At 39.7% G+C, this 52,745-nt stretch carries 62 protein-coding genes, 6 tRNA genes, 1 pseudogene and 2 riboswitches (1 of these 71 only partly in view); of the genes and pseudogenes, 48 read left to right on the top strand and 21 right to left on the bottom strand.

Annotation, left to right across the window (positions count from 1 at the left end; translation table 11 throughout):
• The first annotated feature begins 299 nt into the window (after positions 1 to 299).
• The 6 genes from N178_RS05210 (at position 300) to N178_RS05185 (ending at position 947) form a co-directional block, all read left to right on the top strand.
• Positions 300 to 376 (top strand) — tRNA-Ile (locus tag N178_RS05210).
• A 15-nt stretch (positions 377 to 391) separates the two neighbouring features.
• Positions 392 to 484: transfer RNA gene (locus N178_RS05205), tRNA-Ser, on the top strand.
• A gap of 18 nt (positions 485 to 502) precedes the next feature.
• A tRNA-Met gene (locus N178_RS05200) sits at positions 503 to 579 on the top strand.
• Positions 580 to 589: 10 nt separating this feature from the next.
• Positions 590 to 674 (top strand) — tRNA-Leu (locus N178_RS05195).
• 9 nt (positions 675 to 683) lie between these two features.
• A tRNA-Arg gene (locus N178_RS05190) sits at positions 684 to 760 on the top strand.
• A 96-nt stretch (positions 761 to 856) separates the two neighbouring features.
• A tRNA-Ser gene (locus N178_RS05185) sits at positions 857 to 947 on the top strand.
• A 343-nt stretch (positions 948 to 1,290) separates the two neighbouring features.
• Here N178_RS05185 and N178_RS05180 read toward each other — a convergent pair.
• Entirely contained in the window at positions 1,291 to 2,466 is a 1,176-nt protein-coding gene (locus N178_RS05180) for a NupC/NupG family nucleoside CNT transporter (protein WP_025750788.1), read from the bottom strand.
• A gap of 467 nt (positions 2,467 to 2,933) precedes the next feature.
• Here N178_RS05180 and N178_RS05175 point away from each other — a divergent pair, with 467 nt between their 5' ends.
• Entirely contained in the window at positions 2,934 to 3,140 is a 207-nt protein-coding gene (locus N178_RS05175; protein WP_045291045.1) for a hypothetical protein, read from the top strand.
• Between the two features lie 54 nt (positions 3,141 to 3,194).
• The gene (locus N178_RS05170; RefSeq protein WP_045291043.1) at positions 3,195 to 3,866 is read left to right on the top strand and encodes an MOSC domain-containing protein; all 672 of its coding nucleotides are present in this window, start codon (positions 3,195 to 3,197) and stop codon (positions 3,864 to 3,866) included.
• Positions 3,867 to 3,923: 57 nt separating this feature from the next.
• Here N178_RS05170 and N178_RS05165 read toward each other — a convergent pair whose 3' ends face one another.
• Positions 3,924 to 4,769: a C40 family peptidase gene (locus N178_RS05165; protein ID WP_043981056.1), complete on the bottom strand. Its 846-nt coding sequence runs from the start codon at positions 4,767 to 4,769 to the stop codon at positions 3,924 to 3,926.
• A 516-nt stretch (positions 4,770 to 5,285) separates the two neighbouring features.
• On the opposite strand from N178_RS05165, the gene N178_RS05160 reads away from it, so the two are divergent.
• Positions 5,286 to 6,200 carry a DMT family transporter gene (locus tag N178_RS05160; protein ID WP_045291041.1) on the top strand — a complete coding sequence of 305 codons (915 nt, stop codon included), beginning with the start codon at positions 5,286 to 5,288 and terminating at the stop codon, positions 6,198 to 6,200.
• 47 nt (positions 6,201 to 6,247) lie between these two features.
• Here the strand turns inward: N178_RS05160 and N178_RS05155 are convergent, their stop codons facing one another.
• Positions 6,248 to 6,898 (bottom strand): DUF975 family protein, encoded by a 651-nt coding sequence (locus tag N178_RS05155; protein ID WP_045291039.1) that lies wholly within the window; start codon positions 6,896 to 6,898, stop codon positions 6,248 to 6,250.
• A gap of 193 nt (positions 6,899 to 7,091) precedes the next feature.
• On the opposite strand from N178_RS05155, the gene N178_RS05150 reads away from it, so the two are divergent.
• Positions 7,092 to 7,445 carry a DUF4181 domain-containing protein gene (locus N178_RS05150; protein WP_045291037.1) on the top strand — a complete coding sequence of 118 codons (354 nt, stop codon included), beginning with the start codon at positions 7,092 to 7,094 and terminating at the stop codon, positions 7,443 to 7,445.
• 34 nt (positions 7,446 to 7,479) lie between these two features.
• On the opposite strand, the gene N178_RS05145 is transcribed toward N178_RS05150, so the two are convergent.
• A complete protein-coding gene (locus N178_RS05145) occupies positions 7,480 to 8,493 on the bottom strand; it encodes a S66 family peptidase (RefSeq protein ID WP_045291035.1) in 1,014 nt (337 codons plus the stop codon).
• 148 nt (positions 8,494 to 8,641) lie between these two features.
• On the opposite strand from N178_RS05145, the gene N178_RS05140 reads away from it, so the two are divergent.
• Positions 8,642 to 8,842 (top strand): hypothetical protein, encoded by a 201-nt coding sequence (locus N178_RS05140; protein ID WP_045291033.1) that lies wholly within the window; start codon positions 8,642 to 8,644, stop codon positions 8,840 to 8,842.
• A 44-nt stretch (positions 8,843 to 8,886) separates the two neighbouring features.
• Here N178_RS05140 and N178_RS05135 read toward each other — a convergent pair whose 3' ends face one another.
• Positions 8,887 to 9,306, bottom strand: coding sequence for a MarR family winged helix-turn-helix transcriptional regulator (locus N178_RS05135; RefSeq protein WP_045291031.1), 420 nt, complete (start codon positions 9,304 to 9,306; stop codon positions 8,887 to 8,889).
• Between the two features lie 145 nt (positions 9,307 to 9,451).
• On the opposite strand from N178_RS05135, the gene N178_RS05130 reads away from it, so the two are divergent.
• From N178_RS05130 to N178_RS05120, 3 genes are all read left to right on the top strand, one after another.
• Positions 9,452 to 9,799, top strand: a complete 348-nt coding sequence (locus N178_RS05130; RefSeq protein ID WP_045291030.1) for a DUF6054 family protein — start codon at positions 9,452 to 9,454, stop codon at positions 9,797 to 9,799.
• A gap of 205 nt (positions 9,800 to 10,004) precedes the next feature.
• Positions 10,005 to 10,388, top strand: coding sequence for a FixH family protein (locus N178_RS05125; protein ID WP_043981069.1), 384 nt, complete (start codon positions 10,005 to 10,007; stop codon positions 10,386 to 10,388).
• A gap of 294 nt (positions 10,389 to 10,682) precedes the next feature.
• Complete coding sequence (locus N178_RS05120; protein ID WP_043981071.1) at positions 10,683 to 11,888, top strand: hypothetical protein; 1,206 nt, start codon at positions 10,683 to 10,685, stop codon at positions 11,886 to 11,888.
• 170 nt (positions 11,889 to 12,058) lie between these two features.
• On the opposite strand, the gene N178_RS05115 is transcribed toward N178_RS05120, so the two are convergent.
• Positions 12,059 to 12,439: a VOC family protein gene (locus N178_RS05115; RefSeq protein ID WP_045291028.1), complete on the bottom strand. Its 381-nt coding sequence runs from the start codon at positions 12,437 to 12,439 to the stop codon at positions 12,059 to 12,061.
• A gap of 329 nt (positions 12,440 to 12,768) precedes the next feature.
• Here N178_RS05115 and N178_RS26940 point away from each other — a divergent pair, with 329 nt between their 5' ends.
• The gene (locus N178_RS26940; RefSeq protein WP_165574840.1) at positions 12,769 to 12,936 is read left to right on the top strand and encodes a hypothetical protein; all 168 of its coding nucleotides are present in this window, start codon (positions 12,769 to 12,771) and stop codon (positions 12,934 to 12,936) included.
• 232 nt (positions 12,937 to 13,168) lie between these two features.
• On the opposite strand, the gene N178_RS05110 is transcribed toward N178_RS26940, so the two are convergent.
• On the bottom strand, positions 13,169 to 14,098 hold the full coding sequence (locus tag N178_RS05110) for a DUF3298 and DUF4163 domain-containing protein (protein ID WP_045291025.1): 930 nt from the start codon (positions 14,096 to 14,098) through the stop codon (positions 13,169 to 13,171).
• Between the two features lie 423 nt (positions 14,099 to 14,521).
• On the opposite strand from N178_RS05110, the gene N178_RS05105 reads away from it, so the two are divergent.
• The 4 genes from N178_RS05105 (at position 14,522) to N178_RS05090 (ending at position 17,453) form a co-directional block, all read left to right on the top strand.
• Positions 14,522 to 14,779: a FeoA family protein gene (locus N178_RS05105; protein WP_013058246.1), complete on the top strand. Its 258-nt coding sequence runs from the start codon at positions 14,522 to 14,524 to the stop codon at positions 14,777 to 14,779.
• The gene (locus N178_RS05100; protein ID WP_045291023.1) at positions 14,772 to 15,503 is read left to right on the top strand and encodes a FeoB small GTPase domain-containing protein; all 732 of its coding nucleotides are present in this window, start codon (positions 14,772 to 14,774) and stop codon (positions 15,501 to 15,503) included. Before N178_RS05105 ends, N178_RS05100 begins: the two co-directional genes overlap by 8 nt.
• A 13-nt stretch (positions 15,504 to 15,516) precedes the next feature.
• Entirely contained in the window at positions 15,517 to 16,884 is a 1,368-nt protein-coding gene (locus N178_RS05095; RefSeq protein WP_169746658.1) for a ferrous iron transporter B, read from the top strand.
• 191 nt (positions 16,885 to 17,075) lie between these two features.
• Positions 17,076 to 17,453 carry a hypothetical protein gene (locus N178_RS05090; RefSeq protein ID WP_045291071.1) on the top strand — a complete coding sequence of 126 codons (378 nt, stop codon included), beginning with the start codon at positions 17,076 to 17,078 and terminating at the stop codon, positions 17,451 to 17,453.
• A gap of 41 nt (positions 17,454 to 17,494) precedes the next feature.
• On the opposite strand, the gene N178_RS05085 is transcribed toward N178_RS05090, so the two are convergent.
• Positions 17,495 to 17,878, bottom strand: coding sequence for a FixH family protein (locus N178_RS05085; protein WP_045291018.1), 384 nt, complete (start codon positions 17,876 to 17,878; stop codon positions 17,495 to 17,497).
• A 230-nt stretch (positions 17,879 to 18,108) separates the two neighbouring features.
• On the opposite strand from N178_RS05085, the gene N178_RS05080 reads away from it, so the two are divergent.
• Positions 18,109 to 19,092, top strand: a complete 984-nt coding sequence (locus tag N178_RS05080) for an HD domain-containing protein (RefSeq protein ID WP_045291016.1) — start codon at positions 18,109 to 18,111, stop codon at positions 19,090 to 19,092.
• Between the two features lie 89 nt (positions 19,093 to 19,181).
• Here N178_RS05080 and N178_RS05075 read toward each other — a convergent pair whose 3' ends face one another.
• Entirely contained in the window at positions 19,182 to 20,288 is a 1,107-nt protein-coding gene (locus N178_RS05075) for a GntR family transcriptional regulator (RefSeq protein WP_045291014.1), read from the bottom strand.
• 385 nt (positions 20,289 to 20,673) lie between these two features.
• On the opposite strand from N178_RS05075, the gene N178_RS05070 reads away from it, so the two are divergent.
• The 10 genes from N178_RS05070 to N178_RS05030 all read left to right on the top strand — a co-directional run bounded on the left by N178_RS05070 (position 20,674) and on the right by N178_RS05030 (position 32,253).
• Positions 20,674 to 22,257 carry a xylulokinase gene (locus N178_RS05070; protein WP_412762011.1) on the top strand — a complete coding sequence of 528 codons (1,584 nt, stop codon included), beginning with the start codon at positions 20,674 to 20,676 and terminating at the stop codon, positions 22,255 to 22,257.
• The gene (locus N178_RS05065) at positions 22,251 to 22,949 is read left to right on the top strand and encodes an L-ribulose-5-phosphate 4-epimerase (protein WP_045291012.1); all 699 of its coding nucleotides are present in this window, start codon (positions 22,251 to 22,253) and stop codon (positions 22,947 to 22,949) included. Before N178_RS05070 ends, N178_RS05065 begins: the two co-directional genes overlap by 7 nt.
• Positions 22,950 to 22,979: 30 nt before the next feature.
• Positions 22,980 to 24,404, top strand: coding sequence for an L-arabinose isomerase (gene araA / locus N178_RS05060; RefSeq protein WP_045291010.1), 1,425 nt, complete (start codon positions 22,980 to 22,982; stop codon positions 24,402 to 24,404).
• Positions 24,405 to 24,556: 152 nt separating this feature from the next.
• Entirely contained in the window at positions 24,557 to 25,936 is a 1,380-nt protein-coding gene (locus tag N178_RS05055; protein ID WP_045291008.1) for a sugar porter family MFS transporter, read from the top strand.
• 315 nt (positions 25,937 to 26,251) lie between these two features.
• Positions 26,252 to 27,127 carry a metallophosphoesterase family protein gene (locus tag N178_RS05050; protein ID WP_237758408.1) on the top strand — a complete coding sequence of 292 codons (876 nt, stop codon included), beginning with the start codon at positions 26,252 to 26,254 and terminating at the stop codon, positions 27,125 to 27,127.
• A 157-nt stretch (positions 27,128 to 27,284) separates the two neighbouring features.
• Positions 27,285 to 27,455, top strand: a complete 171-nt coding sequence (locus N178_RS26935) for a hypothetical protein (protein ID WP_169746657.1) — start codon at positions 27,285 to 27,287, stop codon at positions 27,453 to 27,455.
• 258 nt (positions 27,456 to 27,713) lie between these two features.
• Complete coding sequence (locus N178_RS05045) at positions 27,714 to 27,965, top strand: hypothetical protein (protein ID WP_033580155.1); 252 nt, start codon at positions 27,714 to 27,716, stop codon at positions 27,963 to 27,965.
• Between the two features lie 81 nt (positions 27,966 to 28,046).
• Positions 28,047 to 28,157: riboswitch (SAM riboswitch) on the top strand.
• Positions 28,158 to 28,236: 79 nt separating this feature from the next.
• Positions 28,237 to 28,425: riboswitch (cobalamin riboswitch) on the top strand.
• 153 nt (positions 28,426 to 28,578) lie between these two features.
• The gene (gene metE / locus N178_RS05040) at positions 28,579 to 30,873 is read left to right on the top strand and encodes a 5-methyltetrahydropteroyltriglutamate--homocysteine S-methyltransferase (RefSeq protein WP_045291005.1); all 2,295 of its coding nucleotides are present in this window, start codon (positions 28,579 to 28,581) and stop codon (positions 30,871 to 30,873) included.
• 142 nt (positions 30,874 to 31,015) lie between these two features.
• The gene (locus N178_RS05035; protein WP_045291003.1) at positions 31,016 to 31,633 is read left to right on the top strand and encodes an acetate uptake transporter; all 618 of its coding nucleotides are present in this window, start codon (positions 31,016 to 31,018) and stop codon (positions 31,631 to 31,633) included.
• A gap of 119 nt (positions 31,634 to 31,752) precedes the next feature.
• Positions 31,753 to 32,253: a GNAT family N-acetyltransferase gene (locus tag N178_RS05030; RefSeq protein ID WP_045291001.1), complete on the top strand. Its 501-nt coding sequence runs from the start codon at positions 31,753 to 31,755 to the stop codon at positions 32,251 to 32,253.
• A 22-nt stretch (positions 32,254 to 32,275) separates the two neighbouring features.
• Here N178_RS05030 and N178_RS27785 read toward each other — a convergent pair whose 3' ends face one another.
• The gene (locus tag N178_RS27785; RefSeq protein WP_272946317.1) at positions 32,276 to 32,407 is read right to left on the bottom strand and encodes a hypothetical protein; all 132 of its coding nucleotides are present in this window, start codon (positions 32,405 to 32,407) and stop codon (positions 32,276 to 32,278) included.
• Between the two features lie 242 nt (positions 32,408 to 32,649).
• Here N178_RS27785 and N178_RS05020 point away from each other — a divergent pair, with 242 nt between their 5' ends.
• The 3 genes from N178_RS05020 (at position 32,650) to N178_RS05015 (ending at position 33,618) form a co-directional block, all read left to right on the top strand.
• A complete protein-coding gene (locus N178_RS05020) occupies positions 32,650 to 32,850 on the top strand; it encodes a helix-turn-helix transcriptional regulator (protein ID WP_045290996.1) in 201 nt (66 codons plus the stop codon).
• Positions 32,851 to 33,008: 158 nt separating this feature from the next.
• Positions 33,009 to 33,173 carry a hypothetical protein gene (locus tag N178_RS26930; protein WP_169746656.1) on the top strand — a complete coding sequence of 55 codons (165 nt, stop codon included), beginning with the start codon at positions 33,009 to 33,011 and terminating at the stop codon, positions 33,171 to 33,173.
• A 31-nt stretch (positions 33,174 to 33,204) separates the two neighbouring features.
• Complete coding sequence (locus N178_RS05015; RefSeq protein WP_045290993.1) at positions 33,205 to 33,618, top strand: DUF5301 domain-containing protein; 414 nt, start codon at positions 33,205 to 33,207, stop codon at positions 33,616 to 33,618.
• Between the two features lie 86 nt (positions 33,619 to 33,704).
• Here the strand turns inward: N178_RS05015 and N178_RS26925 are convergent, their stop codons facing one another.
• Positions 33,705 to 33,845, bottom strand: a complete 141-nt coding sequence (locus N178_RS26925) for a hypothetical protein (protein ID WP_013058226.1) — start codon at positions 33,843 to 33,845, stop codon at positions 33,705 to 33,707.
• A gap of 166 nt (positions 33,846 to 34,011) precedes the next feature.
• A complete protein-coding gene (locus N178_RS05010; RefSeq protein ID WP_045291067.1) occupies positions 34,012 to 34,644 on the bottom strand; it encodes a LysE family translocator in 633 nt (210 codons plus the stop codon).
• Positions 34,645 to 34,782: 138 nt separating this feature from the next.
• On the opposite strand from N178_RS05010, the pseudogene N178_RS05005 reads away from it, so the two are divergent.
• Positions 34,783 to 35,393, top strand: a pseudogene (locus N178_RS05005) (transglutaminase-like domain-containing protein).
• A 127-nt stretch (positions 35,394 to 35,520) separates the two neighbouring features.
• Positions 35,521 to 35,763 (top strand): hypothetical protein, encoded by a 243-nt coding sequence (locus tag N178_RS25745; RefSeq protein WP_080890142.1) that lies wholly within the window; start codon positions 35,521 to 35,523, stop codon positions 35,761 to 35,763.
• Here N178_RS25745 and N178_RS05000 read toward each other — a convergent pair.
• The 3 genes from N178_RS05000 to N178_RS04995 form a co-directional block, all read right to left on the bottom strand.
• Positions 35,726 to 36,166 (bottom strand): DUF5391 family protein, encoded by a 441-nt coding sequence (locus tag N178_RS05000; RefSeq protein ID WP_045290992.1) that lies wholly within the window; start codon positions 36,164 to 36,166, stop codon positions 35,726 to 35,728. The genes N178_RS25745 and N178_RS05000 overlap by 38 nt on opposite strands.
• Before the next feature lie 77 nt (positions 36,167 to 36,243).
• Positions 36,244 to 36,441, bottom strand: coding sequence for a hypothetical protein (locus N178_RS26545; protein WP_152640837.1), 198 nt, complete (start codon positions 36,439 to 36,441; stop codon positions 36,244 to 36,246).
• Between the two features lie 153 nt (positions 36,442 to 36,594).
• A complete protein-coding gene (locus tag N178_RS04995; protein ID WP_045290989.1) occupies positions 36,595 to 37,077 on the bottom strand; it encodes a DUF2500 domain-containing protein in 483 nt (160 codons plus the stop codon).
• A 126-nt stretch (positions 37,078 to 37,203) separates the two neighbouring features.
• Here N178_RS04995 and N178_RS04990 point away from each other — a divergent pair, with 126 nt between their 5' ends.
• The gene (locus N178_RS04990) at positions 37,204 to 38,169 is read left to right on the top strand and encodes a 2-hydroxyacid dehydrogenase (protein ID WP_045290988.1); all 966 of its coding nucleotides are present in this window, start codon (positions 37,204 to 37,206) and stop codon (positions 38,167 to 38,169) included.
• 116 nt (positions 38,170 to 38,285) lie between these two features.
• Here N178_RS04990 and N178_RS04985 read toward each other — a convergent pair whose 3' ends face one another.
• Positions 38,286 to 39,161 (bottom strand): Cof-type HAD-IIB family hydrolase, encoded by an 876-nt coding sequence (locus N178_RS04985; RefSeq protein WP_045290987.1) that lies wholly within the window; start codon positions 39,159 to 39,161, stop codon positions 38,286 to 38,288.
• 164 nt (positions 39,162 to 39,325) lie between these two features.
• Here N178_RS04985 and N178_RS04980 point away from each other — a divergent pair, with 164 nt between their 5' ends.
• Together N178_RS04980 and N178_RS04975 are read left to right on the top strand one after the other, a co-directional pair.
• The gene (locus N178_RS04980) at positions 39,326 to 40,084 is read left to right on the top strand and encodes a DeoR/GlpR family DNA-binding transcription regulator (RefSeq protein ID WP_014458988.1); all 759 of its coding nucleotides are present in this window, start codon (positions 39,326 to 39,328) and stop codon (positions 40,082 to 40,084) included.
• Between the two features lie 52 nt (positions 40,085 to 40,136).
• On the top strand, positions 40,137 to 40,346 hold the full coding sequence (locus N178_RS04975; protein WP_045290986.1) for a hypothetical protein: 210 nt from the start codon (positions 40,137 to 40,139) through the stop codon (positions 40,344 to 40,346).
• A 22-nt stretch (positions 40,347 to 40,368) separates the two neighbouring features.
• Here N178_RS04975 and N178_RS25740 read toward each other — a convergent pair whose 3' ends face one another.
• From N178_RS25740 to N178_RS04965, 3 genes are all read right to left on the bottom strand, one after another.
• Positions 40,369 to 40,557 carry a hypothetical protein gene (locus N178_RS25740; RefSeq protein WP_080890141.1) on the bottom strand — a complete coding sequence of 63 codons (189 nt, stop codon included), beginning with the start codon at positions 40,555 to 40,557 and terminating at the stop codon, positions 40,369 to 40,371.
• Between the two features lie 138 nt (positions 40,558 to 40,695).
• Positions 40,696 to 41,385 (bottom strand): YoaK family protein, encoded by a 690-nt coding sequence (locus N178_RS04970; protein WP_045290983.1) that lies wholly within the window; start codon positions 41,383 to 41,385, stop codon positions 40,696 to 40,698.
• A gap of 73 nt (positions 41,386 to 41,458) precedes the next feature.
• Positions 41,459 to 41,959, bottom strand: coding sequence for a GNAT family N-acetyltransferase (locus tag N178_RS04965; RefSeq protein WP_045290981.1), 501 nt, complete (start codon positions 41,957 to 41,959; stop codon positions 41,459 to 41,461).
• A 114-nt stretch (positions 41,960 to 42,073) separates the two neighbouring features.
• Between N178_RS04965 and N178_RS04960 the strand changes: the two genes are divergently transcribed.
• The 8 genes from N178_RS04960 to N178_RS04925 all read left to right on the top strand — a co-directional run bounded on the left by N178_RS04960 (position 42,074) and on the right by N178_RS04925 (position 50,793).
• The gene (locus N178_RS04960) at positions 42,074 to 43,003 is read left to right on the top strand and encodes a hypothetical protein (RefSeq protein ID WP_045290979.1); all 930 of its coding nucleotides are present in this window, start codon (positions 42,074 to 42,076) and stop codon (positions 43,001 to 43,003) included.
• Between the two features lie 104 nt (positions 43,004 to 43,107).
• Positions 43,108 to 43,737, top strand: coding sequence for a CPBP family intramembrane glutamic endopeptidase (locus tag N178_RS04955; RefSeq protein ID WP_045290977.1), 630 nt, complete (start codon positions 43,108 to 43,110; stop codon positions 43,735 to 43,737).
• A gap of 226 nt (positions 43,738 to 43,963) precedes the next feature.
• The gene (locus N178_RS04950) at positions 43,964 to 44,659 is read left to right on the top strand and encodes a FadR/GntR family transcriptional regulator (protein WP_016765006.1); all 696 of its coding nucleotides are present in this window, start codon (positions 43,964 to 43,966) and stop codon (positions 44,657 to 44,659) included.
• Positions 44,660 to 44,930: 271 nt separating this feature from the next.
• Positions 44,931 to 46,490 carry a sodium:solute symporter family protein gene (locus tag N178_RS04945; RefSeq protein ID WP_045290972.1) on the top strand — a complete coding sequence of 520 codons (1,560 nt, stop codon included), beginning with the start codon at positions 44,931 to 44,933 and terminating at the stop codon, positions 46,488 to 46,490.
• The gene (locus N178_RS04940) at positions 46,465 to 46,710 is read left to right on the top strand and encodes a hypothetical protein (protein WP_034264415.1); all 246 of its coding nucleotides are present in this window, start codon (positions 46,465 to 46,467) and stop codon (positions 46,708 to 46,710) included. The genes N178_RS04945 and N178_RS04940 overlap by 26 nt, the downstream gene beginning before the upstream one ends.
• Before the next feature lie 220 nt (positions 46,711 to 46,930).
• A complete protein-coding gene (locus tag N178_RS04935) occupies positions 46,931 to 47,824 on the top strand; it encodes a PEP/pyruvate-binding domain-containing protein (protein ID WP_045290969.1) in 894 nt (297 codons plus the stop codon).
• Positions 47,825 to 47,846: 22 nt separating this feature from the next.
• Complete coding sequence (locus N178_RS04930; RefSeq protein ID WP_045290967.1) at positions 47,847 to 49,481, top strand: PEP-utilizing enzyme; 1,635 nt, start codon at positions 47,847 to 47,849, stop codon at positions 49,479 to 49,481.
• Positions 49,468 to 50,793, top strand: a complete 1,326-nt coding sequence (locus tag N178_RS04925; protein WP_237758406.1) for an MFS transporter — start codon at positions 49,468 to 49,470, stop codon at positions 50,791 to 50,793. Before N178_RS04930 ends, N178_RS04925 begins: the two co-directional genes overlap by 14 nt.
• Positions 50,794 to 50,880: 87 nt before the next feature.
• Here the strand turns inward: N178_RS04925 and N178_RS04920 are convergent, their stop codons facing one another.
• The gene (locus tag N178_RS04920) at positions 50,881 to 51,348 is read right to left on the bottom strand and encodes a hypothetical protein (RefSeq protein WP_045290965.1); all 468 of its coding nucleotides are present in this window, start codon (positions 51,346 to 51,348) and stop codon (positions 50,881 to 50,883) included.
• Positions 51,349 to 51,422: 74 nt separating this feature from the next.
• On the bottom strand, positions 51,423 to 51,740 hold the full coding sequence (locus N178_RS25735) for a GerAB/ArcD/ProY family transporter (protein ID WP_237758405.1): 318 nt from the start codon (positions 51,738 to 51,740) through the stop codon (positions 51,423 to 51,425).
• A gap of 237 nt (positions 51,741 to 51,977) precedes the next feature.
• Here N178_RS25735 and N178_RS04915 point away from each other — a divergent pair, with 237 nt between their 5' ends.
• Together N178_RS04915 and N178_RS04910 are read left to right on the top strand one after the other, a co-directional pair.
• The gene (locus N178_RS04915) at positions 51,978 to 52,463 is read left to right on the top strand and encodes a hypothetical protein (RefSeq protein ID WP_045290963.1); all 486 of its coding nucleotides are present in this window, start codon (positions 51,978 to 51,980) and stop codon (positions 52,461 to 52,463) included.
• 81 nt (positions 52,464 to 52,544) lie between these two features.
• Positions 52,545 to 52,745, top strand: partial view of a GNAT family N-acetyltransferase gene (locus tag N178_RS04910; RefSeq protein ID WP_045290960.1) — the start only. The gene runs 282 nt beyond the window's last position; the window shows 201 of its 483 coding nt (coding positions 1-201); it begins with the start codon at positions 52,545 to 52,547; the stop codon falls past the right edge of the window.

Here is a 52,745-nt window from a genome sequence, read left to right as displayed (position 1 = left end):
ACAGAGTTTTTTTTATTTAGGTGTATGTTCCTACTTAATAATTGCAAAATTAAGTATTAAAACACAACTTACATAGATGTTGACTTCTACGAAATTATAAGGTAAAATAATTTTTGTTGGTAGCGAAACAGATATTAATTATTAAATTACTAGTCCATGTTTCATATGAAGGGATAGCATACAGATAAACGCAACTGACTGTAAATCCTTTCCATGCTTATTGATGGCATAGTCAAGTGGTAAGGTCAAAGTCTGCAATACCTTTTGCCGTCTCTACATTCTAATAGAGAGCTTAGAAAGGACCTTTAGCTCAGCTGGTTAGAGCAGACGGCTCATAACCGTCCGGTCGTAGGTTCGAGTCCTACAAGGTCCACCATTGAACCTGACATATGGAGGAATACCCAAGTCTGGCTGAAGGGATCGGTCTTGAAAACCGACAGGGGTGTCAAAGCCCGCGGGGGTTCGAATCCCTCTTCCTCTTCCATTATATCTTTGTTATTATCGCGGGGTGGAGCAGTTCGGTAGCTCGTCGGGCTCATAACCCGAAGGTCGCAGGTTCAAATCCTGTCCCCGCAACCATTTTTCACATGCGGATGTGGCGGAATTGGCAGACGCGCTAGACTTAGGATCTAGTGTCTTATGACGTGGGGGTTCAAGTCCCTTCATCCGCACCATTTTAGGAAGCGCCCGTAGCTCAATTGGATAGAGCGTTTGACTACGGATCAAAAGGTTAGGGGTTCGACTCCTCTCGGGCGCGCCATAAACGAGAAGCAGCTCAGTTTGGTAGAGCTCAAGTCTGATAAGCGTGAGGTTAGGCCTACCATTATTCCACAGTATCTCAGTGGGAGATCCATATAGAGAAGTACCCAAGTGGCTCAAGGGGCTCCCCTGCTAAGGGAGTAGATCGTTAACGCGGTGCGAGGGTTCGAATCCCTTCTTCTCTGCCATTTCATAATTTTATCTGGTCCGTTGGCCAAGTGGTCAAGAGATTATCTTTTTAAAAAGGTAACACGGGTTCGAATCCCGGACGGGTCATTACAAAAAAGGCAGTTTGCTAATAAAGCAAGCTGTCTTTTTATTGGATAAGAGATATTGCTTTAATCCATTATGTAAAACTAATTTAAATGTTATTAGAATGAAGATAAAAAGCATTTGATAATAGTGCCGACAACTCGGAGTATGTCAACAGAGATATTTAATAAATTTCAACATTGTAGAAAGGCTCCAGATATAACCTCAAAAGAACCACCCCCAACAAAAAAGCACTCACCACAAGTGAGTGCTTTTCCATTAAATAAACAATCCAACCATAATACCTGTTAAAATCGATCCCATTGTCGCTACTAACAGCATTTTTAAGCCGAACTTCGCAACGCGTGAAGCTTGTTCGCCGTTGATTGCTTGGATCGTACCAAGAACGATACCAATTGAGCTGAAGTTGGCAAATGAGATTAAGTAAGCTGATACGATCCCAACCGTTTTTTCAGAAAGGTGAGGCATCATTTTTTGGAAGTCAAGCATGGCAACGAATTCGTTTGCTACTACTTTTGTTCCCATTACGCCGCCGGCTCTCATTAGTTCATCTGCCGGAATACCCATGATAAAGGCAATTGGGTAGAAGATATAGCCTAAAATATCTTGAACGGTTAATCCAATTACGCCGTTTAATACGTAGTTCACTAATGCTAAAAGACCAACGTACGTTACAAGCATAGCTGCTACGATTAACGCAACGCGTCCGCCGTCTAGGGCACCGTCGCCGATTGCTTCAAACAGCGTGCCTTGCTTAGCAGGCGCTTTGATATCGACTTCGTTTTCATCTTCTACTTTTACTGGTGCAACGATAGAAGAAACGATTAAGCCAGAGAATACGTTTAGCGGAAGGGCAATTAAGACGTATTCAGCCGGAATCATCTGCATGTATGCGCCTAAAATTGAACAAGAAACGGATACTAAAGACGTTGTTGTCACGATAAATAAACGGTTTGGTGTTAAACCTCCGATATGGTTTTTCACCGCAATTAGCGCCGTTGTATCACCAAAGATCATCGCATTCACAGCTGTGAAGCTTTCAATTTGGGGAAGTCCGGTAATTTTTGAAACAAGTCCTCCAATATATTTGATCCCAAAGGGTAAAATACGAGAGTAGTTTAAAATACTTAATAATGCTGAAACGAATACAATCATAACTAACGTTTGGATAAAGAAAATGCCTTTTCCTGCAAGATCTCCAAACACGAACGAAATTCCGTCGTTACCAAATGATAAGATCTTTGTAAATACACTTGTGATAAAGTCAAGCACCTTGCGACCAATCGATGTATTCATCATAAAAGCAGAGATAGCGAGCTGAATAACAAGCATAACTGCGATGCCTTTATAGTTGATAAGTTTTCTGTCGTTTGACATGAGGAATGCAACTGCTAAGATAATTACAATCCCGATAATTCCCATTAAAATTGACATTTACTTTTCTCCTTACATGTATTCTATATTTATAAAAGAGGGACGTGCATAGAAATGACTATGTAAATCGGCCTCTATTTTATACAAAAACGGAACTTCTACGCCAATTTTGTTAAAAATGGGCAAAATTTTTTAGGCCATTATAAAAAATGACGTAATTGTAAAATAATATTTACTATGTGCTAATATGTAAAAAAACATGCAGAACTGACATAATAACTTATATTTCGACAGCCTCTACTATCTTAAATCATTTTGAACAAAAGAAAAAGAGGAAATGAAGATATTTTTAATATAATTGTGAAATATTTTTAAAAATTTATGATACTTCCGGTTCTTGGAATTACAGCATGAGAAGTAAAAAAGAGACAAAGTCATTTATAATACGCCATATGAGAAAATTTTTTCCTTTTTAATGGTAGAATATTCATGAGAAATTATAAAGCAATCGCATAAAGGAGTTAACGATGAATACTATTCAAACATTTTTTTCAAAACATCCAAAATGGTCGTATACCGGAAATTTTGTGGTAACACTAGCGTGCGTAGCGGTGTCTCCGTCTTTATTTATGCCGACCTTTTTAGGAGTGCTGCTTGGATTTGTCGCAGCTACCGCTATTAATTATGTATTAGGACTTAAGTGGAAGCCGCTGAGAGAGCTAACAAGTAAATAAAATGCTCTATAAGTGTGGTAAACTAGTAAAAATGATAAAAGAGGTGTAAACATAATGACAACACCCGAGAGAAAGCTGATTCATTTAGCAACCGGCATGCCTGAACAAATGGCATACGGCCCTGACAAAGAAATGCGTACAGGCATCTGCAAAAAGCAAGTAGAGAAGACGTTTTTAGCAAAAGAAGGGTTTCAGGGCGACGGCGTAGCGGACTTAAGGTATCATGGCGGACCGGATCGTGCGGTGTGCGTGTATCCGTATGAGCACTATAAAAAATGGAATGAAGAGTTTGATACGGAGCTGCCGATGTCTGCGTTTGGAGAAAATCTTGTCCTAGCAGGCATGATTGAAAAAGACGTATGCATTGGAGACGTTTATCAAGTAGGAGACGCCGTTATTCAAGTGACACAAGGACGAAATCCATGCGACACAATTACAAAGCGAACGGGCGTTAAAGGGATTTTAAAACGAATGATTGAGACAAGCTATACCGGATATCTTTGCCGCGTGCTGAAAGAAGGTACGATTACGCAAGATGCGGAAGTGAAACTGATTCAAGCTCATCCAGATCAAATATCCGTGTGGTTTACGCTTGATTTATATTTCCATCGTCCAAAAGATATAGAAGGGATGAAGAGAGCTTTAGAAGTTTCTGAGCTTGCGGAAGACTGGAAGCATAAATTTCAAACGCGGATTGAAAAGGCGCTTTCTGTCGCGCAGCGATAAAAAGTAAATGCCCTCTAATCGTTAGAACGTATCTAACGATTAGAGGGCATTTTTTTCTTAGAAGCGTCCGTATCCTAAGAAATGATCTTGATAGTAAGAAACATCTAGGTCAGCTACAGCTACACCGTGTGAACCAGCGTGAATCATTTGGCCGTTTCCGATGTAGATTCCCATGTGAGATGGGCCGCTTGTGTATGTGTTTTGGAAGAATACTAGATCGCCTGGTTGTGGAGACGAAATTTTTGTCGCCATGTTCCAGTAGTTGGCTACGCTTGTACGTGAAATGCTGTGACCGCTATGGTTGAACACGTATGCGATAAAGCCTGAGCAGTCAAATCCGCTTGGTGTGTTTCCTGCCCATTGGTAAGGTGATCCTACTAAACTACGTGCAACATTTACTGTGCTTCCAGAAGCCGTGCTTGTTGTTGGAGCAGGTGCTGGAGTGCTTGTTTCTTGTGCTGCAGATGTAGATGCAGATGCTGTAGAAGTAGAAGGAGTTGATGTGCTTACACCTTTTACTTGGCTTGCGCTTGGTTTACCTGATGCAATTGTTACGTAGCTTGAGCTTTTTGAAATCCATTTGTTTGGTGCAATTTCAACTAAGCCGTTTGCTTCTTTTAAAATAGCAAACTCTTGACCTTGTGTTGCAGTTCCAACAACTGGAGATGAAAAGCTAGCTCCTTGACGAATATTTAACGCACTCACGTTTACGATGACTTTTTGATTAGTAGTAGTAGTTGCTTGTTGTTGAGGTACGCTTGGCGTTACCTTTTCTTGTACGGGTGCTGGTGCAGCGCCTCCGTCATTTGCACTTGCTGAAGTTGTGCTAAATGTTAGGGCAGCGGGAACAAGTAATGCTGCTAACCCCATATTCATAACTGTACGATTTGCTTTCTTTAGCATGTTCTTTCTCCCTTTCCATAACTTGTTTTATTCACAACTGTGAGTCTATCAATCCTGACAGGAAAAGTAAACATCTAATTCCAAATTACGACATTTTGTAACATAGTTTTAATATTAAAGAGCGATATAAGTAGAATTGTCACCTTCTCTGTAATAATTCTGACAATTTATCTAGGTAGAAATGTTTAGGAGATTCATAGATTTATTAGAAAATATGTAAGCTAAATGAAAAAGGGGAGCAGAAACCCGGCAGCTGAATGGCTTCAAGGCTTTTAGGATATATAAAAGCTATAGGTAAAAAATGATATCATTCACTAGCGACGCACTTTATTTTTTTCTAAATGAACACATAGAGAAGAAAGATACGCTGTCATAAAAGAAGCTCAGTTACTATAACTGTTATACATAAATTACATCAAAAGCATCCAGTTGAAGTGAGTAAAAAAGAAGCGTAGTATACAAGGAGGAATGAACGCGTGAATCATTTACATTCATATATGTAGGAGTGGCTGTTGTATGAAACAGTCATCATCTTTTATTAATGGAATTCTTTTAGCTGCTCTTGTACTGATTTGGGGATTAACGTGGCCGATGTCGAAGCTGGCGCTTGGCTATTCATCGCCTATTTTGTTATCTGGACTGCGGTCATTAAGTGCGGGAATCATCTTATTAGCAGTCGCACTGCCAAGATCTAAACAGCTTCACTGGAAGCAGAACTGGCGTAAATATATGGTGTCAGGTCTATTTAATTCAATCTTATTCTACGGTCTGCAAACGATTGGACTTATGTTTATGCCAGCAGGTGTCTTCAGCGTGATTGTCTACTTGCAGCCGGTGCTCATCGGCATCATTGCATGGCTGTGGATTGGAGAAAGCATGAACGCTGTAAAGATAGGGGGCTTGCTTCTTGGATTTGTAGGTGTAGCTACTATCAGTATGGGACAGTTATCAGCTAATGCTTCAGCCATTGGAATTATTCTTGCCGTGCTTACGGCACTGAGCTGGGCGATTGGAACTGTCTATATCAAACGTATTAGTGATAGTGTAGATGGCATTTGGCTTATTACCATTCAAAGTCTTGTCAGCGGAGTGGTTATGACAGCGACCGGCAGTGGAGTAGAAGGGTGGTTTCATATGGTATGGAATCCATCATCTATACTGCTGCTTTTATTTTTAGCACTATTTTCTGTTGCCGTTGCGTGGCTCATCTATTTTTATTTAATCAGTAAAGGAGAGGCCAGTAAAGTGGCGTCGTTTAATTTTCTTGTTCCGATTATTTCAATTGTCATTGGCACGCTTTTTTTAGACGAACTGTTTACGTCGTCACTTCTTGTAGGGCTGGTGCTTATTATTATCAGTATTTATTTAGTGAATAAAAAAGCGAAGAATCAAAAGTTAAAGCCCTCTGATGGAGGAGACCAGGCAGCGTAAAGCTATCCATAAAAAACCGTATTCGCAACTCGAATACGGTTTTTCGTTTATTCAGCAGCTTCCGTTTCATTTGCTTTTAGCTTTTCATAAAATACGCCAAGCGAAGTCGTTACGTACGGAACAAGCCATAATAACCCGATGCCAAGTGTGATCATACTTAAAATGCCCCAGCCAATAAAGCTTAAAAGGAGTAAAAAGTAGGTCCACTTGTAGCCGTTCATTAACCGTCTGCTTTCAGTAATAGACTGGTTGACCGAATAATCTGGGTTATCGCGGAATACGTAGTAAGCCTGTGAATAGGCAAGACTTTTGATGATGCCAGGAATGATTAATAAAATACTCCATAGCACGGTATAAATAATCGTTAGCAAGTAAAGTCCGAGTGTTCTAAAGTATAATCCCGCAGATGAAAACGAATCAAACACGTTTCCTACACGTACACTTTCTCCTCGCACCAGACGCAATAATACCCAGTAGTAAGAAAAGAAGAGCGGTACGAGCAGCAGGGATACAATATTAGCTAAGGTAGACTGAGAGTATTCGGTTTCGGACCCGCTTGGAAATCCGTTGATTAAAAAGTCAATAAGTCCTGGAATGCCGGCAGCAATTAGATACGTAACGAACGTAAGCAGTACGGCAAATCCCCAGCGGTTTTTCAGCGCTGCGAGTGCACCTTGCTTCACTTCTTTTATTCTCATAACTTGATGTCCCCCTCTAGGTGAGTTTATACAGAGAATTCAACCTGTACATTAGTCAATATATTAGCGATTTTTGAATATATGAATGCTTGCACTAATAAGTTGTGTAAAGATTTTTTAGACGCTTGAAATTTGTGGAAAGTTCTTTAAAATGGAAGTATAAGGATATTTCAGGTCGGAAGGAGGAATGAAAATGACGCTTGTGTATTTGCTGATTCTGGCAGTTGTTTATATCTTTCTGGATCTTGTCATGCGAAAAAAGCTGCATACAAAGATGAAAAAAAGCTATTGGAGAAGCTTTAAAGGAAGGCGTCCACTGTTTATCACAATTGAAATGGTGATGCTTGCTTCGTTTTTAGTATTGATCTTTGTTATACCTCCAGCCTATACCTCCGTTTTTATGTTTCTTTTCTTTTTTCTCCTGTACGTAATTCGAGGATTTGAAGAATGGAAGTTTGAAAGAAAGAAAAAAGAGCACTATCACTCGTGGTTTGGTGCAACTTTTTTCTTGTTTGGGACGTTTATATTACTGATGACGGATATGTGAAAAAACAAGAGAGCAAAAAAGTTCTCTTGTTTTTTTATGTAAAGTATTGAACGACTGTGCCTTTGTTTTTCTCTACGTTAACACTCGCATACGCGCCGTTAATAAGCGTGAGCTGAGGAGGGAGGTGGCCGCAGTCGATGTCATAGATAACTGGAATATGTAAGTCAGAGGAAAGGTCATGATACACATCTTCAGCGGTGTAGGAATCAATGGGTTTATTAGCGCTGCTTCTGCCGAATAAAATACCTGAGCAGTTATCAAACCAGCCCGCTAGCTTAAGCTGAAGAAGCGAGCGGCGAAGGTCAGTGGTCGTGAGTTCACAGTTGTCAAAGTACCAAATCACCGGCTCAGCAGGAATGTATTTTTCTCTAAACGTTTTTACATCTCCAAAAGGAGTTCCTACTAAGTGCCTAATCACGTCAATACATCCTCCGAGAAGACGCCCTTCGATGTGCACGTCGCTTAACTCTGTATGCTTCCAAACGGTTTGTTCGGTTAAATGAAACACGCATGGTGACGGGTTGTCATGCTGCCATTCTTTTTGGTAACGATCAGAAGAAACTTGAGCCACGCTTTCTCCTTTTTTGGTCGTCAGCACCTGCTGCCACATCGCAGTCGTTGGATCCCAGTATTCTCCGCGCAAATCTACAAAGTTGGTTCCATGAGCCGTTGCAATCCCGGTATTAAGTGTAATAGCCAGCAAAAGAACGCTGGTGTCAGAATAGCCAAGCACCCATTTTGCTGTCCATTTTGTAAAGTCGAGATGTTCAAGCATTTCAATCAGCAGCTCGCCTCCCCAAGGCGGGATAATGATATCAATGTTTCTATCTTCTATCATGGCTTGAAGCTCATTTGCACGTTTTTTAGGAGAAGCGGATTTTGCTTTATGCTGCGTCCACACGGTTTCGCCCGGTATAACAGGAAAGCCTTTTTCCTTCATTCGTTCACACGATAAAGAAAACATGGAATGAAGAGCTTGAGGTACACCAGAAGAAGGTGCGGTTATGCCGATGGTTGGGTTGGATGTAAGAAAAGGATAGGTAATCATAGCGGCCTCCTTCAAAGGTTTTAGCTTATTTTACCAGCGAGGGAAATACGGAACAAGCTTATTTTTCATTTAATTTAGGAAGATTGATAGGTTTTGTAAAAAGAATCCGTATTAATAGATGTAAAAGCAAGCGGAAAGGAGCAATGTCATGGAAGATGACTGGATTGTTACGTGTATAACGCGAAAAAAAGAAAAAGGATTAGAGCTGTTAATTGATCAGTACGAAGAGTACCGAAATGATAAAGACGTGACCATGCTTCGATTTATTCCGTATGTAAGTGATTACGAAAACGACAGTTCAAAAGATTTAACCTCAGACGCCTTTAATTTAAAGATAAACAACAAATAACATAATAAAAACCAGATGCCCACTAAGCGGGCACCTGGTTTTTATTAAATATCCATTTTATTTAACAAGCGAAGAAACGTCTGTAATTCTTCATCCGTAAAATGGCTAAGCTTTTCACCATATTCTTTGGTGAGTACTTTTTCCATTTCTTCTGCAAACGCTTTTCCTTTATCCGTAATGGATAAGTAGACAACGCGGCGGTCTTTTTGACTGCGTACGCGCGTGACAAATTCTCTTTCCATAAGACGGTCGCTGACGCACGTCATGCTGCTGTTTGAGATGTGCATATGCTCTGCAATCTCAGAAACGATATGATTGCCTTCTTTATACAGCAGGCGAAGCGCTAAAAATTCATTTAAAGGAATATATGATTTTAAAGTGGGGATAACCGATAGCTGCATTTTTTTCGTTTTGTTTCGCATCGTGGAAACCACATTTTGGATAAGTTGATCTCGTGTATTCATAGAGGTTGTATGCTCCTTTTTCCGTTCAAACAATTCTTTTTCTTCTATTGTACCATATTGATTGTACATAAAGAGAAGCGGCAGGTTTTTTAGTGGGAAAAAGAGAAGTAGTACATATCTGTTGCGATAGAAAGGGGCTTGAGTGATGGAAAAAGTAATTGAGTTTAAAACGACGCTGCTTCCTTTTGATGGAGCAAAAAAGCTTGTGAATGCAAATAATTCGGAAAGTGACTTATTATACAAGGAATATTATGATCTCGGAGATGGCAAGCAGTTATGTACGCTTGTGTTTGAACGCTATTTTTTCCGCACCGGCGGCAGGGGATCACTAACGATTATTTTAGAAAATGTGTCCGGCCCAAACAAAGTAAAGTGTATTCCTTCAGGAAGCGCAGAAGGGGTATTGAATATTGATTGGGGAGCAAGCAAAGATTTTGTACGATGGGTAGAAAACGCCCTCTCATCGTACACGTTAGAAGAACCGCAGAGATAAAGGCAAAGCTGGGGAAGGCAATGAGCTTCTTCAGCTTTTTTTGTGAAGCGAAGGGCGAGTAGAGAAATGAAAAGATGCAAAAGCTACTGTAGAAATAAGAACTTTATGTGGACAATAAGCATTTTTTCTCTTTTTACCGGATAAATGAGTATAATATGAAATTGCAGGAAGACTTCACATTTACATAACAAAGGAGAACAACATAATGAAAAAACTCAGCATCGTATTATTCGTTTTAATGATAGCTATAGTAGGCTGTTCAAAAGGAAATGATTCAAGTTCAAAAGAAGTAAAAGGAACGATTGAAGTACCGGAATCAATTCAAGCAAATGAACAAGTCAAGCTTAAAGTCCTTGTGACGCAAGGAGATAAAAAAGTGGAAAACGCCGATGACGTACAGTTCCAAGTTGAAAAAGAAGGCTACATCAATCAAGAAATGACAAAAGCACCGCACGAAGGAAAAGGTGTATACAGCACGGACTATACGTTTAAAGAAGACGGCGAATATATGATTACCGCTCACGTTACGGTAGACGGTGACATGAAAATGTTTACGAAAAAAGTAGAGATAGGCAAGTCTAAAGAGTAAAGTTTATAGCTGAAGAAGGGGCTTATATAGCCATGTAAAAGAGAATGCCTCGTGCATTCTCTTTTTTTTATAGGGTTGTTTTTTAATGTTTTTTACCGTTAACACGAAATGGTCCAATTTTTTAACCATTTCTTTTTCTCCTACACATCAAACTAAATATTGAGAAAATATGTTAAAATTAGGATAATGACAGTAACCTTATTTAACTAGCGGGACAGTCAAGTTGAACAAACCCTTTTTTCTAAAAAAGAATATTCTCTTTCCTTAGGGAATTAACAATTGGGGATGAAAAGAATGAATCATTTTCTGAATCAAATTGCCAAGGACTTAACTAACATGAACTTAGAAAGGTATTGGCCAAATTTCGAACTTGTTGCTTACGCATTGTACGATAAAAACAGTGTATTCCTGTTCAATCATCCTAGATATAATCAAGTTCCTCCTAAAACATATAAAATTTTAAAACGGGACGAGCAGTTTGTGGGAAATACGCTTATTCTATTTGATGGCTATCCTACGGCTATTGCTGATATGGAACTGTACGATGACTATGAAGGACTTTTTTCGATATTGGTCCATGAATTGTTCCACGGAAATCAATATATAAAAGAGGAAAAACGCTTCCCTGATGAAATGCTGGGAATAACCTATCCCTTAACAAAAGAGAATGTAGAAATTCGAAATCGGGAAAGAAAAAATCTTTATAATGCATTGATAGAAACTGGTATCAGTAAAAAGAAGCAGTATTTGAACGAGTTTATCAGCCTAAGGGAAAAAAGGGCAGAAGGAATAAAAGAGCATCTAACATATGAAAATTTAATTGAATCTGTTGAAGGACCTGCCTGGTACGTTGAACTAAAAGCTTTTTCAGAAAAATCTTCGCTCGCTAATGATTTGATTCTAAAAAAATATGGAAAAACTCTAATAAACGCCGTTGAATCCACTTCTAATACAAGGCGGAGCTGTTATAGTTCAGGTTTATTTATGTGTTTGTTGTTGGATGAATTGTCATCTGATTGGAAGGAAAGTTTTTTGGGGACTAAAACAACACTATTTGAGTTAATTAAACTTCTTGATATTGCCCCTCGAAAACAGACAATTGAAGAGGTTCAAATAAGCCCGGAAACAGAAGCAGCAGTAATTTTTGCGGTTGAATCAAGGAAGAAAGAACTTGATGAATTCGAAGCACAGATAGGAACCCATCTTTTTATCGAAGGAGAAATCATTGCTTTATCCTTTGATCCGATGAATATTGTCCCTTTTGAGAACAGGTTATTACATAAAAATTATATAAAAGTAAGGATAAATAACCAAGAATACCTTATTCAACAACCATCTCTTACCTATTGTGCGGATGGATTAAAAAATATAAATAAATTACTCATTCTATTAAAGGATAAACCATTGGAAACTGGTGATTCCCTTTTAATTGCTGGTATTGGAGAAATAATAGGGCAGTATACAATACGGGAAGATACGATCAATTTGGTTGTTAATTAGATTGTAAGGACGCATTTTATAGGAATCAGGGTGCTTAAGTTGAATAAGCAAATCCTTATATAATAAAAAAACTCGCAAATTTCTACTGCGAGTTTTCTTTTGAGGTCTATGTGAGGTCTATGATATAGCAGCAATATTTATGAAAACAGCTCTTTTTTAGTAAGAACGCTTCAATCTACGTAATTGGATAATTCAATCAAATTGTAATCAGGATCTCTTACATAAACAGAAACGATCGGACCTACAGCACCTGTTCGTTTGACGGGTCCTTCTTCAATTTCCATATCATGTTTTTGTAAATGACTAATTACGCTTTCGATTTTTTCTTCTGTAATAAAACATAAATCAGCGGAACCCGGAAGAGGATGCTTTGCTTTTGGCTCAAATTCATGGCCTGCTTGATGGAAGTTTATTTTTTGTTCACCAAAACGAAGCGCTATTCTTCCTTCTCCGAACGTTTCTTTTTTCATGCCTAAAATAACCGTATAAAAGTGAGTCGTTTTTTCAACGTCTTTTACCGTTAGCACAAAATGGTCTAATTTTTTAATCATTTCGTTTCCTCCTCACAATGTAAGCTTTCTTTCTCTGACGATAGGGTAAGTACTGGGTGAGCTTTGAGAAATTTTTCTATAAATAAGTATATCATTTGTAAAAAGGAGAATAGACAAAGACAGCTGTATGTCTATTTTCAGTTCAAAAGAGTGTTTTATAAATAGCTTGTTTTTTTAAATATTGTGGTTTTACACAATGCATTAAAGATTTATGGGATTTTATGTTAATATTAGATGAGAAGTGGCATTTATTTTAGTAACTTGGTCTGAAAAGCTTGTTGATTAGATGGGTTAAAAATTTAAATACATATATGAATGGAGAGGCTCGTATGTCTATGGGGATACTTTCTTTAATCACTTTTGTTATCTGGTTTGCAGCCATTCAAGAGTTTTTAAAACCTGAAAAGAATCAGAGTAACCGAAAAATAATGATGTTAACATCCGCAGGCTCCTTGCTGACGTTAGTTCTGACCATTTCACTTTTTCAAACCCTATAAAAATACCTCGAAAAGCAGTTTTCCTCGGCTATCAGCAGCGTAATGTAGGCAGCCCTGAGTTCTTCCATGGCTGTATAATTTGATTTTCTGCAATATCCGAAAAAATGATGGTAAAAGGGAAGGGGATTAGGAATAACCTTTCTTTTTTGCTCTGCTTATTTTGCAGAAAAAAAGAAAAAGAAGCTTATGAACTGATGATTCGTAAGCTTCTTTTTTGTTTTATACGATTATCTTATTTATAAACACTGGACGGGATTTTAAACGTATGAATGCCGTTAGAATAAGGGCCGTACTCATACTCACCAAATATAATGGCAATGCCGCTACTTGTGTAGTAAAACTGATCTTCTTTTAAGTTTACAGACTTAAATTCATTAACCCAGAACTGAGCACCTTTTTTATTGCGAGCAATCATTTCATTACGAATATAGTTATTAACTTTATTCAACTTAGTGTTGTTGTTAATAATATCTTTTAAGCTAATTTGTCGAGCTTTCAACAAATCGTAATTATAAGTATCAATCCAAGCGTTGCCGTGAGCGCCGCCAGCGTACGCATCATTCGTAATAGCAACACTTAAAATATTATCTTGGTTGTAAGGTACAGAGTATGTCATATTACGAGAATAAGGACCTGGTGCCCATCCGTCTTTGCGGTCTTCCTTTTCTTGTTCTTTTAGCTCGTTGTGTTCTTTTTGGGCTTCCTTAGCAATGTTTAAAAACTTTCGATTATAGCTAGCCTCAAACGGTTTATTGATAAGGCCGGATACCTGCGGATAGCTAATGTTGCTTGCTAAAGATTTCTTTGTAACCGTTACTCCTAAGGCTTGAATTTTGTCACTAGGGGCTTTTTCATACTTAATACTTGATGACTTCTGAGCATAGGTACCTTTTGATACGCCGTAAAGACCACCAAATTTGCTGGACTCAGAATACACGCGGAATACTTGCCCTTTTGTCACTTTTCTAGCCGCTACTAACTTGTTGTTTTTAATGTTGTAAAGATTCGTGTTCTTTAAAACAGTAACGCGTCCTATTTGCCCTTTAACCAGTTCCTGATTCCCCCACACGACTTTTGCTTCTGCAACTGTTTGTGGAGCAAGCGGTGAAAATAACAAAGCCAAACCTAAAACAACTGCGCTAACTCTTTTGAACCTTTTCATAAAAGCCCCCTAAAGTGATTTTTGGGTTTTAAAGCCAATTCATATTTTATTTTCCAAAAAGCTCATTCACTAGTATAGCATACCTTTACATTTTTTTACTTTTATTAATTCCTTTTTACGGAATTATTTTTTGACTTACTTTTATTAGAAAAAATAGACCAGCGTTCAACACTTTATGCCTTCAGTAGAAAGAAGAAAAAAGTCAGTTATTTACCCTAGACTAAAAAAGTTTCCTGTGGTAAACTTTCGGTATCATGACACGTAAAAACTGAAAATTTTAAATAAATCATGCTGACATGTTCATTTTTCTGCACCAGCAGAATACCCTATTAAAAATCAACGAGCATATTTTTTTTACCTTAAAAGTTGGTCTGATGAAAAAAATATAACCATAGGTAAAAAATAAGAAGGGACGAAAAATAGATGGCTAGTGTAAATAATTATCCATTGTCTACATTTACGACAGGTGAAACGGTACAGCTCGAACGAATCGAAATTGAAGGTGCGTTAAAGCGCCGCTTGTTAGATTTAGGATTTATTCCAGGAGCCATCATCAAAGTGCTTCAAAAAAGTCCGTTAGGAGATCCTGTTGCTTATCAAGTCAGTCATACAACGATTGGTCTGAGAAAAGAAGAAAGTTCAAAAATTTATGTAAAAAAAGTAGGTGACGACGGTGAGTGAGTATCGTATTGCATTAGCAGGAAATCCGAACACAGGAAAAAGTACGTTATTTAATGGATTAACCGGTCTCAAGCAGCACACGGGAAACTGGACGGGAAAAACCGTAGCCAAAGCAGAAGGAACGTTTGAACATCACCAGCAGCTCTACACAATCGTGGATTTACCTGGAACGTATTCACTTTATTCAAACTCGGCGGACGAAGAAGTAGCGCGCGATTATATTTTATTTGAAAGACCTGACGTGACGGTTGTGGTGGTCGATGCAACGGCGATGGAGCGAAATCTTAATCTAGCCCTGCAGGTAATGGAAATGACGGAAAACGTCGTGATTTGCGTGAACTTAATGGATGAAGCAAAGAAAAAAGGAATTGTGATTAACGAAAAAAAGCTCGCTGAATCGTTAGGCGTACCGGTTGTGCCTATATCAGCTCGCAATAAAAAAGGAATTACGAATTTGCTCGATGCGATTGAAGGAGTCGTGCGAGGGCAAGTAAAGCTTAATCCTTACCAGGTGCAGTACACAAAAGAAATTGAAGCGTCACTAAAAGAGCTAGAACCTCAAGTCGCTTCTATTGTTGGAAATCAATTTCCTCTGCGCTGGATTGCTTTACGAGTTCTTGATGGAGACACGTCGTTTTTAGAAACGATTCAGCAGCGTCAGCAAAAAGATATCAGCCATACAGAAAGGAGGAACAGCGCATATGGGAAATCCGTTAACTCCTGAAAACTCATTAGCGATGGAGCAGCTAACGCGCTATGCGCAGCAGGCAAAAGAAAAAGATCATCGTTCGAATATGGTCGCAAGCATTTATCAGTCGTCACAGCAAATATGTAAAAAATCAGTTGTTTACGAAGACCGCTCAAAGCTTCAGCGCACGGAGAAATTGGATAAAGTCTTCACTTCGCCAATTTGGGGCTTTCCGATTATGCTTGGTATTTTATCAGTGATTTTTTATATCACTATAGCCGGCGCAAACGTTCCTTCTGGGTTAATTGCGGAAGGGTTTGGCTGGGCGGAAGGTTATTTAACAGCTTTCTTTCAAGCGATGCACGCACCAGAATGGCTGCACGGAATTCTTGTACTAGGACTGTTTCGCGGTACGGGATGGGTTATTAGCGTGATGCTGCCTCCAATGGCCATCTTTTTCCCTGTTTTTGCGCTTTTAGAAAACTACGGCTATTTGCCTCGCGTCGCGTTTAATATGGATCGTTTGTTCAAACGAGCAGGCGCACACGGCAAGCAGTCGCTGACAATGGCGATGGGATTTGGATGTAACGCCGCAGCGATTATGTCAACGCGTATTATTGAATCGCCCCGTGAACGTATGATGGCGATTTTAACAAATAACTTTGTTCCATGTAACGGCAGATGGCCTACGCTGATTTTATTAGCTTCTTTATTTATGGCAACGGGCTTTACAGGGAGTGCTAAAACTTTCGTAACGGCGCTTGTTGTAGTGGGAACGGTGTTATTTGGAATTGTTGTGACGCTGTTTGTATCATGGGCACTGTCTAAAACGGCACTGCGCGGAGTACCAACACACTATACGCTAGAGCTCCCGCCTTACCGTAAGCCAAAATTTGTAGATACAATTGTGCGCGCAACGCTGGATAAATCGCTGTTTGTGTTAAAACGCGCGATTATTGTTGCAGCACCCGCGGCGGTGTTAACATGGGTATTGGCTAATATCTATATCGGTGATACAAGTATTTTAATGCACTTTGTTCAGTTTCTTGATCCGTTTGCCAAGACGCTGGGGCTAGACGGTTATATATTAGCTGCTTTTATTATTGGCTTGCCGGCTAATGAAATTGTTGTACCAGTTTTACTGATGGCGTATTTATCAACGGGCTCATTAATTGAAATTGAAGATGCAACAAGACTCAAACAAATTTTCCTTGATCACCACTGGACGTGGCTAACGGCTCTTAATATGATGCTGTTTTCGCTTCTGCATTTTCCATGCGGAACGACGCTTGTAAATATTTATAAAGAAACCAAAAATGCAAAGTGGACGTTTCTTGCTTTTGCGATTCCAACAGTGATTGCGATTGGCGTTACGTTTGCGGTTGCTCAAGTCGTAAAAATGTTTAACCTTATTTAAATATGAAATAAACGTGCAGGGCTTTGCGAAAAGTCCTGTATTTTTTATGAGTAGTCAATGAGATAAAGAGTATGATAGGGTGAACTTGATTGCTATTTGTTAGGTTAAATGGTAATTTGTATGATATAGATTTGCTTCATGCACAAAAGAGATTAATAGAAAAAAGCGCTAATGCTAAAAGGAGGCTGACGGTGGGGATATTTTCTAATAAAATAGATTCAAAAAAAGCTAATAAGTATCAAACAAGGCTATACTCTTGTTTCACCATTCTCGTCATAGTGAATGTGATTAACAGCTGGTTTCTCGATTGGCTTTGGCTTTATATCACCACAAGTAGCGTTCTTGTTATACTCGTGATATTCCTGCTCAAAACACCTAAACGTGATTTAGATGAAGAGTGGAAGCAGCTAGAAATAGAGAAAGACGAGGCTTTTGAAAACAGAGTCAATTTGATGATGATGAATGGCCGAAGTGATGTGCAGGCTATTAAATACATACGCAAAGAAAAAAATCTTGGTTTGCTTCATGCGAAGCAGTATCTTGACCGTATTAAAGAATCAAAGAAATAATAAAAGCGACCTTTGACAAGCAGAGGTCGCTTTTTGATAGGCTATTTACTTTTCTCGCCAATCGTCACTTTTTTCGTGAACATTTTCATGTCGCCTTTTATCGTCACATGAGCGGTAATCGTATATTCACCGTTGTCTTTGAACGTATAGTCCGTGCTGTATGCGCCGTTACCTTCGTGTTTTGCATCGATCATTTCCTGGTTAATATAGCCTTCTTTTTCAACTTGAATCTGTACGGCGTCTGCATTTTCGATTTTTTTATCTCCTTGTGTAACGGGTACGTTAATAGATGTTTTTTCGTTTGCTTTAATAGTTTGCGGCACTTCAATTGTTCCTTTTACTTCCTGTGGCTGTTGCTCATTTCCTTTTGAACAGCCGACCACGGCAATGACTAAAACGAGCAGCAGCATGCTAAGCTTTTTCATAAATATCTCCTTTTTTATCTTATATCCTATTATTAAATACATTTCTCCATAAAACTTTATCACTGAAGTCACAAAATAAAATCATCCCAATGAGTGATTTTTATGAGTGTGACGGCAAGAAACTTGACCGTTTTGTTACAAAAAATAGTTTATGATCACAACACGACTTTACAGCATTGTGTCTTGAGCTTAGGATTAAACATAATAAGCTAGTAAAAGGAGAGAGAAATATGCTCATACTTTATGATGAGCTGTACGGAAAATTTGAAATAGACGGCGTTCTTTTAGAACTCATTCAAAGTGATCCCGTACAGCGTTTAAAAGGAATTTACCAAGGCGGAGCGAGCCGGTTTGTAAATGAAAACTGGAATACTACTCGATATGATCATTCCGTTGGTGCGATGATGCTTGTAAATAGACTCGGAGGCTCTTTGGAAGAGCAAATAGCGGCTTTATTACATGACGTTTCACATACGGCATTTTCTCATGTGATTGACTACGTTCTTGAACAAAAAGAAGAAAATTATCATGAAATGATTTACGAAAAAATAGTAGCTCAGTCGTCTATTCCTTATATTTTAAAAAGCGCCGGTTTAAATTGGCGAGATATCTTACTTGATGAAAGCCAGTGGACGCTGCTCGAACAGAACGCTCCGCACTTATGTGCTGACCGCGTGGATTATACGCTGCGGGATTTATACGTATGCGGGGAGATTACTTTACAAGAAGTGCATGCGTTTTTGGATCAGCTTGTCGTATTTAATGGACGAATGGCATGCAGTAATTTAGCAGCGGCAGAGTGGTTTGTGGATGCTTACTACAAAGAAGTGATTGGCTTTTTTATGAATCCGCTTAATATGTTTGGAAATCATCAGCTGACGGAAATTATCAAGCTCGCTTTGCAAAAAGATATTTTATCTATCGAAGATTTTTTAAAGCAGGATGACGATGTGGTTTGGTTGCTGAAAAATGCTGGAGATAGCAGCATTGAAGGGATGTTATCTGCTCTTTTTAACAGCAAAGTACAAAAAGGAACAGCATCTTGTCATGACGTTCACCAAACGACAAAAATGCGCTGGGTTGATCCTCTTGTTATTGGCTCAGATGGAGAAAATCCTGTATCTCAGCTATCACTTACCGCTAAAAGAGTAATAGAGCAAGCAAAACAAAGGATAGAAAAAGGAGTATATCTCAACATTCAGGCTCCGCTATAAAGGGAATCATTACATAAAGAAGGGATGCATAATAACGTGCATCCCTTTCTCTCATAAGAAGTTTTATAGACCTCTAAGGAAGCCTTCTCTTAACGAACTTCATCACGCTTCGCAGTTAATTCTTTAATCGTTTCTCCTTCAACTAACACCGGCTGGTAGTAGGTTTCGTTTGGCAAATCTTTTTTGCCCTGCAGCTTTTTAATGATCCAATCCGCCGCGTCGTTTCCCATTTGTTCCTGCGGATGGGTTAACGTTGTTAAATTAATCGTTGCATTTTTAGCGATGTACGAATTGTCTTGACCAATAATTGACAACTTGTCCGGAATAGAAATGCCAAGCTGTCTGCATACATTTACGACTTCTAATCCGACTTCATCGTTATAGCAGACAAGAGCTGTCATTTCGTCTTGGTTTTCAGTGAGAAACTCTTTTAAATTAGCATACAAATCAAGCTTTGTTTCGGTGTTAAAAGACAAAATATGCTCAGGCTGAAAGCGGAGTTTTGCATTACCGAGCGCTTTTATGTAGCCTTTCATTCGGTACTTTCCCTGCAGGTCATCCATTTTTGCAATGAGCCCAATTTGTGTATGTCCTTTTGAAATTAATTCATTTGTGGCAAGGTAGCTTGACTGAACGTCATCTAAACAAAAAAACGGAACCTCTAATTCTTCGTAGTAGGCGTTAATCATCGTAAATGGAACGTCTTGTTCTTTGAATGATAAATAATACGAGATGTTCGGATTATACAAATTACTTTTTGTAGGCTCAACAATTAAACCGTCTACTCCGTAGGAAAGCATCATTTCCAGCGCTTTTTTTTCTTGTTCCACATCATTATTCGTGCTCGCCAGCAGCAGCGAATAATTATCTTTATTTAACCTGCTTTCAATTCCGCGAATAATAGAAGGGAAAATATAGTCGGAAATATACGTGGTAATTACACCGATTGTTTTGTTGGCAGAAGCCCCGCTAGATTTGGATTGATAATGATTGCTCACATAGGTGCCAGATCCTTTTTCGCTTCTTAAAAATCCTTCATTCGACAGCTCTAAAATGGCTTTTCGAACCGTATGTCTGCTGACACCATACGTTTCTTGCATGACCGATTCAGTTGGAATTTGTTCGCCCATGCTGTAATCGCCTGAAAGAATTTTGCTTTTTATATCTTCAATAATCACCTGATATTTTGGCTTCATGTTTTCACTTCTTTCGTAGTTGTATACATTCAACTTTTTTCATGTATAAAATTTGTATGGACATATTTTATCATGAACATGAATAAATGAAAAGATTTCCTTGATTTTTAATGAGAAGTAGAATAATTTAACGATTGAATCGGATTCTCTAATAGTTAAAGAAGGGAAAAGTAGGGTGTTTTGAATATTTGTGTGCATATATAATTTTTACATTGACAAATGTACGTACAAATTAATATACTTAGGTTGTTAACAAATTCAAACAGCGTTACATAAAACGGAAAGCGCTTCCTTACTGCTATAGGTATTTTTATAGCTATCAGAAAGGAGATTAAACGTGAAAACCACTCAAAAAAGCATAAAACAAGCAATTGCGAAAGGGAAAATGTCCCTTGGAATTGAACTTGGATCTACTCGTATTAAAGCAGTGCTGATTGATGAAAACTTTGAAACGATCGCATCTGGAAGTTATGAATGGGAAAATCTCTTAGAAGACGGTTTTTGGACGTACAACTTACTCGATATTATTACAGGTCTGCAAAGTGCTTACCGTGAAATGAAGCAAGAAGTGGAACGAAGCTACGGGATCACGATTCGAACAGTTGGCTCCATCGGCGTTTCAGCTATGATGCACGGATATATGGCGTTTGATAAAACGGGTGAACTGCTTGTTCCATTTCGAACGTGGCGTAATGCAACAACAAGCGCAGCAGCAAAAGAATTAACTGAACATTTCCAATTTAATATTCCTGAACGATGGAGCATTGCGCATCTCTATCAGGCAATCATTAATCAAGAAAAACACCTGCCGCGCATCGATTACATGACAACGCTAGCCGGCTATATTCACTGGCTGCTAACAGGTAGTAAGGCGCTTGGCATTGGAGATGCTTCAGGAATGTTTCCAATTGATGAACGCACGCAAAATTACAGCGAAGCGATGATGAAGCAGTTTGATGAGCTTATTTCTTACAAAGGATATCCGTGGCAACTATCAGATATTCTGCCTGCAGTTCATACTTCGGGCGAGCAAGCAGGTACATTAACAGCCATTGGGGCTAGCATTTTAGATCAATCAAAAAATTTGCAGCCGGGCATTCCGTTTTGTCCTCCAGAAGGAGATGCGGGAACGGGAATGGTGGCGACAAACAGCGTAAGAAAACGCACGGGAAATGTTTCAGTAGGAACGTCCGTTTTTGCGATGATTGTACTAGATAAAAAGCTTTCAAACGTTTATCCGGAAATTGATTTGGTTACGACGCCAAACGGCAGTCCAGTTGGAATGGTTCATGCGAATAACTGTTCAAGCGATTTAAACGCTTGGCTCGGATTGTTTCGTGAATTTTCCGAGGCGATGGGACAAAAAGTAGAGTCGGATAAATTGTTTGAAGTGATGTTAAATAAAGCGCTAGAAGCTGATCCTGATGGAGGGGGCTTGCTTAGCTACGGCTATTTCTCAGGTGAAAATATTACCGGAGTAGAAAATGGACGTCCGCTATTTGTCCGTTCAGCAAAAAGCAATTTTAATCTAGCAAACTTCATGCGTACACATCTTTTTACAGCTTTTGGCGCTTTAAAAATAGGGATGGATCTTTTAGTCAAAGAAGAAAACGTAAAGGTTCATAGTATTTTAGCGCACGGAGGATTATTTAAAACGCCGGTAGTCGGTCAGAAAATGATGGCAGCGGCAATTAATACCCCGGTTTCCGTCATGGACACAGCAGGAGAAGGCGGCGCGTGGGGAATGGCTATTCTTTCTTCTTATATGCTCAATAAAAGTGAGAATGAAAGTTTAGAAGATTTCTTGGATGATAAAGTTTTTAAAGAAGTGACCGCACAAGAAATCTATCCTGATGAGCTCGATGTAAAAGGGTTTGAAGCATTTATTAAAAGATATAAAAAAGGATTAGTCATTGAAAAAGCAGCTGCAGAGCATCACAGCGAAGAACGGGAGGAGTTAGTGTGCTAGATAAATTAAAAGAAGAAGTATTTCAAGCAAACCTCGATTTGCCAAAACACGGACTGGTCAAGTACACATGGGGAAATGTAAGTGCAGTTGACCGAGACAGCGGTTTGTTTGTGATTAAACCAAGCGGCGTTATGTATGAAAAAATGACGGCACAAGACATGGTAGTCGTTGATTTAGATGGCCGCGTGGTAGAAGGTGAGCTTAATCCGTCCTCTGATACGCTGACGCACGCCGTATTGTATAAGCACTACCCGCAAATTGGCGGTATTGCTCATACGCATTCAACGTGGGCGACCATTTGGGCTCAAGCAGGGCTCGATGTGCAGGCAATGGGAACGACTCATGCCGATACCTTTTATGGTTCCGTACCGTGCGCGCGCTTTTTGACAGAAAAAGAAGTGAATGACGGATATGAAGTGGAAACGGGCAAGGTGATTATCGAAACGTTTGAAAAGCGCGGTTTAGATGTGCTAGCGGTTCCTGGTATTTTACTTCAAGGGCACGGGCCGTTTACGTGGGGAAAAGATGCCAAATCGGCGGTAATGAACAGCGTCGTATTAGACGAAGTATCCAAAATGAATTTCTTTACTCAAAAATTAAACGGACTGGCTGAAGAGCTGCCGCAGCGTATATTAGACAAACATTATTTACGAAAACACGGGCAAAACGCATATTACGGGCAAGGGAATTAAAAGACTTACATACAGAAAAGGGGATTTATCATGTTAAAAACAGCTCAAAAAGAATTTTGGTTTATTGTTGGCTCACAGCATCTTTACGGAAAAGAAGCGCTAGCAGAAGTAAAAGCACACGCGCAAACGATGACTGATGCTTTAAATGAAAGCGGTATCTTACCTTATCCGCTTGTGCTGCAAGATTTAGCTGTGAATGCGGATACGATTACAAACATGATGAAAGAAGTGAATTACCGAGATGAAGTTGCCGGTGTAATCACGTGGATGCATACGTTCTCGCCTGCAAAAATGTGGATTCGCGGCACCAAACTGCTGCAAAAACCGCTGCTTCATTTGGCAACACAATTTAACGAAAGCATTCCTTGGGAAACGATTGATATGGACTTTATGAACTTGAATCAGTCTGCTCACGGTGATCGTGAATACGGCTTTATCAACGCGCGTTTAAACAAGCAAAATAAAATCGTAGTAGGCTACTGGGAGCGCCCCGAAGTACAGCAGCAAATTGCACAGTGGATGGATGTAGCCGCTGCTTATAACGAAAGCTTCAACATTAAAGTCGCGCGTTTCGGTGACAATATGCGCAACGTCGGCGTAACAGAAGGAGACAAAATTGAAGCGCAAATTCAATTTGGCTGGACGGTTGACTACTTCGGAATCGGTGACCTTGTTCAATATGTCAATGCCGTTACGGAAGAAGAAATTAATGATTTATTTGCTGAATATGCCGACGCGTATGAGTTTGTTTACGGCGATTATTCTGCAGAAGACTGGGAATCTAGCGTAAAAGTACAGGCAAGCTATGAAATTGCGATTAAACGTTTTCTAGACGAAGGCGGATACGGCGCTTTTACGACTAACTTTGAAGATTTGTACGGCATGAAGCAGCTTCCTGGTCTAGCGGTACAGCGCTTGATGGCACAGGGATACGGCTTTGCTGGTGAAGGAGACTGGAAAACAGCCGCGCTTGACCGCCTGCTCAAAGTGATGAGTCATAATCAGTCAACCGGCTTTATGGAAGACTACACGTATGAATTAGCACCCGGACGTGAGTCAGTGCTTCAATCACACATGCTTGAAGTAGACCCGACGCTGGCGGTAAATAAGCCAAAACTAATTGTCTCTCCGCTAGGAATCGGCAACCGCGAAGACCCGGCCCGCTTAGTGTTTGACGGTAAACAAGGAGAAGGCGTAGTGGTTTCTATGGCTGACTTTGGTACGCATTACAAGCTGTTAATTAACGAAGTATCGGCATTTGAGCCGGAAGTTCCAGCTCCAAATCTTCCGGTAGCGCGCGTGCTTTGGAACATTAAGCCGAACTTCCAAGAAGGCGTTAAAGCGTGGATTGAAAACGGAGGAGGCCACCATACGGTTCTTTCATTAAATTTAACGACCGATCAAATTGTGAGCTATGCAAAGCTTGTGAATTTAGAATACGTCATCATTAAGTAAGCATTTATATTTCCAAGGGAGCACTGCTTCCTTGGAAGTGAAAATATAGCGTAACTTAGTAAAAGAACGCCGTTTTTAAGAAATAATGAAAGCGTTTTAAAAATGTGTGATAGACATCAAAACTAAGGCAACAAAAAGGGGGATCTATAATCATGAGTAAAGTATCAAGTAAGTTTATCTTCTTTTTCGGCTCATTTGCCGGTATTTTATTCGGTTATGATATTGGGATTATTGCTGGTGCAGAAGGTCATATCCGTGAAGCGTTTCATTTAAGTCCGCTGTGGCTGGGGATTGTAGTTTCGTCGCTAATGGGCGGAGCAATTATCGGTTCCATTTTAAGCGGATTATTAGGGGATAAGTTTGGGCGAAGAAAATTAATTTTAATTTCGTCTATCATCTTTCTTTTAGGCTCCATCGGTTCAGCGATTGCACCGGAGGAAATTACGTTAACGATTGCGCGCGTCTTTTTAGGTACAGCAGTAGGAACAGCTTCTTCTTTAGTTCCTGCTTATATGTCAGAAATCGCACCTGCTCATATTCGCGGGAAGCTTTCAGGTTTAAATCAGCTAATGATTGTAATTGGATTATTATTAAGCTATATCGTAGCCTTTATTTTTGAGCCGGTTCCAAACAGCTGGCGATTAATGCTTGGCAGCGCCGGTATTTTTGCAATCGTCTTGTGCATCGGTATGATCAAGCTTCCAGAGTCACCTCGCTACTTAATTAAAAACGGAATGGCAGATAAAGCGCATGAAGTACTGCGCACGCTTCGTTCCTCAGCAGCGGAAGTCGAAGCGGAAGTGGCTGAAATTCAAAGCGTAGCTGTGCATGAACAATCAGGCATTAAACAGCTGTTTCAGAAAAAGTTTCGTTTAGCTTTAATTATCGGTGTCGGAATGGCAACTTTTCAGCAGATTCAAGGCTCAAACTCAATTGTTTATTATGCAACAAGCATTGCTCGTCAAGTTGGTTTAGCGCCGCAGGTAGCTGCTGGTTTTACGGTTATTGTTGGGGTAATCTTCGTTGTGACAACACTTATTTTTCTACAGTTTGTTGATAAATTCAACCGCCGTACCATTCTTACGGTTGGCGGAGCGGGAATGGCTCTTTCCTTTTTTACACCGGCTATTCTTGGAGCAGTAGGCGTTAATGAAGCTGTCGTTAACTGGGTTACGCTAATTGCTCTTTGCTGCTTTATCCTTTGCTATGCGTTTTCTTGGGCGCCGCTTACGTGGATCATTGTAGGAGAAATTTTCCCGCTTTCTGTGCGCGGAATCGGTGCTGGGATTTCATCTGCTTTTAACTGGACAGGATCGCTGGCAGTAGGGCTTGTGTTCCCTATTTTAGCTGATCAGTTTAGCTTAGGCGTTATCTTTTCAACGTTTGGGATCATTTGTGTTCTCGGACTATTCTTTATACGCTTTGTAGTTGTCGAAACAAAAGGACGTAGCCTAGAGCAAATTGAAACGGACATGGCAGCTCGTTCTGAAAGAAATTCTTTAAGTCCAGTTGAGCGCAATAAATACGTCTAATTGTTGTTTAAATGTAAGAGGCTGCGATAAAAGTATGGTAGCCGAAGTGAAAAACGAACCACTGATCAAATTGTTTGATTAGTGGTTCGTTTTTTTATGGTGAATGCAGGTTTCATCTGTTGAGTTTCTTCTAACTTTTATGTTGTCCCATCAGTGCTGAACAAAATGAAAGAATAGATAGGCTATGGAAACTCATTTAAATGTGCGTTCTGCTTACAAGACGGTAGTGACCTTCATCAACAAATGCTCATATAAATAAGTAAGCTTGTTTACTTTTAACTAACTTTATTTATTAATAGGGGGATTAACTAATTGATGAATTTGACGCTTCATGAACGTTCTGAAAGATTATTAAAGCAAAGAATTAAACAATTAAACCCGAGAGATCCATTTAACTTTGTTTTTATGGGTGACAGCAGAGGTGACGGACCAAACGATAATTGTTTCACGATGAGCGGTGAATTTGAGCTTGTATTAAAAAAGGCGGTGGAATTGAACCCGCTGTTTATTATTCATGGGGGAGACACCGTCTATACAGGGAAAAAAGAGTATTTGGAGCACTTTGTTAAAGTTGTTGAAAAAATTGCACCAAATATTCCTATGTTTGTATGCGTAGGGAATCATGATGAACTATACCTTGATGAAAGCAATCTCGAAAACTTCAGAGCCACTATCGGAAAAGTACACTGGGTCATTGATCTTCCTGTCTATAACTTCCGGTGCATCGCATTAAATAATGTCATCAGTCCCAAAAATAAAATATATGGATTTACAGATAGAGAGCTTCATTATTTAGAGCAGCAGCTAGAGGATGCTCCTTGTAATACCGTTTTAGCCATGCATGCCCAGCCAAATATCGGCCGGTGGACAAACCTTGAAGGGTTTCCTGTAACGACTCCTCAAAGTCAAGAATTTTTTGATTTAATTCAAGAACACCGCGTGAAAAAAGTGTTAGTCAGCCACGTGCATGCGTATGACGAGCAGTTTATTAGAAAAAACAGAAACGGGTCGTTTACGCTTGGAAGAGGCACTGATTTTGTATTGTCAGGAGGCGCGGGTGCTCCCCTTGATTTTGAGCCGCCTTTAATTTTAAATAATTATAATTTTACGGAGTTTTTTGTTAGCCGGTACGACATTTTAGGCCCTCTTCTTTGGAAGGATTTTGGACGACCTCGAAGAAGTTGTTTGTAAAAACAAGAAAGTAGAAAGCTAGGTTCAAAAAAAGAGGCTGGGACAAAAGGGTTTTAGACGAAGTGAAAAACGAACCATTGATCAAGATGCTTGATTAGTGGTTCATTTTTTTTATTAGGGTAAACGTAGATTTCATGTGTATAAGTCTTTCTAGCAGGTGATTGGAGGACAAGACGAAGACTCCGGCGGGAAAAGCGGAAAAGGTGAGACCCCACAGGAGCGTATGCGACGAGGAGGCTCAGCGACCGCCCGCGGAAAGCGAAGTCTTGTACGGAAATCAACTGCGGTGTCACAAGCGATTCAGCTCATGTATCCCAGTTGCCTTTAGATGAGATTCACTTCGTTATGTCTCAACCTCTTTTGGAAAACCGTACGAAACCTTGTAGCAGAAGGTTCAGTCAAACGTTATAATAGATAATGAATGATGATATATTCTCTATATTTGTCATATATTTGTATTACATATGTAATTGAAGAAAAACATTCACTTGATATACTGTTTAATGACTTAACTTTATCTTAAAATTCACAGTGAACTGCCTGTTTATAGAGGCTTAGAACATACACAGCAAATGGAGGAGCTATCATGGCAAACGAAAAGATGCAAGAAGGACTTAATCGTTTTATTAAGGAAGATTTAAATGACCTTTTAGGTAGACTGTTCCCTTTAATGGATCGGGAGTGTGCGGAAGAAAAGAGAATGCTTATTGAAACCGCGGTAGAGTACATTTATTCTTCAGGGTATCATCAAGGAGCAAAAGACTTGATCGAAACACATCGAAAAGATGATTACAAATTGTTAAGGCAAAAATTAGCGTCAGCACCTCCTGAAAACTAATTTTTTTTGCAATTTCTTTTGACAACGTAAATGTAAGGTGTTAAGATGACTCTACATTCAAAATATTATAAATAATTAAAACTCTTATTGAGAGAGGCGGAGGGACTGGCCCTGTGAAGCCCGGCAACCATTTAACATTCTTGTTAAAAAGGTGCTACATCCTGCAAAGCGTACGGCTTTGAAAAATAAGAGAGGATTTCATAGATACTATGCCTCTCTATTCACGATAGAGAGGCTTTTTATTTTATGTGAAGGTGTTTTGAATGAACAATTTCATAGAAATGCATCAGGTGCTGTGTAACGAATGTACGCAGCTTAAAAGGGAAGACCGGTGAAAAGCCGGCGCGGTCCCGCCACTGTAATGGGGAGCAACTTATTAACCACTGTTTCATGCTGAAATGGGAAGGGATAGGAAGCGATGAACCTAAGTCAGGAGACCTGCCTGTTGTATGCACTTAAGCTCTACGGGATATAGAGAGGAGTGAGGAATACGTGTTGAGAAAAACAGGCTATCTCAACTTTAGTTAAGTATGCGTATCATCTCTCTTTTCATTTCGAAAAGAGAGATTTTTTAGTTTAGCGGAAAAAAAGAAATATACAAGGAGTGGAAAAAATGAGCAGTGTAAAAAGTTCAAACGTAGGTTATCCAAGAATTGGTGAAAAACGAGAATGGAAAAAAGCGCTCGAACAGTTTTGGGCAGGAAAGCTAGAGAAAGATATCTTTCTACAGGAAATTGAAGCTCTTCGTCTAGGGCATCTAAAAAAACAGCGTGACGCAGGAATTGAATTAATTCCAGTCGGCGATTTTAGCTTATACGATCACGTGTTAGATACAGCCGCTATGTTTGGTTTGGTGCCAAAGCGCTTTGAATATGACGGAGGGCCGGTATCGCTTGAAACGTATTTTGACATCGCGCGAGGAACAAAAGGTGCGGTAGCTTCTACGATGACAAAATGGTTCAACACAAATTATCACTACATCGTACCCGAGCTTGAGGAATGCACGCCGGCACTTGTAGAAAATCACCCGCTTCAATTTTACAAAGAAGCAAAGCAAAAGCTAAATATCAAAGGCAAACCCGTTATTTTAGGTCCAGTAACATTTGTGAAGCTGTCAAAAGGATATAAAGAAAGTGAGTTTAAAAAAGTAGTTGAACAATTTGTTCCTCTGTATGCAACTATTTTAGCGGAGCTGCAGGCAGAAGGAGTCGAGTGGGTACAGATAGATGAGCCGGTTTTAGCTACAACGCTATCAAAAGAAGACCTGGCACTGTACAAAGAAGTCTATCAAGTCCTGCATGACGCGGCACCGAACGTCAAAGTCATTTTGCAAACGTATTTTGACAGCGTGGATCACTATAAAGAAGTAGTCGCTCTTCCTGTTCATGGTATTGGCTTAGATTTTGTACATGACCGAGGCGAAAATCTCACGGCGCTTAATAAATATGGTTTTCCAACTGATAAAGTGCTGGCAGCAGGAGTGATTGACGGACGAAACATTTGGCGTGAAAACTTGGACGAGCAGCTTTTAACGCTTAGTGAAATTGAAGAAGCCGTATCAAAAGACCGTTTGATTCTGCAGCCTTCATCAAGTCTATTACATGTTCCTGTCACGGTGAAAAGCGAAAAAACCATTGAGCCAATTCTAAAAAACGCGCTGTCTTTTGCAGATGAAAAGCTGAAGGAAATCACGCTTTTAACAAAAGCGGTGCAGCAAGGAAAAGAAGCAATAGAAAAAGAAATAAGTGTAAGTAAACAAGCGATTCAAGCATTAAATGGATCATCTTTTCGAAATCACCAAGACGTGCAAAAAGAGCTGAAGCAGCTGCACAGCTATAAAGCAGAGCGTCAAGCGCCGTTTGACGTACGTCAACGCGTTCAGCAAGAAGCGTTTCAGCTGCCGCTTCTTCCAACGACAACGATTGGAAGCTTTCCGCAAACAAAAGAAGTGCGAAAAGAGCGTCTAAAATGGCGTAAAGGAGAACTAACAGACGAAGCGTATGAAGCGTACATTAACGAGGAAATCAAAAAATGGATTGAAATTCAAGAAGATATCGGCTTAGATGTACTTGTGCACGGAGAGTTTGAGCGTACGGACATGGTCGAATACTTCGGTGAGAAATTAGGAGGCTTTCAGTTTACGAAGTTTGGCTGGGTGCAATCTTACGGTTCTCGCTGCGTGAAGCCGCCGCTTATTTACGGAGATGTCTCATACGAGCAGGCGATGACGATCAAAGAAACGGTCTACGCACAGTCTCTAACCGATAAGCCGGTTAAAGGAATGCTGACGGGTCCGATTACGATTTTAAACTGGTCGTTTGTGCGTGATGATATCCCGCGCTACGACGTGGCAAATCAAATTGCGCTTGCTCTTAGAAAAGAAGTGGAAGCACTTGAAAGTCAGGGCATCTCGATGATTCAAGTAGATGAACCCGCGCTGCGTGAAGGACTGCCGTTAAAACGAGAAAATTGGGAAAGTTATTTAAACGCCGCGGTGTACGCATTTAAGCTAGCCACGGTATCCGTGCAAAATGAGACGCAAATTCACACGCATATGTGCTATTCGGAATTCGAAGAGATTATTGATGCGATCAAAGCGCTTGATGCCGACGTCATTTCCATTGAAACGTCTAAAAGCCACGGTGAATTAATTTATGCGTTTGAAGAACATACGTACAATCAAGGAATTGGACTTGGCGTATATGATATCCACAGTCCGCGCGTACCAAAGCTTGAAGAGCTGACACGAAACATTGACCGCACTTTGAAGGTGCTTGATCCTGCATTATTTTGGATTAATCCAGACTGCGGCCTTAAAACAAGAGGAATCAGCGAGACGGTTGAAGCCTTAAAAGTGATGGTTGAGTCTGCAAAACAAACAAGACAAAATTTATTACAAAAAGTTTAATAACAAGAAAGTAAAGACCAAGCAGTGTAAACGCTACACTGCTTGGTCTTATGGGTTTTTTAAAGGCCAAAAATATCCATTGACACTTCCCGTAGATTTTTGTATCTTTTTAAAGGTGTTTTTAAAATCAGGGAGGTACAACATGAGTAACAACAGCACGCAGCACGTTAAAATTGTAACAGCGGATCCATCAGCGCTAGGCCTATTCGGACTTGCCATGGTGACACTTGTTGCATCGTTTCAAAAGCTTGGGGTAACCGATGGTGTTTCATTGGTATTGCCATGGGCGATTTTTTTAGGCGGGATAGGGCAGCTAATCGCGTCTATGCAAGATTTTAAACATAATAATACCTTCGGCGCAACGGCTTTTGGTGCCTTCGGGTTATTTTGGCTAGGTGTCGGCATGACATGGCTTATTCAGCTTGGAGCATTTGGGGAAGCGCTCGCAAAAGAAGCGGATCCGAAGCAGCTCGCATTTGCTTTTGTCGGCTACTTAATTTTCAGCGTTTTTATGACAGTTGGAGCAATGGGCACTCATAAAGTATTATTTATTATTTTTGTGTTAATTGATTTCTTATTTATTGGATTATCGCTAAGTACATTTGGTGTGGCATATGAATACACGCACTTACTAGCAGCAGTATCAGAGCTATTGATCGCTCTGTTTTCATTCTATGGATCTGCAGCGGCTGTATTAAATACTCACTATGGTCAAGTTGTGCTTCCGGTGGGCAAGCCATTTGGTGCATTTATCAAATAATCAAGACGTTAATTAAAAAGCGAAGTAGGATTGAATTCTGTATAATGCAGAGGTCAATCCTTTTTTGTTTGGGCATTTTTATATATAGTAGAAAGAGAGATATATAATAGTAGTTTTTAATGAAAGGAAACGTTTCAATGATTATAAGACAAGTACATGAAAATGATTTAAACCAACTGCTTACATTAGAAAACAAAGGATTTACACCTGAGGAAGCTGCCTCAAAAGATGCATTTATCACGCGGATCAACACCATTCCTGATACGTTTATCATTGCCCAAGAAAATGAAGAAATAATCGGATATGTGAACGGTCCCGTCATTTCAGCTCCGTTTATTACGGATGATTTGTTTGAAAAAACGATTTCGAACCCTGAGACAGGCGGTCATCAAAGTATTTTGGGTATCGTTGTAAATCCTAAGCATCATCATAAAGGAATTGCGAGTATGCTGCTAAAAGAGTTTGAAAAACAAGCGCGGAACAAACAGCGCTTAACGGTTACCTTAACATGTAAAGAGGAATTGATTCCTTTTTACGAAAAAAACGGATATGTGAATCAAGGAGTTGCGGAGTCTCAGCATGCAGGCGTGAAGTGGTTTAATATGAGTAAGGAGCTTTAATATTACTACTATGAATTGCTTGTTACACCGCTAATGATTTCCGTGCAAGGCTTCGCTTTCCGCGGGCGGCCGCTGAGCCTCCTCGTCGCTTGCGCTCCTGCGGGGTCTCACCTGTTCCGCTTTCCCCCGCAGGAGTCTTCGCCTTGCCCTCCAATCATCAGCTAGAAGCACCTACATACACGAAACCTACGTTTACCATACCCATAAAAAAATTAGCACGAGGTGAATTCTTAATCAAACTCGTTCGCGTTGTTCTTCAACTAACCTACTTTTGTTCCAATCTCTATTTCAGTTATGTAAAAGACTCTACTTTGTCAAACATATTTGACAGTAACAAGGAAAATAATATAAGATATGGATGTAAAAAGTTTTTTACATTTTAGAGATGAGTGATGAATGGTGGAAAATCGAATTAAAGAACTGCGTAAAAGCAAAAAGATGTCTCAAGATGAACTGGCGAAAGTATGCGGCGTATCGAGACAAACGATTAATGCAATTGAAAACAATAAGTATGATCCAAGCTTAGCGCTGGCTTTCCAGATGGCCCAAAAACTGGGAGCAACAGTAGATGAGCTGTTTTTATTTCATAAATCATGAGTTAGTTAAAAAGAAAAAGGCAATGTGAAGCGACCATCTTCCTAGTAGGCGTGTTGACGATTCTGTCTTATACGCGAACAATACATAAGTAGGTAGAAGATTAATACTATTTCTATCACTTCATATAAAAAATTTACCAAGCGATGGTGGTGAAATGAATGGAAAATCGAGCTGCAGAAGTAGCTCTTACAAGTACGGGCATGTTACTGTTGATGGTAACGTTAATATTTCCTGTTCCGAGATTAATCTACAGCCTGCTTGTAGGAGGCAGTATTTTACTAAAGGGGTGGGGAACAGGAGGAATAAAAAGGTGTATCACGTGAATGCAGCGTGATGTAGAAAAGGAGGTTCCTTTTGAAAAAAAGAACGATTATTATAGCTGCACTTTTATTTATCGTCGTATTTTATTTTACATATACCGGGAAAGCCTATCAGTTAAAAGACGTCATAAAAGTAGATGAAGCAAACGTTACGCGTATTGAAATAGATACGGACGAAGGAAAACGTGTAGTAGATGATAAAAAAGAGATAAAGCAAATCGTACATTCTTTGGCAAAAGTAGAAGTGAAAAAAAGCAAGGAACTCGATCCAAAGTTTGATCAGTCTTACTGGGTGAGAATCGTTGAAAACGGAAAAGATGCGTACGGCTTAACGATTTACGATGATGATTACATAAAAGCATTTAATTTTAAAGATAAAAAGCAGGATACGTATACGATTGTTAAAGATCAAAAAGTAGATGTTAAAAAGCTATTTTTAACTAAATAAAAGTGTAAACCTACTAAAAAAGACAGCCTGCGCTGTCTTTTTTTATAAAAATAATAGATTGAAAATTACGATTATTTAAAGCGGAATTAGTCTTTTCCTATATAATTAATAAATGATTGAATTAGGTCAATATCGGGGTTAACTAATAGTGCTGGAAGAAGGCCAAATGTTAATAATACTAGAACGTTTGATCCAATAAAGATGCGAAGTGCTTTTTTGATTTTCATGATATTTCCTCCCTTTTTTATATTTTCGTATAAAAAGAGAAAAAAATCAATAGAAATGTGACGAAATTGTGAACTTTTTGTCTGATAGTCCCTGCTAGATTATAAAAATTCCCTCTTTATACTAGATAAAGAGGGGATATAGCAAGTCATAAAATATGTAGAAACATTAAAAGTACATGCGCAGATTCCCAATAAATCGGTAGAGAAAATAGCAGGAAAAACCGATTAAGATACATCCAGCGGCAATAGAAACCCATTTGATATAAAGCTGATTCAGCACTTTTCTAGTTCCAGAGACAATTGTCATTAAGCCCAGGTCATGAATTAAAATTCCCGTTAATATTCCGGCAGCAATCAGCAGGAAATGAAAAGAGTGAGAGGATTGAAGCGAATTTGTCAGCACCGTTCCAAACACGCTCAGCCAAAAAATGAGATTGCTAGGAGAAATGGCAACAAAGATTCCGTTCACATAAGAAGAGGCAAACGACTTTTTTACGTGTTCTCCAGGAGCCGTTATGTCATGATCTGCGTGTCTAATGCTGTCATAGCCAATATAAAGTAAAAAAAGCGCTCCTATAAGCCACATCATAAGCTGGATAAAAGGAGCCGATAAAAAAGAAGCTAGTCCAGAGTAAAGCAGCACAATTAATAATAAATCAACCGTCATGCCTCCGAGTCCAACAACCCATCCGTGAAGAAACCCGTTTTTCAAACCTTGTTTTGTCATTTCAATTGTCACTGTTCCAACGGGAAGGGCAATCGAAAGACCGAGCAGCACATTTGTTAAAAATAACGTCACCAAAAACAAAACCTCTTTCAATCTCGTATCTACTATCGTTTTCCGTTTAAGTGGTCTTTCATTATACAAAATTATGTAATAAAATTCAATATTATGTATAAAAAAACATGTAGTGAATATAGAGGAGGAAAAAAGTAAATGAAATTAATTTGTGAATCGTTGGAAAAAGAAGACTACACGCAAGAACTTCCTGAAGTGAATTTTACAAATCCTTTAATTCAACAAAAGGTATGTGAACTCAAAAGCGGCTTGCTCATTCTTCACTAGCTTACATAAAAAAAGCGTATGAGTTTGTGAGAGATGAAGTTTCTCATTCATGGGATATTCAAAGCAGAATCATCACAAAAACGGCTTCAGAGGCTTTAAAAGAAAAGGAAGGGATTTGTTACAGCAAGTGTAATCTATTAGCTGCTTTGCTGCGTGCAGAAGGAATTCCAACAGGCTTTTGTTATCAAAGATTAATCCTTGGAGATACAATAGACACCGGCTACTGTATTCATGCGTTAAATGCTGTCTACATCAAAAGTGAGGAGAAATGGATTCGATTAGACGCGAGAGGAAATAAAGAAGGAGTGCAGGCCGACTTTTCGCTGAAAAAAGAAAAACTGGCTTTTCCAGTAAATCCTACACAGGGTGAAGTAGACTATGCGACTATTTATACAAAACCTCGTAAAGAAACAATGGACGTGTTGTCTCAGCACGAAGACTGCTTGGATATGTATTTGCACTACTTGCCTACCGAGCTATAAAAAGAGGCTGGGACAAACGTATTTTAGTTGAAGGAAGATTCGAACGATGAATGGAGAACCGTAATAGAGAATTAAATTCGTTCGGATTTTTTATTGATAGTTTCATGTATGTGGCTGCTTCTAGCTGGTGATTGAAGGGCAAGACGAAGACTCCTGCGGGAAAAGCGGACTAGGTGAGACCCCGCAGGAGCGTACGCGACGAGGAGGCTCACCGGCCGCCCGCGGAAAGCGAAGTCTTGCACGGAAATCAGCAGCGGTGTCACAAGCGGTTCAGCTCATCTCTCCAATTTGTTCGTCTTTAACTGGAATTAGTATGCCATCTCTTAACCATTTTAAACGCTTTCCTGCACGGTGGCTGACGGTCTTTTAAACGCAGCAACAAACCACACAATATTCGTGATCAGTAAGCCTAAACAAGAAATCATTACACCTATGATGGAAGCTAAGTTTCCTGAGAAATCTCCTAATCCAAATAAAAACAGAGCTGGCATTAGTAATAGAGTACTAGCAGCGATTAAAAGTCCAATGCTGCAAAAAGCAGCCATCACAAATTTTAAGAAACGCATTCCCAGCAGATAAAATGCTAAAGGCAACAGATATAAAAACAGAATCATGCCAAGAGATAACCCCATCCCAACTGAACCGAACGTGTTGACGTTGGGGCCAGAATCTGCTAGAGGAGAAAGCGAACCAAGAACTATGATAGAGCAGAAAAATAGGGCGGAAAGCAAAGTGGTGATCGCCACACTATTTTTTATTTTAGAATTGCGCACTGTTTGTTAACCTCCTTTCCAAATAAAAAGTATATGGATTAATTTTACAATATAAAACCGTGTTAATCACCAGTTTTTTACAAAAATATTCGATAGGCTGGATAATAATGAAGAGAAGCCGGGTTAAGATAATACACGTGTACATATTTCTTGTGTGGACCTGGATAGTGGGTTTCGTGCCAGTATTGCGTCAGTATTGTTTGAATAGGGTGTGAATGAGGGGCTTCTCCGTAATGTCCGTAGTAGATGCCGCTGCCTGAATAAGGAGAATACATAAAATCACCTGCCTGTTTAAATGAATGTGTTACACGGTATGTTTTTGTATTAAATAACGTTCTTGTAAAATGTAAAAAGGGCACAAATAGGTCGTTTGCTGTATAAATGCCTCATTCTAGTAAAAAAGACCTCTAAAAGCAAGAGGTCATAACCTAGGTATCTGTATGTTCTTCACTGAGATTTCTTTGAAAATCCAAAAAACGAGTTCCTTGAAACGTCAGCATTCCTTCGTCGCCTTCTGCAAGCTTGCCGTATTCGCTGCCTGAAACAGTAAATTCAGAGCGGTCGGTGCTTTCAAACTGAAAGGTTACATAGTAAGTTGTAGACGTGTGAGAGTGGTGATGTTCGTGAGCGTGACCGCCATGGCGTTGGACGTTTGTCCGTTTGCCCGTAATTTTTGCTTTTACAGATAGACGGGGAGACTGCTCATTTTTGCTCCACGTGCTGATTCCTTTAAAAATAGAAAATAAGAAAATACCAATAACAATAACAAAAAATAGCATAACAAACGTAGGCATTCCGTTAAATAACGCATCGTCTGGAAAAAAAGCGCCTCCGCTTAGGTCAGCATCACCTTCAAAAACAATGTCATCTCCGGACGGATCATCTTCAAATATCATTTCATCTTCAAACATTCGTATTCCCCCTTACTATAAATACGATTCCTGAATGGAAAAAGTTTCATCTTTATAGTAGTCTTGTGATAGGATAGCTAGTTACTATTCATACATATGAGTGAACAAGGAAAAGGAGAGATCAACATGGGGAAATACAAAGTTGTTATGTCTGGAAAGACGTGGCCAAACGCTTACGAAAAGCTAGCGGAGCACTGCGATATTCAAATGTGGGAAGGAGAAGGAAAGATTCCACAAGAAACGCTGCGCGACTGGCTTCGTGATGCCGACGGCTTTTTTAATATCGGCCACATTACGGTGGATGAAGAGCTGTTAGAAGCAGCCCCGAACCTGCGCGTTATTTCTCAATCAGGCGTCGGGTATGACAGTGTTGATGTCGAAGCGTGCACCAAAAAAGGCGTGCCGTTTAGCAATACGCCGGGCGTGCTAGTAGAAGCAACGGCTGATTTAACGTTTGGTCTCTTATTGTCAGCAGCTCGCCGCATTCATGAAGGCTATGAAAAAGTGAAACAAGGAAACTGGGAAACGGTATTTGGCATCGATTTATTTGGAAAAACGCTTGGTATTGTTGGGATGGGCGATATTGGAAGCGCCGTTGCCAGACGAGCAAAGGCATCGGGTATGAACATCGTTTACCACAATCGAAGCCGCAAGCATGAAGCCGAAAAAGAGCTTGATGCCGTGTACCTTTCGTTTGAAGAGCTTCTTCACACAGCTGACTGTATCGTATGCTTAGTGCCGCTTTCAAATGAAAGCAAGGGCATGTTCGGAGAAGCGGAATTTAAAGCAATGAAAAACAGTGCGTATTTTGTAAACGCAGCGCGCGGGGGATTAGTGGATACGGAAGCACTGTACGCAGCGCTGAAACATGAAGAAATTGCGTATGCTGCACTAGACGTAACAGACCCAGAGCCGCTTCCGGCAGATCACAAGCTGCTGCAGCTTTCAAATGTGTTAGTAACACCGCATATTGGAAGCGCTACGTACGAAACGCGCAATCGAATGGCAGATCTAGCCGTACAGAACTTGCTTTTAGGTCTTGAGAAAAAGCCTTTAGTGACGTGTGTGAATGAAGAAGTGAATTATAAGTAAGGAAAGATTTTTTGTTAAAAGCATCACAGCTTATTTTTTCGTTTCGCTGTTCAGCTGGTTTGTCGGTATTTACCACATGACCATTTAAAACCGCTTGGCATACGCCAAGCGGTTTTTTAATGTGCTTCCAGCTGTGTTTCTAACACTTTTTCAATAACCGAAGCTACGCCGTTTTCATCGTTCGTTAATGTAACGTCATCAGCTAGCGCTTTAATTTCTGCGTGCGCATTTGCCATAGCGATTCCTTTTCCAGCCGTTTGCAGCATCGATACGTCGTTAAAGCTGTCTCCAATGGCAATGGTATCGTGAAGAGAGCCGCTGAGCTCTTTTACCACGTATGTTAATGCGTTTCCTTTTGACGCATCTTTGTGTTCGAGTTCAAAGTTATGATCAGCGGAAGAGACAAGCGTCATGTCGTGCTGCTTGCTAAAGTGATCCCAGCCTTTTTTTCGTTTTTCATCATCAAATGAAAAAGCTAATACGTTATAAAGCTCCGCGTTTGTATTTAAAATATCTTCATACGATGCAACAAAGGCAAATCCCGTTTGGCTGTACTGCTTAGTCGCAGCGTGATGAAGTCTTTCTTCGTCCACATTTTTATTGGCGCTTTTTACTCTGTCAATTTCAATGGCAAGCAGCTCACGGCCTGAGTTTGGCGTATAAATTGCATGCTCTGCAAACACTTCATAATAAAATTCGTTTGCATCCAGCCACTGAAGCGCTTCTTTTACGTGGTGGGCATCAATTGGAACAGAATGTCTGAGCTGTCCGTTCGGGTCATGAATAGTCGCTCCGTTTGCGGCAATCACCCAAAGGTTGGAAAGCTCAGCTTTTTTTAAAATTTCCTGCACGTCGAAATAAGCGCGCCCTGTAGCCACCACGACTTCAACTCCGTGTTTTTGCGCTTTTTTAATTGCTTCTGCATTAATTGTGCTAATTTCACTGCTGCTATTTAAAAGAGTTCCATCTAAGTCTGTAAAAATCATCTTCATAAACTATCTCTCCCTTTAATTATTATTACTTGTTTTTACGTGTTTTATCTTGTTTATCCTACAATAAACGAAAAAACACTGATAATCAAGCGTTTTTTCGTTGTTTTTACAAAAAAAACGAGTATAATAAAGTAAAAAGCAGAAAGAAAACAGGTGAACAAGCAATGTTAAAACAAGAAAGACGCAAACAAATTATGAATTTGCTTGAAAAAGAAGGCCGAATTGTTGCTACGACGCTTAGCCAAACGCTGAATGTTTCAGAAGATACAATCCGCAGAGATCTGCGGGAAATGGACGCGCTTGGTCTGCTGCAGCGCGTACACGGAGGAGCGCTTCCTCGTTCAACTTCTGCGGTTGATTACAAAGAGCGAAAACGTGAATTGATGGATGTTAAGCATTCACTTGCCGTAGCGGCGCTTCCGTTAATTAAAGACGGGCAGGTGCTCTTGATGGACGGAAGTACAACAAATATTCAGCTCGTCAAAGCTTTTCCAAAGAATTTAAACGTTACGGTTATTACAAACAGTCCGTTAATTACCGTTGCATTAGCGGAACATGACTTTGTAGAAGTTGTTTCTCTTGGAGGAACGTTTCGAAAAGAATCGATGGTCACGGTAGGACAAAGCGTGGTTGATACGTTAAAACAAATTCGAGCGGATCTTTGTTTTTTAGGCGTATACGCAATCGATCCTAAAATCGGTATGAGCATTCCTTTGCTTGAAGAAATGCACATTAAAAGCCAAATGATTAAAAGTGCGAGTGAAGTAGCGGCTATTGTAACAGCTAAAAAACTCAATACGTCTTCAACGTACACGTTCAGCTCAGCAAACTCACTAGATTGGCTCATTACAGAAGAACATGTGAACGAAACCGTGTTAAATGCTTACCGCGAAATCGGCATTGAAGTAATCACAAATAAATAGTAGTGTTAGTAAGGAAGTATATGGTAATGTAGAGTAAAAAGGAGCTTGAGCGATGAGCGAACAAATAGATGTTACGCAGGAATTAGCGAAGCTTCAGCAAAGAGTCGAACACCTAGAGGAAAGAGTGGAAAAAGCAGAGTCTAAGGAAAGTCCTTTGCGGTCATTATGGGAAGCTATACGATCGATTTTAATTGGACTATTGATTGTAGGACCTGTAGCGGCAATTATTTTTGGCGTTTTAGCGGCACTAGCGGAAAAATGAAAAAGCTTGAGACATAACTGAATCAATATAATCTAAAGGCGAACAAATTGGATAAATGATCTAGTATGTTCGCTTGTAACACCGCTGTTGATTTCCGTGCAAGACTTCGCTTTCCGCGGGCGGCTGGTGAGCCTCCTCGCCGCTTTCGCTCCTGCGGGGTCTCACTTAGTCCGCTTTTCCCGCAGGAGTCTTCGTCTTGCTCTCCAATCAACAGCTAGAAGCTGCTACATATATAAACGTTCACTATACTACTAATAATAAAAATCCGAACAAATTTGATTCTCAATCAAGAACCAAACTCGTTCGGATTTTCCTTTGACTAAAATACCTTTTTCCGAGCCTCGTTTTATTATTTTTTTTCTGAATCAGAACGAAACTTCGTACTGACAAAAATGATAATGGCTAACAGAATCACAATTGGCAGCCAAATAATTTCAAATTTATAAACTGGCTCTGCAAGTGCGGCGATAGCAGCGCCAAAGCAGTAAAATACAAGAGACAGCGCGCGAAGAATGGCATCGGTGTTAAACGTTTTGCGGTAGCGAGGGCTGCGCAAACGTGCCGTTACGTCTTCAAAGAAATTAGCAAGCGTCCCCGTTAATACGGTTGTAGAAATTCCGGCTACGCCAAGCTTTCGAGCAGCCGTTGTTTGAAGACCCATTGCTGAGCTTAATAAGAAAATAAATAAATAAGTTACGTGCAAAGAAGGAGAAAACGAAGATAAAAGTGCAAAAACAAGTAAAAGTAATCCTTCTAGTCCAAGCGCAATCGTTACGGCTTTAGGCCAAAATGTTTTTTCTTTGTTTCCAACTAGGATTGCGGCGCCTATAACTCCTACACTAAATCCTCCTAGAGCTGTGAGGGAATGAAAAACAGTTGTTTCAAGAGAGTTTCCGATTGCTAACCCGAGCAGCACGATGTTTCCCGTCATATTTGCGGTAAAGATATGGCCAAGGCTTAAGTAGCCAATTACATCGACAATACCTGCTGTTACGCAAAGAACGAGCAAAATAATGTTTCGATAAGTAAAATTCGTCACGGTAAATCATCCTTTCTTTTTATACCAACTAAACAGTTTACCGTGAAGAAAAAAATCTGTCCAGAGAGTTGTCCTACAAATTTTTAAGCGTGTCCCATCCAAAAGCCACTTCAGACAGAGATGTACCATCAATGATAACGTCAGCGCGATCGATTCTTTTTCCGCCAAGCGCTTCGTAAAATTGACAGGCGCCGTTCTCTTCAAAAGCCCATGTGAGCATCGTATGTATATCTTGGTCTCCCAGCTCTTGCGCTATTTTATGCATAAGCGCTTTTCCAATTCCTTTTCGCTGATGCTCTGTGAGTAAATACATGGCATACAGTTCTCCCGTATAGGAAGGATACTTGTTCGTTCTTTCTTTGCCATAGGAAGCAAAGCCTACGATTTGACCGTTTTCTTCTGCAACGACAACAGAATTTGATTCCAGCTGCTTTTTCCAGATCGGCTTTCGTTTTTCAGCGTTCAATGAATTTAAAAAAGAATCCGGAACAATTCCTTTATAAGTCGATTTCCAGCTCTCTACGTGTACATTTGCAATCCCTGCTTCATCACCGACTCTACCTTGACGTATCATATGACCACCTCGTTTTTTCTATATTTTAACATAATTTTAAGAGTGCCATCCCCGATTTTTCATTTTCTTTGTATATATATAGTAGCTATTTTATATAACAAAGGAGATGACGTAGTGAGTAAATTATTATTAAAAGATCAGCCGTTAATTGTACTGCCGGCGCTTGCAGTGAAAGTAGGAGTGAATGGAGCGCTGTTTCTTCAGCAGCTTCACTACTGGCTTGAAAAAAGCACAAACGTGCAGGACGGATATAAATGGGTGTACAATACAAATCAGCAGTGGCTGCAGCAGTTTCCGTTTTGGTCGCTTTCAACGATTCAACGCATCATTTCAAAGCTTGCAAAAGAAGGGTTAATTATAAAAGGAAAGTACAACCGCTCTAAATTTAACAACACCGTTTGGTACCGGATTGATTACAAAAAATTAGAGAAGCTCCTGCCAAGCGATGAATTTGAAGAGCTCGAAGATGTCAATTTGACAGAAGGGAATCGTCAAATTGAAGCAGCGGAGCCGGTCACAGTGACGGCGTCATTAACAGAGACTACAGCAAAAAATACAAATCACATAAAAAAAGAAGAAGACGCGCATGACGCTTACGTACAAACGTTGGAAGCCGCTTTTATTGCTAGAAGAAACCGAGGGATGTATCCTTCAGCCAGTGATTTAAAGCATATGTACGAAGTCGCAAAAAGCGAAATACCAATAGAAACGGCGCTATCAGGACTGCATGAAGCATTTGATCACTACGTGCCTAAATACAGCGGCGATACCATTCGAGCGTTTGCCTATATCAAACAGCATCTTTTTTATAAGCATTATGTAACATCACAGCGTACGCTAGCGAGTCAACAGACTGAAAAGCCGATTTCCTACGCTAATAAAAAGCGTGTTGTTCGCAAAGAATTGACGCCGGATTGGCTAAGAGAAAATGAAGAGGCAGCGCCTTTAACTCCAGCTTTTAAAGACGATGCTCACTTTGAAGAAGAAAAGAAAAAGCTTGCGGAAAGTCTTCGTGAACTGGAGCAAGAATTAAAAAATAATTGAAAATAACACGGGACTTTTATAAGATAAAAGATAGTAAACCTTTTGAATACGAAAAGTTTACTTGGTAAAAGAAAAGCCGCTTTTAAAGAAGGTGCGCCATAAACATGATAAAATTTTTGTTTTTGCTGTTCATGCCTATAATCTTTGTTTTTTTCGGTTTGTGGCTTATCCAAAATGTGTTGGTAACATTTGTTTGCTTTTACGGCTGGATGTTTATGATTTTATATGCGAATAATAAAATTAACTTTAAGGTAGCGCTTACAAAAAAATCTCTGTATGTGGGAACTCTGAGCGGAGTTCTATGTGCCGCTGTGATAATTGGAAGCAGCCTGCTTTTTTCTGGTAAAATCTTTCATGAAGAAGATATGCAAGCGGTTTTGCAAATATGGGGATTTAGCGGGTGGAAAGTTACCGTTTTAGCCGTCGTTTTGATTTTTATTAATCCTGTTTTAGAAGAAATGTATTGGCGGATGTATATACAAAATAAAGTGAAAAAGCATGTTTCTGTACTTGCTTCAATCATTGTTACATCAAGCTTTTATACGCTTTATCACGTATTCATTATCCTCCCTGTTTTCGTATTTCCGTTTAATGTGATCTCGGTAATAGGCGTCTTTTCAGCAGGTATGATGTGGGCGTATATAAGAGAGCGATATGGCATCAAAGGGTCCATCATCAGCCATGCGCTAGCGGATGCGGCGATTATGATTGTATACGGATTATATGTAAGATAAAGGTAATATATCAAAAAACCATGAATCGCTATTCATTTATAACTTGTTTTCATGGTATAATAACAATAATAGTAAAATTTTATCAACACATTTGAATTGAAATAATGTATACTTGTAATACAAAGATTGAAGCGTTTACATAAATCGGAATGCACACAGTTATACTGGAGCCGATGAACACTATAAAAAAGAGAGAGAGATAATTACTTGGAGGAGGAATAGAAGTATGTTTGTACCTATTGAGCGTAAAAAAGTGTCTAGTCAAGTGCTTGATCAATTAAAAAAGATGATTAAAGAGAAAACGTTCCCGCCAGAGTCTCGTTTACCGTCGGAACATGAACTGTCAAAAATGTTTGGAGTGAGCCGCGCACCAATTCGTGAAGCGCTAAGCGTTCTTTCTGCCAGTGGTTTGATTGAATCACGACAAGGCGGAGGAAGCTACGTAAAGCGTGTAAACTTAGTGGGCATGCTTGATCCAATGACGTTTGAAATGGTTGAAGCAGATCAGGTTCTTGAATTAATTGAAATGCGTATTATCATTGAGTCGCAGGCAGCAAGCTTAGCCGCGCTGCGCCGTACAGATGAAGAGTTGATTGAAATTAAAGAATCGTTAGAAGCATTTAAAAAGACGGTTCACAACAGTGAAGAAATTGGACATGAAGCGGACTATCGTTTTCACCATGATATCGTGAAAGCAGCTCATAATTCATTCCTTCTTCATGCCGTAGAAGATTTAGGCCATTTGTATCGAAAAGCGCTTGCTTATTCGTTAAATAAAAGCCAAAAAGAAAATCGCAAGCAAACCGATGCCGACCATGAGCGTATTTTTGAAGCGATTAAAAATGGAGACCCAGAAGAAGCAGCAGAAGCGGTTCGTGATCACTTGGAGCACGTTCGCCAAAAAGTAATGGTATCTCAATAATAAAAAACGATAGCCCTGTGCTATCGTTTTTTATTATTTCGTTCATGTAAGGAAATAAAACGTGTTAAAAACGAAAATTTACGCTTAAGCCGGTGCGAATGTGCCGGCTTTTTTGTGTGTGAATGGAGAAAATATTTAATTATACTCTTTAATAATCAGAAAATACAGTATTGTTAATAATTTTACGACGTGGTATTTTATTAACAAATGTTACTTTTATTTACATATTAATGTTAGTAAATGTAACATTAAGAGGAAGAGGAGGGATAAGATGCTTTCATCAAGCGTCGGGTATTTGATTTTACTGATTTTTGGAGGAGGCTTTACAGCCGTCACAATCATGATGCAGCGCCGTCAAGGAAAGGAAATGACGGCTGAGCAGTTTAGTACAGCCGGAAGAAATGTAGGCGTTGGGCTGGCGAGTGCATCCATTATTGCTGCATGGACATGGGCCGCTACGTTAATGATGTCTTCTTCCACAGGCTATCAGTACGGAATTAGCGGACCGTATTGGTACGCAGCGGGAGCAAGCATTCAAATTTTGCTGTTTGCCATTGTGGCGATTAACCTGAAGAAAAAAGCACCGAACGCTCATACGTTTTTAGAATTTATTGCACAGCGCTTCGATGTGAAAAATCATCGTTTAATGCTTGGTTTTGCGCTTATGACAAATATTATTGTGACCGCCATGGTTATTTTAGGAGGAGCCATTGCTTTAAACTCTCTTACCGGAATGAATATTTTTGTTGCCGCTTTTTTAATTCCTCTTACGTTTACAATCTACACCATGATTGGCGGTTTAAAAGCCTCATTTGTTGCTGATTATTTTAACACCGTTTTTATTTTCGTTATTTTATTTATTTTTGCTGCTGCCGTCTATTATAAGTTCGGCGTAACAAGCGTGTACGAAGGGTTGAAAAATCTGCCTCAGTCACAGCATATGCTTACGATGGCATCGGTGCCGGGGCTTTTGTTTGGAATGATTAATATTATCGGGAACTTTGGTACGGTCTTTGTGGATCAAGCTTACTGGCAGCGTGCTATTGCAAGTAAAAACAGCGCTGCTTCAAAAGCGTATATTTACGGCGGAATTGCCTGGTTTTCGATTCCATTTGCGGTTGCCACTTTCCTTGGCGTAAGCGCGGCTGGTCTTGGAATTGCCGTTGATTCACCAGATTCCATTGCACCGGTTATGGCGTCACACGTGCTGGGAAATCTAGGTTCTATTTTGTTTTTAACGATGCTGTTTATGGCAGTAATGTCGACAGGAGCAGCTGAATTAACCGCGATTACCAATATTATCGTAACGGACATTTACCTGCGTTCTATCAACCCGAAAGCAAGCAGTAAAAAAATCTTAAGCACGTCGCGAAAAGTGACGCTTGGCTTCGGGCTGGCGATGGGCGTGTTGTCCATTTTACTGTTTTACTTAGGAATTAGCCTTGGGTTTGTGTATATGGCCATGGGTATTTTCGTCAGCGGAGCCGTTATTCCCGTTACGCTTGGACTGATGTGGAAAAAAGCGACGAACACAGGTGCATTCTATGGTGCGCTGTTAGGAATGATCGGAGGCGTTGTCGCATGGAACACATCTGCTTACTTGATTAACGGTCACATTAACGTAGAAGCCCTTGGCGGACTGTATCCAATGCTTATTGGAAATTCTACCGTTTTTATCATCAGCGGGGTCATATCGATTGGACACGGCTTACTTGCTAAAAAAGAATTTGACTTTGATGAACTAAAAGATAAATTTAAAAGCTTTGATGAACACGGAGATGAACCATTAAGGGAGGAAGTGGCGTATGGATCCACAACAACAGTTAAATAAAGACGCAAAGCTATGTACGCGCTGGGCGCTGGGACTTACATTCTTATTTGTCCTCTTGTTTCCAGGCGTGATGTTTTTAACGGGCTATCAATACACGCTTTCCTTTTTTAAAGGCTGGACGTATCTTGCGTTTGGCTGGCTGATTATCGCAGGGATTTGTATTATTGTGGGGCCTGTGGTGGAGTTTGTGAGGGAGAAGAAGGATAGAGATACAGTTTAATTTGTCAAAACGATACGAATTTCAAATGTGTTAGTTATAAAAAAAAATCACAAATACATATTCTAGTGAATATGGTTTGTGATTTTTTTGTAAAGATATTTAAAGTTATGTTAATTTTTGGTAAGGTAGACTTAACTCTATAAAACTACATTATGGGTTTAAATGGGATTATCCTGTTTTATTTGATTGTCTTTGACATAAATGAAAGGAGGTGAAGTGATTGCACATCGTCTCTTTAGAAAAAGCATGTTATGCAGAACTTCAAACAGTAGGTTCAAAAGCCTACAATCTCTCAAAAATGATTCAGCACGTTTCTCATATCCCTAAAGGATTTGTTTTAACATCTCACGCGTTGCTTTCATTTTTAACGTTTAACCAAATAGAAATAAAAGCAGAAGATAGCAGCGTCATAGAAAAGAAGATTCAAAGCGGCACCTTTCCTTTAGCTTTGCAAAAAGAAATTGTTTCTTCGTATGCCAATATTCAGGATGCTGGTGTAAAAGCCGTAGCCGTAAGGTCTTCTTCCGCACTTGAAGATTTGGAGAATGCGTCTTTTGCCGGACAGTATGAAACGATATTAAATGTAAGAAACAGAGAAGAACTTTTGACAAGTATAAAAAGATGCTGGGCTTCTTATTTTTCATCCATGGTTCAAGCGTATGCCGAAGATAAAGAAATTTCGCTTTCTAATCCCCAGATGGGTGTCCTTGTACAAGGAATGGTTGAAGCCGATGTATCCGGTGTGATTTTTAGCGTAAACCCTATTACAGAAAGTGAAGATGAAGTGGTCATTAACGTGGCGTACGGCTTAGGAGAGGGAATCGTATCAGGGGGTGTTACGCCGGATTTATTTATTATTCATAAACAGACAAAGAATATAATGAAAGAACTAGGATTAAAAGAGTATAAGCTAGTGTCAGGTTTTACAGGAATAACAAAAGCTGTGACAACGGATAAAGAAAAAAAAGAATTTTCTATATCAGATGAAACAGCATTACAATTGCTTCATTTGACGAATCAAGTAGAGCAGTATTGTCAGTATGCTGTAGATGTTGAATTTGCTATAAAAAATGAACATATTTATTTGCTTCAAGTAAGACCAGTTACCGCATAATGAAAAGGAAAGGGGAAATCAAATGAACGTGTTATCTGCATTTCAAAACGACTTATTTTTAAGTGAGGAAGAAAAACAAACGGGGTTTTGGGTACAAGACAACTTACATATTGCGCATGCATTGAGTCCTCTATACGCCTCTTTTCAGCTTCCGGCAATGACTTATGGAACAAAGCATGGTTTTGAAACGTTAAAACTGCCCATCTATCAATTTGTAGTGAAATTAGCCGATGGAAAAATGTACCAGCAAAATATCCCGTTTCCCGGTGACGTAAACGATCGCTTAAAAGAGCATCAGGAAGCAGTTAAGCCGCTGTTACCTCGACTTAAACCTAGATTATACGAGTACGTTGATGAGGTATTTTTACCTTTTTATACGGAAGTCAAAAGAAATGCAGAACGTTCTTTATCTTTAAAAGAAGCAGAAGAAAAAGTAAAAGAGCTGCATGATTTTTATAAAAAAGCTTGGCAGCTTCACTTTGAAATCGTCATGCCGAGAAATGATTTAGGAATGGTTTTAGAAGAGCTATATGGAAACTTGACCGGAGACACGAATACGGCTTATGTATATGATTTGCTGGAAGGCGTGATGAACAAGTCACTTGAAAGTGATCAAGCACTGTGGGAACTAACTGACACGGTAAAGCATTCCGGCCCGTTAAAACAAGCTTTTACCGAGCAGAAGTCAGAAGAAATAGAAGCAAATCTATTAGGCACGGCTGAAGGCAGAGAATTTTTAAAGAATCTGCAAAGCTTTTTGAATGAGTATGGCTATCGTTCCGCAAATTCGCACGAGTTTATTGATGAGACGTGGGTAGAGAATCCTTTACATGCGCTATCAATTATTGCTGGCTATGTGCGTAAAGATTACGACTTCAAGAAAAATTATGAAGACGTCGTAAAAAAGAGAGAAGAAAGCTATCGTGATGTACTCGCAAAAATGCCGGAGTGCGAAGAAAAAGAACAGTTTAAGCTGTTTTATGGATGGGCTTTGGAGGCATGGGGGTTGGATGAAGATCATCATTTTTATATCGATGCGATGCTGCCTGCTACAGCGAGACTGTTTTTGCTAAATGTCGGAACTCTTTTAGCTGACCACCAAGTGATTCATCAGCCTGAAGATATTTTTCATTTTTATTACGATGAATTGCTGGAAGTATTAAAAAAACCCGTGGCATCTCATGAACTTATCGACAATAGAAAGCAGGAGTTTGAAGAAAATCGTCATAAAAAAACGCCTCCTGCTTATGGAACGCCTCCTCAAACAGGAGAAGATCCTTTATTGGAGCGGGTATTCGGAAAAATGGGGCCTCCAGAAGTAGATGAAACGCAAAAAATCTTTAAAGGAAGTGCCGCTTCAAGAGGTGTTTATACGGGAGTGGTAAAAATCATTTCAGATCCAAGTCAATTTTCTAAGCTTGAACAAGGAGATATTCTTGTATGTGAAACAACAGCACCCGCTTGGACCACGTTATTTTCGCTTGCTGGCGCAATTGTAACCAATGCAGGAGGAATTTTATCTCATGCAGGAACAGTGGCTCGTGAATATAAACTCCCAGCGGTTCTTGGCACAAAAGTAGCCGTGGATCTACTAAAAGACGGAGATGTTATTACCGTAGACGGAACCAACGGAGTGGTGACGATTGAACAGCAGTAAGCCGTTTTTGATTATCTTTTCTATTTTAACGGGAACTTTTTTAATTCCCGTTAATTCCACTATGATTGCGGTAGGCTTGCCGTCTATTGCCAAAGCACTTCATCTTTCCATCGTACATGTATCAGTAGTGGTAACGATCTATTTAATTGTGATGGCAGTTGCTCAGCCCATTGCGGGGAAACTTGGTGATTTATATGGAAACAAGAACATGTTTGTAGCTGGAATGATTATTTTTCTAATAGGATCTGCCGCCTGTGTGTTTTCATATAACTTACTTTCGCTCACAGTCTTTCGAACGCTGCAAGCATTGGGAGGTGCATTAGCCACGCCTAACGCAACAGCCATTATGAGACACAGTTTACCAAAAGAAAAGCTTGGAAGAACGCTTGGGTTATTTGGATTATCAATGGGGCTAGGCGCAGCTGTAGGGCCTGTATTAGGTGCTTTTTTAATTAAGTATCTTGGGTGGACGTCGATTTTTTGGTTTAACGTTCCTTTTGCTGTGCTGTCGTTAATTTTTTCATCTATATACGTGCCGTCTACCATAAAACAAAAAGCAAAAACGCTGGATATAGGGGGCGCTTTATTGCTTGGAGTAAGCATGACGAGCTTTACGCTAATGCTGACGCACCGTGATTTGTTTAATGCTTGGACTATTTTTATATGCATAGCGTCTATCGTTCTTTTTATTGTGCAAGAACGCAAAGTCAAAGAGCCGCTGATTGATTTTAAGCTTTTTAAGGTTCGTCCTTTTTTTTCTTCAAATCTTTCTATTCTATGCAGTAATTTTATGATGTATAGTACCATTTTGTTTGTTCCGCTTTTGCTAGAGAAGCAGTATGATATTCGGTTAATTGGTTTGCTTCTTTTCTTTTTTTCGTTAGCCATGTCTATTTCTTCGTGGCTAGGAGGATTGTTAGCAGAAAAGGTAGGGAAAGAACATCCGATCCGATTATCGTTTCTTATTTCACTGCTTGCGGCGATGCTTTATTTCCACTTAGCGAATGCATCCATTTCTTATACAATTGTATCTTTATTAGTAGGAGGAGTGGGAGCAGGAATCGGTGTTTCATCTATGCAGGCTATGAATATTCAGTCTGTCAAAAAGGAGCAATCAGGCAGTGCATCGGGCATTTATTCCACTTTTCGTTATATTGGAGGAATGTTAGCGTCAGCTGCGGTGAGCTTGTTAGTAGGTACTACCGGTTTATTGGTGACTCTATGTATAGCTGGAATAGCAGGTTTCCTTGTGTCGTTAGTTGGAAAAGAAAAAGAAAAGCAAGTTTCCTTGTCCAAAGACGCTTTTAAATAAAAAAAGAATAGCCAGCGGAGAAGCAGATATTCGTTTTATTGCGCGTGCTGAAAATGATGATGTGCTTGTCCAAAGGCTATTCTATTTTTAAGTGATCGCTCTTTTTTCAATTTTACACACCCACCGGTAATACTGCACCACCATCCAAAACAACAGCGGATTTAGCAGAAGCGAATACCACCACGTCCACCATCCGTAGTGAAAATAACCCCATGGAGCAGGGAGAAGGGCCACTACTTCATAAAGTAAAACAGCAACCGACCAAAGTAAAATGTAGGCGGCTTTTTTTGTGAGTTTCCCGGCAAAAGGATAGTAGGTAAGAAAAAGCATGTTCACAGGCGGAATGAGAACAGTATAGGCAAAAATACCTTGCCAGTCTGTTTCTTGTGTAAAATACCAGTAGCCGTGAAATTTGAAATTAATAAAGACGTCAAAGATGTGCTGAGCAGCAATGGTGAACATCCAAATGTGTACAATTTGATTTGCTGTGAAGCGCTTGTTTGTTTTAAAAGCAAGAACGTTAAATAATAAAATAGAAAGAATTAATCCAATCATATTGGTTCTCCTTTTGGCTTCTTGACTATATTGTATAATTTTAGGAGATTAAATCCAATAGAGAAATGGACATACTACGAATTTTCTGCGGTATTTTTCACAGTAACGGACTGTACTTTTTTTCGATTTCTTAAAAATGCGATCACGAGTAAAAGAGCAGGAATGACAATTTGAAACGGAAGATGTAAAGTGAACGGAATGATGTTCAGCCTTTCATATATATGTTCGAAATAGTTTTGAGCAAGAGACAATGAATAAAACAAAATGACCAAGCCGATTGGAAATACAAGCGGTGACGGGTGTTTAATTTTAAACACGTGAGAAAGGCCCAGCACAGTGGCGTAGAAAAACAGACCAATTTTAAAGAAGCCGCCAGTGATTAAAGGCAGCATGAAAAGTGGCGTATGGGGCTAGACGAGGGTGAGAAGCATTGCGCCGAGATCACGCAGCACTCGCGCGGCTCCGTTCGCAAAATATAATACATAAAGAAAATCAAGTATGCGCTTTTTAACGTGGAGCATATGCATCATGTAAGTAAAGAGTTGGAAAATAAATAGGGATATTTTGTTAAAAAAATAAGTGCGTTAGCCGAAGATATAAGAGAAAAGTGCGTAAAAGGAGAGAGCGCGTTGGATTTATTTGAAGTTATATTGAGTATCCATATTGGACTCGGAATGATTTGTTTGCTTTCAGGAATGGTGTCCATGCTAGCGGCTAAGAAAAAAGGACGGCATACAAGATGGGGAGAAGTGTACCACGGTGCTTACGCAGCCCTAGCTGCTACAGCTATCATGTTAGCGATTTGGAAATGGAATGAAATTGCTTATTTATTTTATATTGCGGTGTTTTCATACGGATTAGCGATTTATGGCTACTTAGCACGCAAGCAAAAATGGAAAAGCTGGCTTCAGCATCATATTCGCGGTATGCTGGGATCTTATATCGGAGCGGTTACCGCGCTGCTTGTGAATATTGGAGACAGTATTCCGCTGTTAAATATGCTTCCTTCTCTTTTTTATTGGTTTTTGCCTACGATTATTGGCAGTCCGCTTATTTACATAGTCGGAAGACGCTATAGAAAAAATACTTCTGTTTCTAAAAAAATATCATACTAACCAAAAAAGCCTTTTACCGCAAAAAGGCTTTTTTCTATGGCGAACATTTGTGCTATGATAGAGAAGCAAGGAGGATGCAGCATGAAAGAAAATCATCAGTTTACGATACATACGAACAAAGAAAAGCTTGATATAGATGTTATCTACTCGTACCTTCATCATGAATCATACTGGGCAAAAGGAATTCCGCTTCACCTTGTTCAAACGTCTATTGAACACTCCGTTTGTTTTGGCGTGTATGATGAGTGTGATAAACAAGTAGGGTTTGGACGGATTATTTCC

The sequence above is a fragment of the Priestia aryabhattai B8W22 genome (assembly GCF_000956595.1).
GTDB lineage: Bacteria > Bacillota > Bacilli > Bacillales > Bacillaceae_H > Priestia > Priestia aryabhattai.
This window is presented reverse-complemented; position numbering and strand designations above follow the sequence as displayed.

What these genes read in the sequence shown, in the direction of transcription:
- N178_RS05180 (WP_025750788.1), bottom strand. Translation starts at nt 2,466, where the DNA reads ATGTCAATTTTAATGGGAATTATCGGGATTGTAATTATCTTAGCAGTT.
- N178_RS05175 (WP_045291045.1), top strand. Translation starts at nt 2,934, where the DNA reads ATGAATACTATTCAAACATTTTTTTCAAAACATCCAAAATGGTCGTAT.
- N178_RS05170 (WP_045291043.1), top strand. Translation starts at nt 3,195, where the DNA reads ATGACAACACCCGAGAGAAAGCTGATTCATTTAGCAACCGGCATGCCT.
- N178_RS05165 (WP_043981056.1), bottom strand. Translation starts at nt 4,769, where the DNA reads ATGCTAAAGAAAGCAAATCGTACAGTTATGAATATGGGGTTAGCAGCA.
- N178_RS05160 (WP_045291041.1), top strand. Translation starts at nt 5,286, where the DNA reads ATGAAACAGTCATCATCTTTTATTAATGGAATTCTTTTAGCTGCTCTT.
- N178_RS05155 (WP_045291039.1), bottom strand. Translation starts at nt 6,898, where the DNA reads ATGAGAATAAAAGAAGTGAAGCAAGGTGCACTCGCAGCGCTGAAAAAC.
- N178_RS05150 (WP_045291037.1), top strand. Translation starts at nt 7,092, where the DNA reads ATGACGCTTGTGTATTTGCTGATTCTGGCAGTTGTTTATATCTTTCTG.
- N178_RS05145 (WP_045291035.1), bottom strand. Translation starts at nt 8,493, where the DNA reads ATGATTACCTATCCTTTTCTTACATCCAACCCAACCATCGGCATAACC.
- N178_RS05140 (WP_045291033.1), top strand. Translation starts at nt 8,642, where the DNA reads ATGGAAGATGACTGGATTGTTACGTGTATAACGCGAAAAAAAGAAAAA.
- N178_RS05135 (WP_045291031.1), bottom strand. Translation starts at nt 9,306, where the DNA reads ATGAATACACGAGATCAACTTATCCAAAATGTGGTTTCCACGATGCGA.
- N178_RS05130 (WP_045291030.1), top strand. Translation starts at nt 9,452, where the DNA reads ATGGAAAAAGTAATTGAGTTTAAAACGACGCTGCTTCCTTTTGATGGA.
- N178_RS05125 (WP_043981069.1), top strand. Translation starts at nt 10,005, where the DNA reads ATGAAAAAACTCAGCATCGTATTATTCGTTTTAATGATAGCTATAGTA.
- N178_RS05120 (WP_043981071.1), top strand. Translation starts at nt 10,683, where the DNA reads ATGAATCATTTTCTGAATCAAATTGCCAAGGACTTAACTAACATGAAC.
- N178_RS05115 (WP_045291028.1), bottom strand. Translation starts at nt 12,439, where the DNA reads ATGATTAAAAAATTAGACCATTTTGTGCTAACGGTAAAAGACGTTGAA.
- N178_RS26940 (WP_165574840.1), top strand. Translation starts at nt 12,769, where the DNA reads ATGTCTATGGGGATACTTTCTTTAATCACTTTTGTTATCTGGTTTGCA.
- N178_RS05110 (WP_045291025.1), bottom strand. Translation starts at nt 14,098, where the DNA reads ATGAAAAGGTTCAAAAGAGTTAGCGCAGTTGTTTTAGGTTTGGCTTTG.
- N178_RS05105 (WP_013058246.1), top strand. Translation starts at nt 14,522, where the DNA reads ATGGCTAGTGTAAATAATTATCCATTGTCTACATTTACGACAGGTGAA.
- N178_RS05095 (WP_169746658.1), top strand. Translation starts at nt 15,517, where the DNA reads ATGGAGCAGCTAACGCGCTATGCGCAGCAGGCAAAAGAAAAAGATCAT.
- N178_RS05085 (WP_045291018.1), bottom strand. Translation starts at nt 17,878, where the DNA reads ATGAAAAAGCTTAGCATGCTGCTGCTCGTTTTAGTCATTGCCGTGGTC.
- N178_RS05080 (WP_045291016.1), top strand. Translation starts at nt 18,109, where the DNA reads ATGCTCATACTTTATGATGAGCTGTACGGAAAATTTGAAATAGACGGC.
- N178_RS05075 (WP_045291014.1), bottom strand. Translation starts at nt 20,288, where the DNA reads ATGAAGCCAAAATATCAGGTGATTATTGAAGATATAAAAAGCAAAATT.
- N178_RS05070 (WP_412762011.1), top strand. Translation starts at nt 20,674, where the DNA reads ATGTCCCTTGGAATTGAACTTGGATCTACTCGTATTAAAGCAGTGCTG.
- araA (WP_045291010.1), top strand. Translation starts at nt 22,980, where the DNA reads ATGTTAAAAACAGCTCAAAAAGAATTTTGGTTTATTGTTGGCTCACAG.
- N178_RS05055 (WP_045291008.1), top strand. Translation starts at nt 24,557, where the DNA reads ATGAGTAAAGTATCAAGTAAGTTTATCTTCTTTTTCGGCTCATTTGCC.
- N178_RS05050 (WP_237758408.1), top strand. Translation starts at nt 26,252, where the DNA reads ATGAATTTGACGCTTCATGAACGTTCTGAAAGATTATTAAAGCAAAGA.
- N178_RS05045 (WP_033580155.1), top strand. Translation starts at nt 27,714, where the DNA reads ATGGCAAACGAAAAGATGCAAGAAGGACTTAATCGTTTTATTAAGGAA.
- metE (WP_045291005.1), top strand. Translation starts at nt 28,579, where the DNA reads ATGAGCAGTGTAAAAAGTTCAAACGTAGGTTATCCAAGAATTGGTGAA.
- N178_RS05035 (WP_045291003.1), top strand. Translation starts at nt 31,016, where the DNA reads ATGAGTAACAACAGCACGCAGCACGTTAAAATTGTAACAGCGGATCCA.
- N178_RS05030 (WP_045291001.1), top strand. Translation starts at nt 31,753, where the DNA reads ATGAAAGGAAACGTTTCAATGATTATAAGACAAGTACATGAAAATGAT.
- N178_RS05020 (WP_045290996.1), top strand. Translation starts at nt 32,650, where the DNA reads ATGGTGGAAAATCGAATTAAAGAACTGCGTAAAAGCAAAAAGATGTCT.
- N178_RS26930 (WP_169746656.1), top strand. Translation starts at nt 33,009, where the DNA reads ATGGAAAATCGAGCTGCAGAAGTAGCTCTTACAAGTACGGGCATGTTA.
- N178_RS26925 (WP_013058226.1), bottom strand. Translation starts at nt 33,845, where the DNA reads ATGAAAATCAAAAAAGCACTTCGCATCTTTATTGGATCAAACGTTCTA.
- N178_RS26545 (WP_152640837.1), bottom strand. Translation starts at nt 36,441, where the DNA reads ATGTATTCTCCTTATTCAGGCAGCGGCATCTACTACGGACATTACGGA.
- N178_RS04995 (WP_045290989.1), bottom strand. Translation starts at nt 37,077, where the DNA reads ATGTTTGAAGATGAAATGATATTTGAAGATGATCCGTCCGGAGATGAC.
- N178_RS04990 (WP_045290988.1), top strand. Translation starts at nt 37,204, where the DNA reads ATGGGGAAATACAAAGTTGTTATGTCTGGAAAGACGTGGCCAAACGCT.
- N178_RS04985 (WP_045290987.1), bottom strand. Translation starts at nt 39,161, where the DNA reads ATGAAGATGATTTTTACAGACTTAGATGGAACTCTTTTAAATAGCAGC.
- N178_RS04980 (WP_014458988.1), top strand. Translation starts at nt 39,326, where the DNA reads ATGTTAAAACAAGAAAGACGCAAACAAATTATGAATTTGCTTGAAAAA.
- N178_RS04975 (WP_045290986.1), top strand. Translation starts at nt 40,137, where the DNA reads ATGAGCGAACAAATAGATGTTACGCAGGAATTAGCGAAGCTTCAGCAA.
- N178_RS04965 (WP_045290981.1), bottom strand. Translation starts at nt 41,959, where the DNA reads ATGATACGTCAAGGTAGAGTCGGTGATGAAGCAGGGATTGCAAATGTA.
- N178_RS04955 (WP_045290977.1), top strand. Translation starts at nt 43,108, where the DNA reads ATGATAAAATTTTTGTTTTTGCTGTTCATGCCTATAATCTTTGTTTTT.
- N178_RS04950 (WP_016765006.1), top strand. Translation starts at nt 43,964, where the DNA reads ATGTTTGTACCTATTGAGCGTAAAAAAGTGTCTAGTCAAGTGCTTGAT.
- N178_RS04945 (WP_045290972.1), top strand. Translation starts at nt 44,931, where the DNA reads ATGCTTTCATCAAGCGTCGGGTATTTGATTTTACTGATTTTTGGAGGA.
- N178_RS04940 (WP_034264415.1), top strand. Translation starts at nt 46,465, where the DNA reads ATGGATCCACAACAACAGTTAAATAAAGACGCAAAGCTATGTACGCGC.
- N178_RS04930 (WP_045290967.1), top strand. Translation starts at nt 47,847, where the DNA reads ATGAACGTGTTATCTGCATTTCAAAACGACTTATTTTTAAGTGAGGAA.
- N178_RS04920 (WP_045290965.1), bottom strand. Translation starts at nt 51,348, where the DNA reads ATGATTGGATTAATTCTTTCTATTTTATTATTTAACGTTCTTGCTTTT.
- N178_RS25735 (WP_237758405.1), bottom strand. Translation starts at nt 51,740, where the DNA reads ATGCTGCCTTTAATCACTGGCGGCTTCTTTAAAATTGGTCTGTTTTTC.